Raw genomic sequence first — 52745 nt, forward strand, 5'->3', positions numbered from 1 at the left:
GGCAGCGTCAACGAATCGCGATAGCGCGCGCCCTTGCCCTCTCACCGAAGCTGATCGTCTGTGACGAGCCCGTGTCGGCACTTGATCTGTCGACCCAGGCGCGCGTTCTCGAACTGCTCAAAGAGATTCAGGAAGACACCGGTGTCGCATACCTGTTCATCTCCCACGACCTCGCCGTCGTTCGCCACCTCAGTCATCGAGTCGCCGTGATGTATCGCGGGGAGATCGTCGAGCAGGGCGACGGCGACATGGTCACTTCGAAGCCTGCCCATCCGTACACCCAGAAACTGCTGCTTGCGGCACCCGTCCCCAGTCCCGCCGAACAGCGCACACGCCGCGAAGCTCGTGCCGCCCTCCTCCAGGCCGCCCCTACCGTGGTGCCCGAATGATGGCGGTCCAGGACACAGAGCTGCTCGATTACGCGCGTTTGAGCACCGGCGCTGACTATTGGTCGACAGTCGCCCTGCCTGCGCATGGGATTCGATCGATTCGGATGAGCGATGGACCTCACGGGTTGCGCGTCCAGGATGACGACAACCCGGATCATCTTGGACTAGGGCGCAGTAAGCCGGCCACTTGTTTTCCGCCAGCGGCGACACTTGCTTCGTCGTGGGATCGAGCGCTCATCGAGTCGGTCGGACGCGCACTCGCGACCGAGGCGCGTGCAGAGTCTGTCGACGTCGTTCTGGGGCCTGGACTCAACCTGAAACGGTCGCCCTTGTGCGGTCGCAACTTCGAGTATTTCTCCGAAGACCCGCTGCTGTCTGGAACGCTCGCCGCCGCGATGGTTCGCGGCATCCAGAGCCAAGGTGTCGCGGCGTGCCTCAAGCACTTTGCCGTCAACAATCAGGAAACTGACCGCCAACGCATCGACGCGATCGTAGACGAGCGCTCGCTTCGCGAAATCTACCTGCGATCGTTCCAGATCGCGCTCGACGAGTCTCCGGCGTGGGTGGTGATGTCGTCCTACAACCGCATAAACGGAACGTACGCGTCAGAGAATGCGTGGCTTCTCACCCAGGTACTTCGGAACGAATGGAAGTACGACGGCGTCGTGATATCTGATTGGGGTGCTGTACACGATCCGGTTGCCGCCGTCATCGCAGGACTCGACCTGAGGATGCCTGGTCGTCAGGATGACGAGCGAGTGGCCGCGGGCATCGACGGGCAAATCCATCCGGAGGTTCTCGAGAAGGTCGCAGCACGCGTCCGTCTACTTGCCGAGCGCACGGAACCCAGGAGCGAATCGCCGGCGTCCGTGGATTTCGACGCGCATCACGAACTAGGACGTCGTGCGGCGGCAGAGTCTGCGGTGCTCCTCTCCAACAACGGGGTCCTTCCCTTGAATTCCCGCGTCCACCGACGGGTTGCGGTCATCGGCGAACTGGCCGTCTCCCCGCGCTATCAGGGCGCGGGCAGCTCAGCAGTGCAACCGACTCGTATCGTCTCAGCGCTCGATGCTTTGCGCGATCGCATCAACGCGGCCGGAGGCACGCTGACCTTCACGCAGGGGTACTCGCTGACGGATGCGGACGATGACCTCGCACTCCGGGATGAGGCGCTCGCGGACGTCGAAGGGTGCGACGCGGTGATCATCATCGCCGGACTGCCTGGCTCCGCGGAGGCGGAGGGCAAAGACCGGACCTCGATCGACCTGCCGGAACAGCAGGCGGCGCTCATACGAGCGATGCAGGCGAGAGGTATTCCGGTGGTCGTGGCTCTGCTCAATGGGGGAGTTGTGACGACAGCTCCCTGGCGCGAGCACGTCGATGCGATCGTCGAGTTCGGGCTCACCGGGCAAGCCCACGGCGATGCAATCGCCGATGTGCTGCTGGGAGACGTGAATCCGTCGGGCAAGCTCGCTGAGACGATCCCCATCCGCATTCAGGACGTGCCCTCTTATCTGGACTTCCCTGGAGCGCGCGGTGAGGTTCGCTACGCAGAGGGGGTATTCGTCGGTTATCGCTATTTCGACAGCCGTGAGCTGGAAACGGACTTTCCCTTCGGCCACGGCCTCTCCTACACCTCGTTCGCTTACAGCGATCTGGAGGTGGCCGTCAACGACATCGACCATCCGGTCGCGGCTGTCGTCACGCTCACCGTCAGAAACGATGGTGAGCGCGACGGGGCGGACGTCGTCCAGGTCTACCTCGACGAACGCAGGACGACCGTGCTGTCGACGCCCGCTCAGCAATTGCGCGGCTTCGAGAAGATCTTCCTCCGCGCGGGCGAGTCCACAAGGGTGAGCATCCCGCTGCTGCGCCGTGATCTCGGCTACTTCAGCGTCGCCACGAATGCATGGGCATTCGAAGGGGGCGACGTGCAGGTACGGGTCGGAAGTTCCTCTCGAGACATACGTCTGATCACGGACATCCGGCTACCCGGAGAACCGGTCGATGTGCCGCTGACGATGTATTCGACGTTTGGAGAATGGTTGTCGAACCCGGCGAGCGGTCCGGCGCTCACGGACGCGCTGGAGCAGAGCGGCGGGCTCCGCGGCCGCATGGCAGACCTCCTGCAGGATGAGACCGGACGCGATTCGGTCTTGAGCCTTCCGATGGTCGCGATGGCCGAGTTCCCCGGATTTCCGGTCGCGAACGAGAAGCTCACGACGATCCTCGATCAGGTCGGGCGGTCGAATAGATGAGCGGGACGACGCCCGGCCGTCCCGCAGCACCGCTCCTCGGAGAGATTGCGGGGGCCGCTTTGAATGACATCCACGATGAGGCAGGTTACCTACCGGTCTTCGATGGCCACTCCCTCGATGGCTGGCGTGCCATACCGAGAGTCTTCAATGCGCTGTGGCCAGGCGGACCGCCCGCATCTTCGCGCTTCACCTCCCTCGGGTTGGAGCCGCTTCCGTCGCCCCAAGAGCACCCTGCGGTGTGGTACGTGACTGACGGCGGCACCCTCGTGGGGGAGCAGGAGTTTGCGGGCAGCGGCTACGGCGGCTACCTCATCTCCGAGCGCGATTACGGTGACTTCGACCTGGCGCTGGAGCTTCGGCCGGACTGGCCCGCAGACACCGGCATCATGCTCAGACGCGGATTGGACGACTGGGCGGGATTTCAGGTCTTGGTCGACCACCGGCGCTCGGGTGGCATCGGCGGATTCTTCGGGAACGGGCTAGCGAGCTTCTCTGCGCTGCCCTTCGCTGTCGACGCAGTACGCGACGCCGACGGCGACGTGATCGGTCTTCGCGCAGATGATCCTGCAACAAGCGCCGAACCTATGACAGAGGAGCGCCGGAAGAACCTGACCTACGCCGCAGACGTCCACGATTTCCTCGCTGTGTGGCGATGGGCCGAGTGGAACGAACTACGGATCCGCTGCGTAGGCGGCGCGCTTCCCACGATCACAACCTGGGTGAACGGGCTGAAGGTGGCGGAGATTGATACATCGCTCATCGATTCCCCGAATTACGATCCCATCGCAGTCGCTGCGCATCTGGGGCCGCGTGGGCACATCGCCCTGGAGGTACACGACAACGACCCGCTCTTCGGACAGGATCGCTGGGCACCTGGCGCGAAGTGCCGGTGGCGGAACATTCGAGTTCGAGAGTATGGCGGTGGTGGATGATGAGCGCCTCAGCTGCCTCAAGCGAGTCCGGCGCACTCGAATCAAGCTCTAAGCTACCCCCGATGTCAAAACGCACAGGTGAGATCGCGTCGTCTCGAAGCGCTCGGGGCCCTTATGCCAAGAGCGCTGTGCGGCGACAAGAGATCATTGCTGCGGGTGTGGAGGTCTTCTCGACCACCGGATACAGAAGCGGTTCGATCCGCGAGATCGCCGACCGGGTGGGTATAAGCCACTCCGGCCTGCTCCATCATTTCTCGAGCAAGAGCGAGCTGCTCTCAGAGATTCTGTCGGCGCGGGATTCCGACCAACGAGTCCGCGTCTTCTCGGGTGACCCCGCGGACGTCATACGGAGCGTGGTTGAGGGCGTTCGTCGTAACTCAACCCTGCCCGGCTTGGTTGCGCTTCATACGGTCCTGTCCGCCGAGGCTACGGATCCGGAGCATCCCGCGCACGCGTACTTTGTCCGTCGGTACCAGCAGACTGTCCGGATGCTGACGGACGCCCTCGTGGGGCTGAAATCCCAGGGGCTCACACCGTCTCACATCGACCCCGCTGGCGAAGCGAAATCGATTACGGCACTTATGGATGGACTCCAGGTTCAGTGGTTGCTTGACCCTGAATCGGTTGACATGCCGGAGCGCATTCGTAGCTATCTTCTTACGATCACGACGATCGACCTCTAGCCTGCCGATCGCGAGACTCGCACCGTCAACTGACACCCGGTCCGCGTCGCCACCGCGACCTTCTCGCTCGACGCGCGCGCGTCGGATGATGTCGCGCTGCCGCGCGAAAAACCCGTGTGCCTACTCCTTTCAGTTACAGAATCAGAGATATGAACGCCGAATCCTGGGAAGCCTTGTCCGCGCTGAGAGCAGTCTTCGGTGCAGACCGACTGCTGACCGACCCTGATGTCATCAGGGGCTACAGCGCCGACCGCGCAGACTGGGCGCACGTGGGAACAGCGCTGGCCGTCCTCCGAGCGCGCACGGTGGAGGAAGTCCAGGCTCTCGTACGAATCTGCTACTCGAACCGCGTCCCCGTTGTCGCTCGAGGTGCCGGGACGGGCCTGTCCGGTGGTGCAAACGCGGTCGACGGATGCGTGGTGGTCTCACTCGAACAGATGAATGAGGTTCTTGCGATCGATCCAGTCGAGCGGTACGCCGTCGTCCAGCCCGGCGTCGTAAATGATCACCTTCGAGCCGCCGTCGGCGAAGCCGAGCTGTGGTACCCGCCCGACCCCGCAAGTGCGCCCTGGTCCACAATCGGGGGCAACATTGCGACGAATGCGGGTGGCCTCTGCTGCGTGAAGTACGGCGTGACGAAGGACTATGTCCTCGCGCTGGAGGTGGTCACGGGGACCGGAGATATCGTGAGGCTAGGGCATCGCACAGCGAAGGGAGTCGCCGGCTACGACCTTGTCGGTCTATTTGTTGGGTCGGAGGGCACGCTCGGCATCGTCACCGAGGCGACGCTGCGGCTCCGCCAACTGCCAGGCGAGAGCATGACGGTTGTGGGCTTCTTCCCCGACCTTGTTACCGCAGGCGAGGCGGTCAAAGCGACAGCAGCATCCGGCATCGTGCCGGCAGCACTGGAGCTCGTCGATCGTTACTGCCTCGAGGCCGTCGACGAATGGAAGTCGATGGGGCTCGCGACCGAGGCCGAGGTGCTTCTCCTTGCGCGCATTGACGATCCTGCGTCTGTTGCAGACACCATTGCGGAAACCGTGGTGGACTGCTTCCTGCAAAGTGGCGCGACGTGGGCAGACCGCTCCACAGACGCCGCCGAGGCTGATGCTCTCTTCGAGGCTCGCAGGCTGGCGTACCCTGCGGTCGAGCGACTAGGGCGCGTACTCACAGAAGACGTGTGCGTGCCCAAGGGATCCGTTGGCGAGATGCTCTCCCGGATCCACGCCATCAGCGTTGCCCACGGCGTGCGCATCGCGAACATCGCGCATGCCGGCGACGGCAATCTCCACCCCCTCATCATTACCGACGAGAGCGACGAGACCGGACAGGAGCGGGCGCAAGCTGCGTTCCACGAGATTCTCGAAAGCGCGATCGCCCTGGGGGGGACCGTGACGGGCGAGCATGGTGTCGGACTACTCAAGATGCGAGGCCTGACGAAGGAGCTCTCTCGAGAGGTCCTGGACATGCACCGCGCCGTGAAGGGTGCCTTGGATCCCCGGAACATCCTCAATCCCGGCAAGATATTCGCTCTGCCACTCCCGTCATGATGGCGGATCGCGAGCGCGACCTATCCGCACCCTCACTGGCGGCGCGGGCAGACCGAGTTGTGTCGCGGCGGTGAGCGCGGTTAGGTGGATGCTTGTTCTCGGATGTCGGCCACAGCGCTCATGAACCCTTCGGAGCAGCCGCTCGAGCCCGCAAGGCGATCGATGCGCAACGCACCGATCGGCTTCCCGACGATTGCACCAGGGAGCGCCTCTGCGAAGCGCTGCTGGTAGCCCAGTGACGTCTCGTCCTCAGCGGGAGTCGTGATCTCGACGACATCAGTGACGACTCCATCTTCGATTGTCAGTGTGATGTCCTGATGCGACGGCAGTCCGCCGTACCAGCCGCGCGCTCGGTAGGTCCCGTCACGGTACGTGCGCGAAGACGTCGAATCCTGTGCTCCCTCGGTTTGCGCCGCAGACGGCGCGGACGACGACTCCTGGGCAGGCGAGTCGTCGGTCGTCGCCGCTGCGCACGAACTCAATGCGAGCCCGAACGTCAGGGCGCCGAGCCCAATCGCCTCGAATCGATGTTTACTGTTCAACATCGTTCTTGACGGTGTGGTCTGTCGCGATCCAGCTCGCGAGCAGTCTCAGTCGATCTGAGGTCTCGGAGTGAGGCTCCGCACCGTAGACGATGAGGTTCTGTCCGCGATCGGTGGGCAACTCCATCGCCTCGAAGGTGAGGTGGAGTTCACCGACGAGTGGATGCCGGATTGCCTTGAAGCCCGTGTCGTGCGTGCGAACGTCGTGGGATCGCCAGAGCTTCTGGAAGTCGACGCTCTCGCGATTGAGATCGTCGATGAGTGCTTGAAGGTCACGGTTGAGCGGGTCGCTTCCCAGCTCACGGCGCAGGTTGGCGACGAGGTTGGCCGCGGCATCGTGCCATTCGACGAAGAAGTCACGGGCGGTCGGGTTTAGGAACATGTAGCGCGCGGTGTTCGGGGTGCCACTGGGGACGTCTTCGTAGAGCGGCGAGTAGGTCGCACGGCCCAATGCATTGGCCGCGATGAGCTCACGTGTCGTCGTGCCGACGAATGCCGGCGAGTCGTTCAGCCCGTCCAGGATGCGCTGCACGGACGCGCGTACGGCGCTCCGCGCCGGCGGTGAGATGGTGCGAAGGGAAGCTGTCGTGCCGGTGAGGTGGAAGAGGTGGTCGCGCTCGGTGGGCGTGAGTTGCAGGGAGCGCGCGACGGCGTCGAGCACGCTTTCAGAAACAACCCCCACTGCGCCGCGTTCGAGCTTTGTGTAGTAATCCACACTGACGCCCGCGAGCATGGCGACCTCCTCGCGGCGCAACCCAGCAACGCGGCGGTTCCCACCGTAGGCGGGGAGCTTGGCTTGCTCTGGGCTGATTCGTGCGCGCCGTGAGACGAGGAACTCGCGCAGCTCGTTTCCGGTGTCCATGCATTGAGGCTACGGCGGGACTTCGGAAAGTGGGTGGTTCTGCAAGAGCCTGTATGAGTCGCGAGGTGCGGCGTTGACTGGGGGCAGCCCCACGGAGATCCCGTGCCGGGCGGGGAAGCCCACGTGTCCACCTGGCTCATCACCGGCTGCTCGACCGGCCTCGGCCGCGCTCTCGCCGAGGCGGTCGTCGGCCGCGGTCACAACGTCGTCGCGACTGCTCGCGACGTCACAAAGCTGGAGGGCATCGGCGCAGCGCACCTCGACCGCGTCCTCCTTCTCCCGCTGGATGTGACGGACGCCGTCCAGGTCGCGGATGCGGTCGCAGCTGGGACCGACCACTTCGGGAGCATCGACGTCCTGGTCAACAATGCCGGGTATGGCTACCGCGCGGCGGTAGAAGAGGGCGACGAATCGGACGTACAGATGCTGTTCGCGACGCACGTCTTCGGCGCCGTTGCGCTGATCAAGGCCGTCCTCCCGCAGATGCGTGAACGTCACTCGGGCGCCATCATCAACCTCTCGTCGATCGGCGCGAAAGGGACACCCGCGGGCTCCGGGTACTACTCCGCCGCGAAGTCGGCCATCGAGGGACTGACCGGGTCGCTGCGGAAGGAAGTAGCGCCGCTCGGCATCACGGCAATGGTCGTCGAGCCGGGTGGATTCCGCACCGACTTCGCCGGCCGCTCGTTGACGCAGTCCTCGACTGTGATCGCGGACTATGCCGAGACCGCCGGTAAGCGCCGCAAGGAGTCCGACCACACGGACGGCACGCAGCCCGGAGATCCCACCAAGGGCGCCGAGGCGATCATCACCGCGATCGAATCCGGCGACGCGCCGGAACTGCTCGTGATCGGACGCGACGCGGTCGGCCTCTACAGATCGGTGTTGACCGCGCACCTGGATTCGCTCGAGAAATGGCGCGAGCTGAGCGAGCAGACAGGCTTCGACGACTGATGACGGCCACGGACACTACCCCCACGGATCGCATGGGTTCTCGCGCTCATTCCGGGGTGCTGCTGGCGATCATCCTCGTCAGCTACTTCATGATCGTGCTCGACAACTCGATCGTCTTCACGGGGCTGTCGCGGATCCGCGACGATCTTGCGTTCACCACGGCTGGCCTTTCCTGGGTGCAGACCGCTTACGCGCTCGTCTTCGGTGGGCTGCTGCTTCTTGGCGCGCGCGCAGGCGACCTGCTTGGTCGACGGCGGATGTTCCTCGTCGGGCTCGCGATCTTCGGTGTTGCGTCCCTCGCGATCGGACTCGCGCCCACTAGCGGATTCTTGATCGCGGCGCGGGCCGTCCAGGGTGTCGGTGCGGCGATCCTGGCGCCCACCAGCCTGGCCCTGCTCACCGCCAACTTCCCGGAAGGCCCTCAGCGCACCCGCGCGGTCGCTGCTTACGGCACGGTCGCCGGCCTCGGCGCCAGCGTCGGGCTCGTGCTCGGGGGAGTGCTCGCCGACCTCACGTCCTGGCGCGTGGGGTTCCTGATCAATGTGCCGATCGGCCTTGTGCTCATCTGCGCCGTGGTGCGGTTCGTTGCGCCGTCGACGCCGACGCAGGGTCGCTTCGACATCGCCGGTGCGGTGACCTCGACAGTCGGGATGACGGCGGTCGTGTACGCCGTGACCCGCACGGCGGAGACCGGGTGGACGGATGCGGTGGCGCTCACCATTCTCGGCGCTGGAATCGCGGCGCTGGTCGCCTTCATGTTCATCGAGGCGAAAACGACCGACCCGATTCTGCCGCTGCGCATCCTCGCGAACGGCACCCGGGCCGGTGCGTTCGTCGCACGGATGCTCTTCGCCGGAGCCATCTTCGGCTACTTCTTCTTCATCAGCCAGTACATGCAGGGTGTGCTCGGGTTCAGTCCGCTCCAGGCGGGGCTGGCGTTCCTACCCATGACGATCGTGCAGTTCATCGCATCTCTCGCCGTCTCGCGCCTCACACGTCGATTCGGAAATGCGGCACTCGTCGTCACCGGACTTGCGATCACTGCCGCCGGCATGCTCTGGCTGAGCTTCGCCCAACGCGACAGCTCGTACTGGTCGAGTGTGATGCTCCCTATGGTGCTGCTCGGCCTCGGGCAGGGGCTCGGATTCGCTCCGCTCACCGCCGCCGGGGTCACGCAGATCCGGGGACGCGATGCCGGAGCGGCATCAGGTCTAGTCAACGTCGCCCACCAGCTCGGAGGAGCACTGGGAGTCAGCATCATGGTGGCGGTCGCCGCCGCGGCAGGCTCCACCGACACACCCGCAGGCCTCGCTGCGGAAACTTCGGCGGGCATCCTCACCGGCGCCGTGTTGCTGATGCTCGCGTTGATCGCCGCACTCACCCTTATCGTTCGCTGGGCTCCCCGGCGGCACACCGGAAAGGCCACCTCATGACCGACTGGACGCCCGATGAACTTCGCACCATCGATGCACAAGACGAGATCCACTTCTCGTCTCGGCGGGCTGACGGGTCGCTCCGTCCGCCCATCACCATGTGGATGGTGGAGGTGGGCGGTGTCGTTGTTGTGCGCTCCGCGCGCCAGATCAACCCGTGGTATCGCCGGGCGATCGCGTCGGGCTCGGGACGCATCCGTACCGGATCACTCGAGAAGGATGTCGATTTCGAAGTCTTCACCGGTGACGGCGTGGCAATCGACGACGCATACCACGCGAAGTACGACCGGTACGGTGCGCGCATCGTCGCCGGTGTCGTCGGACCGGATTCGCACACCCGCACCCTTCGACTCGTTCCCTCCGTCTGAAAGGACGCACGATGCAGTACACCTTTCTCGGCAGCTCCGGCCTCAAGGTGAGCCGAATCGCCCTCGGATGCATGAGCTTCGGCCGCCCCGGCACCGGACGCTACTGGGTACTCGACGCCGCCGCAGCGGAGCCCATCTTCCGCCAGGCGCTCGACCTGGGCATCACATTCTGGGACACGGCCAACGTCAACGGGGCGGGCACCAGTGAGGAGATCGTCGGCCGCGCCATCAAGGAATACACCAAGCGTGAAGACGTCGTACTCGCCACCAAGCAGTTCTGGAGGATGCACGACGGACCCGGCGGGTCGGGGCTCTCTCGAAAGGCGATCATCGAGCAGACTGACGCGTCGCTGAAGCGTCTCGGCACCGACTACATCGACCTCATGCAGATCCATCGCTTCGACCCCGAGGTTCCTGTCGAAGAGACGATGGAAGCGCTGCACGACGTCGTCAAAGCCGGAAAGGTGCGCTACATCGGCGCTTCCTCGATGTGGGCGTGGCGTTTCTCCAAGATGCAGTACGCGGCCGATCTCAACGGATGGACACGCTTCATCTCGATGCAAGACCAGTACAGCCTCACACACCGCGAAGAAGAGCGAGAGATGTTCGGGCTCCTCGCCGATCAGGGCGTCGGATCAATCCCCTGGAGTCCCCTCAACGCCGGCGTCAACGCGCGGCCATGGGGTGACAAGAGCACTGAGCGCGGGAAGCAGAACCCTGATGTCGACATGTTCGGCAACCCGCTCCGCCTCGACAGCGACAAGGGGATCGTCGATGCGATCGAGAAGATCGCGAGCGACCGTGGCGTCTCCATGGGGCAGATCGCGCTGGCGTGGGTGCTGCAGAACCCGGTCGTGGACTCCGTACTCGCCGGTGCGACCAAGTCGCATCATCTGTCCGACGCCGTCGCCGCCCTCGACATCGAGCTCACCGACGATGAGAACGCGGCACTCGAAGCGGACTATGTACCGCGCACGCCGACCTACTTCAACTGAAAGGAACAACAATGAGCACCATCCCCACCGTCACTCTGAACAACGGCGTCGAGATGCCGATCCTCGGCTTCGGCGTCTTCCAAATCCCGGCCGAAGAAACCGAGCAGGCGGTCCTCGACGCCATCAAGGCGGGCTATCGACTGATCGACACCGCCGCGTCCTACGGCAACGAGGAGGCGGTCGGACGCGCGATCGCCGCCAGTGGCGTACCGCGCGAAGAACTCTTCATCACGACCAAGCTGTGGATCCAGCGCCGGGGCGAAGAGGGCGCATTCGAAGCCTTCGAGACGTCGATGAAAAAGCTCGGCCTCCACTACCTCGACCTGTACCTGATCCACCAGCCGTTCGGCGACTACTACGGCGAGTGGCGTGCGATGGAGAAGCTCCACAAGGAGGGTCGCATCCGTGCGATCGGTGTGTCCAACTTCGCCCCCGACCGTCTCGTGGATCTCGTCGCCTTCAGCGAGATCATCCCCGCCGTCAACCAGATGGAGACCAACCCCTTCCACCAGCAGGTCGATTACCAAGAGCTGCTCGCCGGCGAGAACATTCAGCTCGAGGCGTGGGCGCCGTTCGCGGAGGGTAAGAACGACTTGTTCAGCAACCCGGTGCTGAGCGAGATCGGCGCTGCACACGGAAAGTCCGTCGCGCAGGTCGTGCTTCGCTGGCTCATCCAGCGTGGCGTAGTCGTGGTGGCGAAGTCGGTCAAGCTCGAGCGGATGCAGCAGAACCTCGATGTCACCGACTTCGAGCTCACGGACGAGGAAATGGCGAGGATCGCGACGCTCGAAGGGGGCGAGTCGCAATTCTTCTCGCACGCCGACCCTCAGATGGTGCGCTGGCTCACGGGCAGGGCGGAGGACTAGAGCCGCGGTCCCTCCGTCTCCGCGAGCGACCACTGTGTGCTTCGGAGGACGCACGATCGCATCAGTGCGCCACGGTGTACCTTTCCTCTTCGAAAGGCCCTCAGGGTTCCGCGCATCCTCAGTTCACATACACGCGCGCACCCGGCTAGACAGCGCACCAGGGTGGACGACACGGATGTGTGCACCAATGTGTGAACTGGGCGCTTCGATCCCAATGCTCGCAAGGGGTCGCAAGCGTTTCCCGCTTGACTACGGATCAGAAGGTTAGGGGTTCGAGTCCCTTCGGGCGCGCACTGTGTTGAGACAGTAACCATTGAAAACCCGCGGATTTCCGCGGGTTTTCGTGTTTCTGGTGCCGGTCGCGTCCAGCTGATTCTGCGGGCGTTTCCGTCTGACCGCGAATCAGCAGGGTCGGCCGGCAGAGCTGTGGATCCCCGAGGATGCCGTGAATCGACATCGTCGGAATCAGACGGGGGCGCCGTCCGGATGGCTGAACGTCAGACACGCTCTAGCGGTCGCCCCGGGCGCTGTCCGATTCACCCTCGTCCCTGCCATAGCCCGCCACAGTGAGAACGCTGCGGAGTCCCGCGGGGGTCCCTGGCCAATGTCGTTCGATGGCATCCATACCAGCGTGCCGGATCGCGAATCGCAGAACGACCGCGACGATGAGCGCGTCATCGGCGTAGCCGAGCACCGGTATGAAGTCGGGCACGAGATCGATCGGCATCAGCAGGTAGCCAAGTAGGCCGATCAGCCACCAACGGGTGGCGCGCGGAACAGTCGGGTCGCTGGCCAGCCGCTTCACCAGACGGATGACGTCGGGTACGAGTCGCAGGATCGAGCGCCAGTCCACGTCGGAGCCGGCCCGTCTTTGCTGTATCCAAAGCACGACCAGCAGCACGACCCAGAGCAGGACCATGCCCCCGACAATCCCGAGGACGATGATCAACCAGTCCGGCATCCGGCTTCCCACCTTCCGACACGGCGCCAACCAATCCAACCCCGCGCGCGCCGCACACCATACCCCGTCGACTACCTCGATCCGGTAAAGGGCGTTGGGCCGGGTTCGTTGAGCGGTCCCCAGCCGTGCGACTTCGTCCTCGGACATGGCCGACGACCGCGGTCTGTGACCAGCCCAGCGATCAGATATCCCCCGACGTGCCAGGTCGCCCCCGCCACGACGATCCGCATACTGGACCTCCCGGTCCTCGGCGTTACAGGTTGATGTGGATGCGGTAGAGGCTGGTGGATGCGGTGATGTAAAGCGTCGTACCGTCCTCGCCTCCGAAGCAGACGTTGGACACGATCTCGGGAACGGGGATCGCACCGACACGGGCACCCTCCGCATCGAAGACGACGACGCCGGTGGCGCTGGATGCCCAGACGCGCCCGCGGGCGTCGACGCGCAGGCCGTCGCACACTCCGTCCCCGATCAGCGCGAAGGTCTCTCCCTGATCGCATCCTCCGTCGCGCACGCGATAGCGGCGGATGTGGCGGGGGACGCCGGGCTGCGTGGCCCCTGCCGTGTCCGACACGTAGAGGACCGTCTCATCCGGTGAGAACGCGAGTCCGTTCGGATGCACCATATCGGTGATCACCGGCCGCAGCTCTCCCATCCGCTCGTCGAAGCGGAACACGAAGCATCCTTCGTACTCGGGCGCCGCGGCGTGTCCTTCGTGATCGGAAAGGATGCCGTAGGGCGGATCGGTGAACCAAATCGCGCCGTCCGAAGCGACCACCACGTCGTTCGGCGAATTGAAGCGCACACCGTCCCACCGATCGACGATCGGCGTCATTACCCCGTCGACGTCGCGCTCGATCCGGCGCAGTCCGTGTGAGCACTGCACGACCCGACCCTCGAGATCGAGGGTCCGACCGTTCGTGAACTCGACTCCGGCTCGATACACGTCGACGCGCCCGGTTGTGGCGTCGAACTGCAGGATCCTGTCGTTCGGGATATCGCTCCAGCGCACGGCTCCAGCGTCCGGGAGCCAGACCGGTCCCTCGGCCCACGCCATACCGGTGTACAGGCGCTCCAGCTGCGCACCCGGCTGAATCAGAGGCGTGGTCTCGGTCATTCCAGGGTCAACTCTGTCATGTTGCTCCGGAACGCGCCGACGGGCCCGGGGATCCTCGGAGCCGTAACCGCGTCGGGGTGCGCGGCGTCGTCGATGAGGTCGTCCGGCCGGTCGCGGGGGTCCTCAACGGGGTCCATCGGCGGGCATCGGGTTGAGCCGCGGGGGAGTCTCGCTTCAATCGTGGAGCGGGATGGTGGATGAGGTCGCCGCAGAGATGTCCGATCGCGGCCGGCTGGCCTGATACGGGTGCGGGACGTGTCGTTGTCGATGTGCGCGAAGTGCATCGAGCGGGGCTTTCGTTGCTTCCTGCTCCCAACGGGCGACGGCGCGTTCTGAGGTTCGCTCCTGCCTCGGTGATCCTTGACGAGCTTAGTGATCGATCACTATTGTCGTCGGCAGACCTTAAGTGAACGTTCACTGTAGAACGCCGAAAGGAACATCGATGTCCCTGTCTTCCTCCAGACGCCCCTCGGTCCTGGCGATCGGACTCGCCGCCGGCGCCATGCTCACGGCGGGTCTACCCGCACTGGCCGCACCGGCCTCCTCCGCCACCACCGCTGAAGCCTCCTTCGTCGGTTTCACCGACAAGTCAGAACTGCGTGCCGACGGCCGATCAGTCGTCGCCGGGGAGGAGCTCCTCGTCGCGGACGGCTCGGCGCCACAGGGCGCCGGAACGACGTACTACGTCGACGCGCAGTCCGGCGACGACGCGGCATCCGGCACCTCCGCGGGCACGGCATGGCGCACGTTCGCGAACGTCAACGGCACCGAGTTCAAGCCGGGCGACCGCATTCTCCTCAGGGCGGGCAGCTCATGGTCGGCGTCGGGGACTGAGGTCGCTCGTGAGGCGTACGACTACACAACCTGGACCGGCGGTCAGCCGACGCACGTGGCGGGCCCGGACGGAACGGCGCTGCTCGCTCCCCGCGGGTCGGGAACCGCCGAGGCTCCGATCGTCCTCTCGAGCTACGGCGACGGCGCCGCGCCCCAGCTTGACGGCCGCGGTGTCGTCAACGACGTCCTGCAGCTCACGAACCAGGAGCACTGGGACATCTCGAACCTCGAGATCAGCAACGAGACCGAAGGGTTCGACGCGACGACGTTCCAGCCCGCCCGCAACAACGGCCAGGCCCCCGGAGAAGAGAATCCCGAGACCGGCGACCTGCGCGGCATCCACGTCCAAGCCGAGAACGCGGGCACGCTGCGCGGCTTCGACATCCACAACGTGTTCATCCGCGACGTCACCGGCTACACCTGGTCGGTCAGCGCGGCGGGTCTGGATCGCTCCAAGCGCACCGGCGGCATCCTGTTCGAAGGGCTGAAGGGTGACGCGCAGACCGTGTCGCAGTTCGAGGACATCTCGATCCGCGACAACTACATCGCCAACACTGCCTTCGCGAATCTCGTGTTCAAGCAGTTCGCAGGCATGGGGACCAACCGATACCAGGATCTGCCCCCGGGCTGGGGCGATCGGGCCGCCGGCCGTGCCGCTCCCGACGGGACGATCACCGAGGATCCGGACTGGCGGCCCCACTCGAACGTTGAGATCACGGGCAACTACCTGACCAACCGCGAGACCCACTACGGCTGGGACTCGATGTACCTCACGAGCGTGCGGGGCGCGCATGTCGAGGACAACATGATCGACGGCGCGGGCGTCTCGGGCATCGAGATGTATTACGCCGACGACATCGTCGTGCAGAACAACGAGGTCGCCGAGCTCGAGGGACGCACAGGCGCCGCCGACTCCAACGGGATCGATCCCGACCGCGGCACGTCGAACATCCTCATTCAGGGCAACTACATCCACGAGTCCGGCGAAGGCATTCTGCTGTGCGGCTTCGGCTTCAGCACCGCCGTCGTGCGCTACAACATCATCCGCGACATCGAGCGCAACTACATCAACCCGCACGGCGACACCGGCGTGAACGTCGTCTACAACAACCTGATGTACAACTCGGTGCAGCCCATCCGGAACAACACCGTCGGCTTCTTCGAGTCGTCGGGAAATGCCGCAACGTACCTGAACGCCCGCAACCCGCACTATGTCTTCAACAACGTCTTCCTCAACACGCGTGCAGACGTCGCAGGCTCCGCCTTCCGCACCCAGTTCCCGGGAGTGAGCTTCGACAACAACTCTTACTTCGGGCCGGGAGTGACGGCGCCCAGCGCCGACGAGCACGCCACCATCACAGACCCGCTGCTGAAGGGTGACCTCGTATCGGGCGTCGCCAACGCCATGCTCGGCTCCGGCGACTCCCCGCTCATCAACGCGGGTCGAACGGTCGATCTCGCACAGATCGCTCCGGGATTCGATGTGACCGGCAACCGTGGCGAGAGCCAGGTGCCGCTCGACGTCGACTTCTTCGGGCGGTCGCTGTCGACGCCGCCGCACATCGGTCCGACGTCGTACGAGCCCGCGGAGGGGCACGGTGTCGTCTCCGGCATCGTGACAGCCGCTGACGGCCAGCCGGTTCCCGGTGCCACCGTCTCGTACGGGGCGGGCACGACGACGGCTGATGCGCGCGGCCGGTACTCGCTGGAGATCCCCGCCGGCGATTACTCCCTTGTCGCCTCGGCCGACGGCTACACCGACGGTGCACCCGTCAGCGTGACCCTAGCCGACCGTCAGACGCTGGCCGCGTCGCTCGTGCTCGGCGCGACGACGGCCACCGAGGGGACGATCGCCGGTGCCGTAACGTCTTCGGGAGCGGGGCTCGCCGGCGTCGCGGTCGAGGTCGTCAAGGGCGATGAGATCGTCGCGAGCGCGACGACCGACGCGTCAGGGGCATACTCGCTTCCCGGCGTCGCGATGGGCGGTGGCTACACCGTCCTCGCGACGAAGGATGGCTACGACCCCGCGTCGCAGGCCGAGGTCGAAGTCGTCCCCGCGCGCACGGTCACGGTGAACCTCGTGCTGCGCAGGGAAGCGGGGGAGACCCGCTACGTGATCAACGAGACCTTCGACGACGAGGCGACGGGCGCCTTCGCTGGGACCGCGGACGGAGTGTTCACCGCTCGCACCGCCCCGGTGGCCGGGACGGTAGAGGTCGTAGCCGACGCCGCGGACGAAGCGAACAAATACCTGCGCATCAACAAGACCAGCAGCACGTCGGCCACCCTGGGTCTGCACAACACTGCCGAGCTCAATCTCACGGGCACCGTCACGGTCGAAGCGCGCCTGCAGCGCACGACGACCAACGGCACGCCGAACCAGCTGGCGCTGTACTCGTATACCGAGAGCAGTTGGAATGCCGCAAACCCGGCAGGGTCGTCCAACCCGTCGGCGACGATCGGCTTCGCGGGCGGCAACATCATCACGCACAACATCACCGGCTCGAGTTCGGTGCGCACCGTGGCGCCGTACAGCGTTGGCCAGTGGTACACCGTTCGCAATGTCGTTCATCTCGACACCGGCACCTTCGACTTCTATGTCGACGACATGTCCATCCCGGTGCTGGCGGACCAGCCGCTGCGGACGAATGTCGACGACCTCGACTATTTCCTGTTCTTCATCAACGGGTCCAACGTGGGCGATCTGCTGGTCGACTACTTCCGGGTCAACACCGGCACCCCGTTCGACTACGCCGACGCCACCCTCGCGACGGTGAGCGCCGCCACCGCCGATGGCGAGGTCGAGCTGACCCCATCCGGCGACGGACGCATCTTCAGTGGTGAAGTCGACGCCTTCGCCGAGGAGGTCGCGATTTCGGCCGCGGCGCGCAGTGACTTCGCGGCCGTGGAAGTCAACGGCACTGCCGTCGAACCGGGCGATTCCGTGACGGTGCCGCTGGCAGCCGGATCGCCCAGCGACCCGGACGTCGTCACGACGATCCCCGTCGTCGTGAGAGCCGAGGACGGCTCGGAGCGCACGCACACCGTGTCGATCTCGCGCGTCAATCCCAGCCAGCTGGCCGCCTTGCGCGACCTGCAGGTGGTGGGCCATCCCTTGACGCCCGAGTTCGCCCGCGACCGCACCGGCGGCGACAACCCGTACCGCATCGACGGTGAGCTCGACGCCTCCGTGGCTTCCGTCGATCTCTCGTGGCGACGGGGCTGGGAGGGCCAGCAGGTGCAGGTCAACGGCATGGACGTCGACGCCGGCGCGACCGGCGCAACACTTCCGCTCGAGGACGGCGAGAACCGCTTCGAGGTGACAGTGAGCTCCTTCGCCGGAGAGTCTGCAATCTACGTCGTCGTCATCGATCGGGCTGCCGCCGAGCCGCAGCTCGCGGTCACCACCGAGATCGACACCCGATGCGTCGCGCGAAAGGTCGTGCTTGTGGTCACGGTGACGAACGGTGAGGAGGTGCCGGTACTCGTGAAGCTGGAGACTCCGTACGGGTCGAAGGAGATGCCGGTCCTTCCAGCCGACAAGAGCAGATCGCAGTCGTTCACGACCCGCCTCGCGGAGATGCCGGCCGGCAGCGTCGTGGTCAGCGCGGCGGCTGCGATCGACGGCGAGGAGCCCAACCTCTCCCAGAACGTGCAGTACGACGAGGCCAGATGCTGAGCTGAGAGGCGGGGTGCTCGACGGCGCCCGCCCGGACAGCCGAGCGTCCGTCTCCCGATCCGGCGGGGACGGGCGCTTCGGCCTGTTGCGGCCGCAGGGACTGGATCGAAGCTGTCGGAAACGCCGAAGAGCCGTAGGCGCGTGTGCCGAGGGACCGGCATCGGCCCAACGCGGACCGAGCTCGCGGATCTGCTGTCGTCCGGAGCTCCGCGTGCACACGCCCATCGCCGGTGCCGGCTCGAGCCGGATAATGGGCGGATGCTGCTTGTCCTGTCAGGGCTGCCCGGCACGGGAAAGAGCGCCGTGGCGACCGAGGTCGCGCGCCTGACCGGCGCGGTTCATCTGTCGGTCGACGCGATCGAAGACGCGCTACTCGGTGCCGGGCTGGAAAGCTCGTGGACGACTGGCGTCGCCGCCTACGAGGCAGTCCGGGCGGCCGCGGAACAGAATCTGGCGCTCGGCCGCTCTGTCATCGTCGATGCAGTCAATGACAGCGAGATCGCTCGCGAGACGTGGCGCCGCGCCGCGACGGCGACGGGGGTCTCGCTGACCTTCGTGCTGCTGACCCTCGACGATGAGGCCGAGCATCATCGTCGCCTCCGAGGGCGACACCGCGATCTGAGCCACATCGCAGAACCCACCTGGAACGACGTCCGACGACGCGCCGCGGAGTTCGAGCCGTGGGGCGGTGCGCACGAGCGTCTGGACGCGAACGCACCGGTCGAGCACCTGGCCGGGTCGGTTGCGATGTTGCTCAGTCAAGGCTGAACGCGAGCGCGAGGCGATCGGCGCGGCGGACGACCGGGTTGCGAGCGGGTGGCCGGTCGGGGGGTCCGCTCGGAGGGCGCGACGCCCCGCGTAGGCTCGCCAGATGACCTTCGACACGAACGACGCGGGCACCGGCGGGCACGGATTCCGCCGGCAGATCCTCAGCCGGGAACAGTTCGGCGATGCGACACCATCGTTCGCCATCGCAGCTGAGAGCGGTGTCGCGTGAGCGTGCACCTCATCGGCGGCGGCGCGACCACGGCTGCGGATGCTCCGCTCTACGCACCGTTCGTCGCCGAAGCGGCGTTGCGAGCGGCCGCCGCGGGCCGCGCGCGGCCGCGCATCGCGGTGATCTCACTGCACCCCGAGGCCGAGGAGAAGGCGGCGGCGCTCGGCGAGCTTCTGACCGAGGCGGTAATGGGATCCGCGATCGAGGTGCACCTGACCGCGGGCCGGCCCGGCGACCCGATCGGGCTCGGCGCGATCGCCGACGTCGACGGCATTGCGGTGGGGGGCGGCGTCGTCGAGGATGTGCGTGCAGGGCTCGAGCCGGTGTTCAGCGAGTTGCGTCGCCTGGTTGCCGGCGGTGTGCCCTACCTCGGCGTCTCGGCCGGTGCGATGATCGCGGCGGAAGGCTCGCTCGGGGGTGGCTCCCGCATCGGCGGCGTGCCCGTCTCACCGGAGAACCCCGACGAAGCGGGCGACGAGCTGGAGATCGAAGCCGGCATCGGCCTCGTCGACGTGGCCATCGAGGTGCACGTGGCCCAGCGCGGCATGCTGTCCCGAATGGTCGCCGCCGTCGAGTCCGGGCTGATCGCGGGCGGGCTCGGCATCGACGAGCGCACGGCCCTGATCGTTGGCGACGGCACGCTCCGGGTTGAAGGCAGAGGCAGCGTCTGGCGGGTGCTGCCGACCGACGGCGGCGTGCTGGTCTCCACGATCGGCACCTGAGGGCGCTTCGACCTGGCTCGCATTGCAAGGTCTGCCAGTCTTCGTGGATTCCGACAGGCCACGCGATCGCAGAGCCCGATGACGAAATGTCCGGGGTTCTCGTTACGGTCACCTCCGTGGCAGTAAGTGATGCGCTTGCCGGGCTGGATCCGGCGCAGCTTCAGGCCGTCGAGCACGGTGAGGGGCCGCTCGTGGTCGCGGCGGGCGCGGGCACCGGGAAGACCCGCGTGCTCACCGCTCGGGTGGCGCGGCTGCTCGAGGCGGGTGTCGTCCCGGAACGGATGCTGCTGCTGACGTTCACCCGGCGCGCCGCGTTTGCGATGCTCTCTCGCGCTGCGGTGATGTGCGGCGATGCGCAGGCTGCGCAGCGCATCGATGCGCAGGCTGCGCAGCGCATCGCCGGTGGCACGTTCCATGCCGTCGCGCACCGCATCGTCGCCGAGCACGCACAGCACCTGGGGCTGGAGGACGTGACGGTGATCGATCCCGACGACGTCATCGACCTGATCGATTTGCTGCGCGCGGAGCACGGGCTCGACGGCACCGAGGTTCGGCTGCCCACGACACGCACCATCGCGGACATCGCCTCCCGCACGATCAACACCGCGACCCCGGTCCGCGCCGTCATCGAAGATCAGTTTCCGTGGGCGCTCGAGCAGGCGGACGCGATCGCCGGCCTGCTCCGTCACTACCGCGACCGCAAGCGCGAGCGCGGCCTGCTCGACCTGGACGATCTGCTCATCGCCTGGCGGGCGCTGGTCGCCGATCCCGATGTCGGGGCGCGGCTGCGCGCTCGCTGGGACTGGGTGCTGGTCGACGAGTACCAGGACGTCAATCAGCTTCAGGTCGACATCGTTCGGGGGCTGAGTCCAGACGGACGCGGGCTCACCGTCGTCGGCGACGACGCACAGGCGATCTACGCGTTCCGGGGCGCGAGCGCCGGGCACCTGCTCGAACTCATGGAGGCGTACCCGGACGCCACGCTGGTGCGGCTCGAACGCAACTTCCGTTCCACCGGACCGATCCTCGACCTCGCGAACCAGGTGCGCCCGGGCGAGCTGAGGTTGCAGCTGGTCGCCGACCGTCCGCAGCCGGGCGCCCGGCCGACGCTGGTCACGTGCCGCAACGCCGACGACGAGGCGCGCACGATCGCGGACCGCGTCCTCGCCGCGCACGTCGACGGCACGCCGCTGCGCTCGCAGGCCGTGCTGATGCGCACCGGATCCCACAGCGCGCAGCTCGAGGTAGAGCTCAAAGTACGCAGCATCCCGTTCCACAAGTTCGGCGGGATCGGCTACCTCGAGACGTCGCACGTGCGCGACCTGCTGGCGAGTTTCCGGGTGGTGCTCAACCCGGCGGACGAGGTGTCCTGGTACCGCCTGCTCACCCGGCACCGCGCGATCGGCAAGGCGAGCGCCCGGGGCCTCGCCAGGATCCTCGCGGACGGGGGTGTCGACTGCGCAGCCGACGCGGTCGCGGCGGCACCGGCGAAGGCGCGCACCGCGCTCGCGTCGACCCTGTCGCTTCTCGGCGGCGTCGACTCCACGACCGCCGTGCCGGAGCTGGTCGAGGCATGCCGAGGTGCGGTGGATCCGCTGCTGCGCGCGCACTACCCGGATTGGCACCGTCGGGTGACCGAGGTCGACGGCATCGCGCAGGCCGCCGCCGGGCAGAGCGATCTCCGTGCGTTCGTGAGCGAGCAGGCGATCGACCCGGTGAACGTCGCCGGCGACTGGGCGAAGCGGCCGCACCTCGACGAGGACTGGCTGACCCTGTCGACGATCCACTCCGCGAAGGGCCTGGAATGGGACACGGTGCACCTCCTGCGCGCCAACGACGGCGCAATGCCCTCGGACATGGCACTCACTTCGCGCGCCGGCCTCGCCGAAGAGCAGCGCCTCTTCTACGTCGCGATCACCCGCGCACGCGACACCCTCGACGTATACGTGCCCTCGCAGCTGCCGACGCACCCCACCGCGTTCCTGGCCAAGCACGTCGCCGCCAAGCCCAGCAGGTTCCTGACCGAGCCCGCACGCGCTCTCATGGAGCCGGTGAGCACCGCCGCCGTCACCCCCGAGGCCGCGATCAAGCGGGCCGTCTCGGCGCCGCGCGTGCGTACGGACGCGTTCGACGAACTGTTCGCCTGATCTGCATCCGCTCGGGTCGCCGCGATCACGTGGACGCGGTTGCGCCAGAAGCAGCAACATCGTCGCTGGCGCGCGCCGCCTTGGTCAAGGGTCGCCGGAATCCGCCTCGCGCGCATCGGCGACGCGGGCGATGAGCGCCGGCTCCTCCTCGAGGCAGAGGTCGAGGATGCCGCGCAGCAGGCCTCCGAGGCTGGTCGAGTTCAGCAGACGGAACCGGTCGTACTCGCCGAGCGGAGCGATCGCGGCGAGCTGCCAGGACGACTCCACCGGATCTTCCGAAAGGTCCGTCCCGGGATCCCATCGAGCCTCATCGAGGACGGAGGCGAGCGTCGCGAGGCGGCGCGCGACTTGCTCAGTCTCGCGGTGGAGCGGTGCGAGCGCCTCGTCCCACACGAGCGGGGCCATCTTCGACACGTAGGCCACGGGGTGCGGGTCGTCCTCGCCCCATCGGTCGACAATGATGCGCTCCCCGCCTACGGCGATCACGTAGAGGTCCGCGGCGCCCGCCTCGATCTGCAGGATCCGCGCCATGGTGCCGATGGAGGAGCGCTGATCCCCTCCGCCCGCCTCGAGCCCCCGCTCAATGAGGACGACCCCGAACTCCGGATCCTCCACCTCGAGCAGACGTCCCATCATGGTGAGATATCTCGGCTCGAACACCCGCAGCGCCAGCGGTGTGTACGGCAGCAGGACGCTGCCCAGCGGGAACATCGCGACGGCGTCCATGGGCAACAGTCAATCAGCTGGACGCGCCTCAGCGCCCCCGTCATGACCCAGGATCCGGTCGACGACCGGACCCTCGCGAAGCGGGCAGGCTACGCCGGCGTTCGGCGGATCCGTGCTCCACATATGATTCGCTCTGAAGCGTTCGCGAAGGAGACGGAATTGTCAGCGGCAGACTCTCGAACAACATGGGTGCTCGTGGACGGCGAGAACATCGACGCGACTCTCGGCACTTCGATCCTCAACCGGCGGCCGCAGCCGGACGAGCGGCCACGGTGGGATCGACTCCTCGCTTTCGCGGGGAGGGAGTGGAACCAGCCGGCGCGAGGCGTCTTCTTCCTCAACGCGTCGTCCGGTATCCCCATGGCGTTCGTCCAGGCGCTCAAGGCGATGGACTACATCGTCGTCCCGCTGTCCGGCGATCCTGACGAGAAGGTCGTCGACATCGCCATCCAGCGCACACTGCGCGCACTCGACAGCCGTTCCGCCGACGTGATGCTCGTCAGCCACGACGGCGACTTCATCCATGACCTCGCGGGCCTGATCGGTCCATCGCGGCGGGTCGGCGTCGTCTCGTTCGCAGAGTTCCGGAACATCGGCTTCAACTCGCTCGCAGGGCTGGAGAAGTTCGACCTCGAGTACGACGCGCGGGTCTTCGACGCTCCGCTGTCACGGATCCGCGTGATCCCCATCGGCGAGTTCGACCCGACCGCGTTCCTGGATTGAGAACCGCCCCGGCGCTCGCCCGGCGACCAGCACGCGCATTGCGGTGAGCCGCGTCCCGCCGATGCTTCCCCTGCACGCGATGATGGAGCCATGTCTTCCTCCGTCGAACGCCGTTCCAACCCGACGGCCTGGGCCGCGTTCTGGTTCGCGCTGGCCGGCCTCGTGCTCATGCCCATCCCGCTGTTCATCGGGCTGATACTGGGCGGCGGGCTTTCCATCGTCGCTGCCGTCCTCGCGGTGATCGGCCTTCTCAAGGGCCTCGCACGCGGCGGTGCGGGCATCGCACCGGTCGTCTTCGCGGCCATCTTCATCGCACTCACGTGGGGCGGGATCTCAATCGGCGGCGGCACCGTCTGGTAGGTCTGGTCCGAAGACGCGAGGACGCGGCATCCTGCCGCCCCGACGCTAGTCGAGGTGACGGCCGAGCGCTTCGAGGAGGCCTCGGGTGCCTTCCTCGCGGTTCGGGCCGTCGGCCCAGAAGCTGTCGAAGAAGATGCCGTGCTCGACATGCGTGAGCCTGGTGCTGCCCGCAACCTGCTCGAACTCGAACGACGCCACCGACGTGGACATGTGCGTGCCATCCAGCCACATGTCGTAGGTCGTGACGATGCGGACGTGTTCGACGATGTCGGTGTAGACGGCCTCGTATCGTGAGAGCGGACCTCCGTGGAACTTCGCCTCGTCGATGTCGCGTCCGCCGACGCGGAAGTCGAACGTCCACTCGCCGGACTCGAACGCGTCTCCGTCGCTGAGCCAGCGACGCTTCTGCTCCCCGTCGGCGAACGCCTGCCACACCCTGGTGACGGGCGCGCGATACTCGCGAGTGAGGGTGAAGCCGGAGTGGGCGAGGCGCCGCTCGACCGTCATCGGGCCGTGTCCTCGCGCGTGAAGGTCACATGGATCGTGCCGCTCTCGGCGACCTGGGTCCGCACCAGGTGGGTCGATTCGAGGCCGCGCAGGTCGTCCCACACTCGGACGCCTCGGCCGAGGACGATCGGCGCGATCGCGACGTGAAGGTCGTCGACGAGTCCGGCGCGGAGGAACTCGCGGACGGTGCGCACGCCGCCCCCGACCCGGACGTCGAGACCGCCGGCGGCGGTGGTCGCCTCGGCGAGCACGTCCTCGATGGCTCCGGCGCGGAACTCGAACGTCGTCCCGCCGGCCATCGGGATCGACGGCCGTGGCGCGGAGTGCGTGAGCACGTAGACGGGGTACCCGAACGGAGGCTGGTCGCCCCACCACCCCTTCCAGCCCGGGTCGTCGGGATACGCGTGCAGACCGAACATGGCCGCGCCCATGATCTCGGCGCCCACGCCCGTGAAGAACGCGGCGGCGAACGATTCGTCGATCCCCGTGGTTCCCGCGCCGCTCGTGTCGCCGAGGACCTTCTGCCGGAAGGTGCGCGTGGCTGCGTAGGCAGCGGTCAGGGGACCCCAGTCCTCGCCCATGGGGTTGTCGGCCTCGGGATCGGATGCAGCGGTGTAGCCGTCGAGTGACGAGAACAGGTCGACGCGGACACGGGTCATTTCAGATCTCCTTCGGGGTGGTGCGGGCCAGGTGGATGCCGAGGCGGTCTGCCTGACGTTCCGCGGCGGTTCGCTGCTCGCCGAGCCAGAGGTGCAGGACGTCGAGTGCGCCCGGTCGCAGGCTGACGGTCCGGACGCGCCCCTGCTTGCTCGATGTGACGACTCGGGCGTCCTCGAGGATCCGCAAGTGCTGAAGCAGCGACGGCAGCGCCATCGAGAACGGTGCCATCAGGTCGGACACGACGGCCGGGGACTTCGCCAGACGCTCCACGACCGCGCGGCGAGTGGGGTCCGCGAGAGCTCGGAGCACAGCATCCAGCTCCGCGGAATAGTTAGGCATATGCCTAACTATTCCGCACGGATCGGCGCCCGTCAACTGCCGCCGAATGAGCGTGCGGGTGGTGGGACGGACTCGACCCGCACGACCGGCGAGAATTCATCGTCGGGGCCCTCGCCAGCGGGCAGGGTCCGCAATAGGATCACAACACCCTGATGGCCCAGAGTCCGCAAGCGGCCGGCCGGTCGCCTCTGAGCTCAACCGAAGGAGAGATCGATGGGTATGGAGAACCTCGCACTGGTGGTCGGCTCGTACGACGACACCACGGCCGCGTCGGACGACTACAAGGCCCTCCGAAGCGGCCAGGACGCCGGCGGGTACGAGATCATCGGCGCGGTCGTTCTGGTCCGCGACAAGGATGGCAAGGTCCAGGTCGAGGAGCACGGCGACAAATCGGTCGGCAAGGGTGCGGCGTGGGGTGCCGGCGCCGGCGTGGTCGTCGGCCTGTTCGCGCCGCCGCTGCTCGCGGCCACCGCGGTCGGTGCCGGCATCGGTGCGATCCTCGGAAAGATCAAGAAGAACCGCGAGGAGAAGCAGTTCGGCGTGGACGTCGATGAGTACCTCGCGCCAGGAACCTCGGCGGTCGTGGCCGTCGTCGACGATCGCTGGGCCGACAAGGTGGAGAAGGCGCTTCAGCGGTCGGACAAGCGCATCAGCAAGGCGATCGACGCGGATGACTACGAGAAGCTGCGCAAGGCCATCGAGGAGTCGGCGGACGACGTCGTCGAGCAGATCAACTCCTAGACGAAATCCTCCTCACGGGGGAGGCGAGCCGAGACCTGCCTCTCGTAGCATCCGAGGTATGGCCGATTCCGTCTTCAAGCCGGGTGACGATGTCTTCACGACGAACGCTCGCGGCATCGTCATCGACATTCGCGCAACGCCCTCGGGCAAGTGGGTCTTCGGCGTCGAGGACGCCCACGGTGCGGTGAACTACTTCACCGGTGCGGCCCTCCGTCCGGCGCAGGACTAGCGACTGCCGCCGCCCGGACTGCAGCCCTCAGCCGCAGTTCGGGCGGCAGCCGCGCTGGGTGACCGCGTCGATCAGCACGGTGCCGATGTCGGTCGGCTGAAGGGCCTGATATGCCGCGCCGTCCGTGGCGGCGGCGATCTGCTCCAGAGCGGACTGGTCGGTGTCGGGTCCATAGCCGATCGCGATGACGGCGACGGGCTTCGCCGGATCCCTCAGAGTCTCGAGCTGCGCGAGCAGTTCCGGCAGGTCCAGTCCCTCGTCGTCCTCGTTGACCCCGTCGGTGTTGAGCAGCATCAGATGCACCTGCCCTTATTGCATGCAATAACTTCGAGTGCATGCAATAATTTGGGAGTGACGGTATACGAATCGCTTCGGGCGATAGTGATGATGGGCGGCATCAGCGAGGACGAGCGGGTGGCTGAGTCCCGTCTGGCCGAGCAATTGGGGGTAAGCCGCACGCCCGTGAGAGAGGCGTTGCAGCGTCTGGAGAGCGACGGGCTCGTGCGGGCGCAGGGGCGCGGCATCCGCTTGCGGGTGCTGAGCATGAACGAACTCGCGCAACTGCACTCAGCGCGTGCCGGACTTGAGGGATGGGCTGCTTTCCTGGCTGCGCAGCGTGTTGCCGGGGGCGAGGTCGCCCCGGCTCGCCTGGCAGAGCTGGAGACGCTAGCCGCCCAGACCCACGGGCTCACGATCTCCGGCGATCTTGCCCGCGCCGTCGAAGAGAACCGCGCATTCCACGAGGCGGTCGCCGCTCTCGCGGGCAACCCGGTCCTCAGCAGCACGCTCGAGCGCTGGTGGGACCAAATCATCATCAGCACCCGAAAGAGCCTGCAGGCCCCCGAGCGCACCCAGGCGGTGCACACCGAGCACGAGGCCATCCTCGACGCCCTCCGCGAAGGTGACGCCCCAAGGGCGCGTGCCGCAGTCGAAGCCCACGCGTTCGCAACCCGCGACGCGTTGAGTAAGAACCAACCCGTGACGAGGAGCACCTCATGACCACTCACAACTACGAGATCGAACTGACCTGGGCCGGCAACACCGGCACCGGCACCAGCTCCTACCGAGCGTTCTCCCGCGATCACACAGTGGCCGCCGCCGGCCCCGGGTTGATTCTCGGATCATCTGACCCCGCCTTCCGAGGCGATGCCGCCCGCTGGAACCCAGAGCAGCTCTACCTCTCGTCGATCGCACAGTGCCACATGCTCTGGTATCTCCACCTCGCTGCGAGGGCCGGCGTGATCGTGACCGCGTACGAGGACCACTCGATCGGGGCCATGGTCGAAGAAGCCGGAGGGGCCGGGAAGTTTGAGACCGTCACCCTCCATCCGACGGTAACAATCACCGCCGAAAGCGACCCCGCGATAGCTGCGCAGCTGCACGATCAGGTCGGCAACTACTGCTTTATCGCCCGCTCGATAAACACGCCGATTCACCACGAGGTCGTCGTGCACATTGAGGAGCCCTCCTCCGCAACGCCGACATGCGTCAACAACGTCCTGTCTCGTACACCTGGCTCCCGATGAGGAGGGCGCGATTCAGGATGCTGCGGCCCGCCGCGTCCGCTCCCACGAGCTCGAGCCTCACCGTGCGCGGGCGCTCGCCTACCGGCGTTGTTCGAAGGCTCCTGCGGTGACCGGAATCGCGACGGCCGCCACGATGCAGAGCAGGCCCACGACGAACACCAGCGCAGGCAGGACCGGCGACGCGAACGACAGCCCCAGGATCACCATTCCGCCGACCATCAGGATCAGATAGAGCACGAAAAGCAGCATCGCCAACCTCCAGGATCGCCTCCCTCATTGATACTCCTCGCCGGCCCGCCGCGGGAAGGGCCGTGTCCCTGGCATCGGTCTCGGGCGGGCGCGAGAATGGCGCCATGAGACTCGTGCAGGTTGGTCAGCATGCCGACGACCTCGAGCGCGCCGCAGGCTTCTACACCTCCCTCCTCGGCAGTGCCGCGACGGCGGTGTTCGATCCGCCGGGCCTGCTGTTCTTCGACCTCGACGGCGTGCGGCTGCTGCTGGACCGCAACGCCCCGACCGCGCTGCTGTACCTGCACGTCGACGACGTCACGGCGGCCCTCGAGCGGATCGGCGATCGGGCCGAGGTCGTCTCACCGCCGCACGTGATCTTCACCCACGAGGACGACACTCTCGGGCCGGCAGGGCACGACGAGTGGCAGGCCTTCGTCGAGGACTCCGAGGGCAACACCGTCGGCCTCGTCTCGTTCCGGCCCGTCGCTTCCTGAGACCGCCAGGCTGCACGATGGATACTCGCAAGATGAGGCATCCTGCCCGTATCGAGTCGATAACAGGAGTCAGAGTGCACGCTCTTGTCGGGTTAGCCTGGTCGGGATGAGCGCCTATGTCTCGGCGTTCGAGCTGTTCTCCATCGGCGTAGGACCCTCGAGCTCCCACACGGTCGGTCCCATGCGGGCCGCCCACGATTTCGTCGTCCGCCTGCGCGAAAGCGGGGTTCTGCCGCGAGTCGGCCGTGTCACCTGCACGCTGTACGGCTCGCTCGGCGCCACGGGCATCGGCCACGGCACACCCGACGCCGTCGTCGCGGGGCTGCAGGGCCTCGAACCCGAGACGGTGGATCCGGATGCTGTGCGCTCCGCCTGGAGCGCCTGGCCCGGCGATCGCGCCCTCCCGCTCGCGGGCACGCGCGAGGTGCCGTTCCAGCGCGGCGACGTGGTGTTCGCGCCGCGCACCAGGCTGCCCGGTCACCCCAACGCCATGACCCTCGAAGCGTGGGCCTCGCCCGACGACGGACCGGCGCGTGCGCTCGCCGTGCCCGGCGTGCGCGAGACGGGCTCGTCCACGGCTCTCGACCCTGTGGCGGGGACGGATGCCGGACTCCTCGTCCGCGAGACCTACTACTCCGTCGGCGGCGGCTTCATCCGTCGCGAAGGTGAGTCTGCGCCCGGCTCAGCGGCCCCAGGGGAGCCCACGCACGCGTTCCCCCTGGACTTCTCCAGCGCCGAGGAGCTGCTCGCCGCGTGCGACGAGCGGGGCATCACGATCGCCGAGGCCGCGCGCATCAACGAGGAGTCGCTGCGCCCCGACGAGGACATCGCCGAGGGGCTGGACGCGATCTGGGACGCGATGGCCGCGTGCGTCGAGGCCGGCCTGCAGGCGGGGGGCGTTCTCCCCGGGATGCTGGGGGTCAAGCGCCGCGCAGCATCCATCCGCGAGCAGCTCGAGGCCGCCGAGGCCGACGGCCGTCGCGAGCTGCCGGGGGAGTGGCTGGGCGCCTTCGCGCTCGCGGTCAACGAGGAGAACGCCGCAGGCGGGCGGGTCGTGACCGCTCCGACGAACGGCGCTGCCGGGATCCTGCCCGCCGTCGCGATGTACTGGTGGCGCTTCCTCGCCGATTCCGGCCTCGGCGCCGGCAACGCGGTGACGCCCTACGGTGAGCTGGTCGGCAGCGCACTGCTCGGCTATCACGGGCACGCGGCGACCACCGAGGAGGCCGCGGGCTGGGACGACGAACAGGTGGCGGAGGCGAACCGTCGCCGAGGCATCCGTCGATTCCTCCTCACCGCCACCGCGCTGGGCTCGCTGTTCAAGGCCAACGCGTCGATCTCGGGCGCCGAGGGCGGCTGCCAGGCCGAGGTGGGATCGGCGTGCGCGATGGCCGCGGGCGGCCTCACCGCCGTGATGGGCGGCACGAACCGGCAGATCGAGAACGCCGCCGAGATCGCGATGGAGCACCACCTCGGCCTCACCTGCGACCCGGTCGGCGGACTCGTGCAGATCCCGTGCATCGAGCGCAACGCGATCGCCGCGTCCACGGCGGTGACCGCCGCGCGCCTCGCCCTGCGTGGCGACGGTTCGCACTACGTCTCGCTCGACGCCGTCGTAGAGACCATGCGCCAGACCGGCATCGACATGTCGCACAAGTACAAGGAGACGAGCGAGGGCGGCCTCGCGGTGAACGTCATCGAGTGCTGAAGCCGAGTGCTGGTCGCCGCGGCCCGGAGGCCGTCCTGTTCGTTCACGGCGAACGCCCGGTGACTTAGCACTCGAGGGTTGAGAGTGCTAATCTGGCGTCAGTTGAGCCGCCACGGCTCAAGGTTCGACGAGAGGAGATAATCATGGCCACCAACGACCCGTTCCGGGACCTCGACCGCCTTGCTGCCGGTCTCTTCGACACGCGCCGCGGCCCCCGCCGCATGCCGATGGACCTGTATCGCGACGGTGACCACTACATCCTGACGGCCGACCTGCCGGGCATCGACCCGGGTTCGGTCGACATCGACGTCGACGGGCAGCTGCTGACCATCCGCGCGGAGCGCACGCTGACGAGCGGCGACGACGTCAAGTGGATCACGCGCGAACGAGAGGCGGCGAGCTTCCTGCGTCAGCTCAACCTGGGCCAGGGCATCGACACCGAGCGCATCTCCGCGAGCTACAACAACGGCGTGCTGAGCGTGACGATCCCGGTCAGCGAGAAGGCGAAGCCGCGCAAGATCGAGGTGATGTCCGAGGGCGGCGCGCCGACGATCACGGCGCACGAGTCCGACGCGCCCCAGCCGATCGAGCAGTAGGGCTCATTCCGGAACGGATGCCTCCCCGCCGACGCAGCGGGGAGGCATCCGACCTGTCGGGGGATCAGCCCCCCGCTCGGCGTCCTCGCCGCACGCGCCCGACCGTCTCCCCGACGGCGATGCCGGTGAGCACGAGGCTCGCGGCGACCGAGAGGGTGAGCGTGTCGAGCACGCTTGCGGCGGCCGCGAGGAGTGCGAGCGCGAGCATCCCCGCGAGCTGTGCGCGCGCCCAGCGCCGCTCGAGCAGATGGCGGAACAGCACCGTGCCCGCGAGGAACAGCATCGGCCCTCCGATGACCGCGATCGTCGCGGCGAGGTCGTGCTCGTGCGGGTGCGAGAGAGCGTCCTTGTCGCCCACGCTGATCACGACGATCCCCGCCACGATCGGCAGGTGCATCCACGTGTAGGCCGTGCGTGCCAGGCGACCCGGTGAGTCCGACGCCTCGATGGTCTCGGCGCCGACCCGCTCGCCGTGGTCGAAGTAGATCCACCACGCTGCGGCAGCGGTCGCGAAAGCGGCGACGAGCGCGGCGACGGATGCCGGGGACGACTCGGTCTCGGCGAAGACGAGGCCGGTGACGAGCATGCCCTCGCCGAGGGCGATCAGGACGAAGAGCGCGGTCCGTTCGGCGATGTGGGGACCCGACAGATCCCAGCGATCGAGGCGCACCTTGCCGAGGCCCGGGACGGGGAACGCGAGAAGCGTTCCCGTGAGGTCCATTCCGAGCGCGATCGCCCACAGCGGCAGCTGCCACGGGAGAGGCAGCAGTGCGCCGACCAGCCAGAAGACAGCGCTCGCGACCGTCCACGCGAGCACCGCGGTGAAGTCCCTGGACACGGCCGGATCGTGGCGGGCGGTCGCCCAGACGATGAACGCCGTGCGCCCCACCTGAAGGATGACGTAGGCGATCGCGAAGGCCCACGCACGCTCGCCGAAAGCTTCGGCGATCGCGACGCTCATGACGAGCGACACGAACGCGAGGCCGATGACGGCGCCGCGAACCGGCAGCGTCACCGGGTCGAGCCAGTTCGTGACCCAGGTCGTCGACACCCACGCCCACCACAGCGCGCACACCACGATCACACCCTCGAGCACTCCGAGCGGGCTCTGATTCTCGTAGAGATACGCCGACAGCTGCGTCAGCGCGAACACGAACACGAGGTCGAAGAAGAGCTCGATGTACGTCACCCGGTCGGCGCGCGGAGTGTCCGTCGGCCTCATCACGTTCCGCGTCATCCCGAAGGGCATGCCTCATCCTGGCATCACGCCGGCGCGATCTCGCCCCTGGACGGCGTGCCGGAGGCGGGCCACTATTCATCTCGTGACGAACAACGCGCAGACGGATGCGGTGAGCGTGCGTGGCCTGCACGTCACGCGCGGCAGGACCGAGGTGTTCACGGGGCTCGATCTGCACGTTCCGCGCGGGCAGATCACCGGGCTGCTCGGCCCGTCGGGGTGCGGCAAGACCACGCTGATGCGCTCGATCGTGGGCGTGCAGAAGGTCGCGGCCGGCGACGTGACGGTGCTCGGCGAACCGGCCGGTTCGCGCGCGCTGCGCAAGCGCGTCGCATACGACACGCAGGCCGCCTCTGTCTACGGCGACCTCACGATCCAGCAGAACCTGCGCTACTTCGCGCGCCTCGTCGACGCGCCCCGCACCGACGTCGATCGCGTCATCGAGCAGGTCGGTCTCGCCGACCAGCGCGACCAGACCATCGACTCGCTCTCCGGCGGACAGGAGAGCCGCGTCTCGCTCGCGGTCGCCATGCTCGGGGTGCCCGAGCTGCTCGTCCTCGACGAGCCCACGGTGGGCCTGGATCCACTGCTGCGCGCCGAGCTGTGGGAGGTCTTCCGCGGCCTCGCCGACGCCGGCGCGACGCTCGTCGTCTCGAGCCACGTCATGGACGAGGCCCTCCGGTGCGACCGCCTCGTGCTCATGCGCGCGGGACGCATCATCGCCGACACGACGCCCGACGGTCTCTTCGCCGACACCGGGACGACGGACCCGGATGCCGCGTTCCTCACGCTCATCGAGCGCGACGCGAAGGCTCGCGCTGAGGCCGAGGCGCAGCATCCGCTCACGCGGCGTGAGGCGCGCGAGCAGGCCGAGAATACGCGCCATGCAGACGAGGGGAGCCCCTCATGAACGGCGTGCTGACCCTCGCGACCGCGGGGCGGGTGCTCCGGCAGCTCAGCCACGACCCGCGCTCGATCGCGCTCATGCTCGTCGCGCCGAGCCTGCTCGTGGGCCTGTTCGCGTGGCTGTTCAGCGATCAGGAGGGCGTGTTCGACCAGTTCGGCGGGCCGATCCTGGCGCTGTTCCCGTTCATCGTGATGTTCCTGATCACCTCGATCACCACGCTCCGCGAGCGGCGGTCGGGGACCCTCGAGCGGCTCATGACGACGCCGATCGCGAAGGCCGACTTCATCCTCGGGTACGGGCTGGCGTTCGGGCTCATGGCGACGCTGCAGGCGGTCATCACCGTGACCTTCGCGGTGTGGGTGTGCGGATTGCAGGTCGACGGCCCGCTGTGGCAGCTCGGGCTCGTCGCCGTCGTCGACGCGATCCTCGGCTCCGCGCTCGGGCTCCTGGCGAGCGCCTTCGCACGCACCGAGTTCCAGGCGGTGCAGTTCATGCCGCTCATCGTGTTCCCGCAGATCATCCTGGGCGGGCTGTTCATGCCGCGAGAGGACATGCCCGAGGCGCTGTACCAGATCTCGAAGATCCTGCCGCTGAGCTACGCCATCGACACGATCAACGCGGTCACCGCCGGCGACGAGGGCTGGGACGTCTTCGGGCCTCTGCTCATCGTGGTCGCGTTCGCCGTGGGCGCGCTGATCCTCGCGTCGCTCACCCTCCGGCGCCGGACGCCATAGCCCGATGCCCTGAAGTCAGCAGCTGGGCTGCTTCTTGCGCAGCTTCGCGGTGAGGTCGCGCAGCTGGCAGAGCTCGTCGTCCGAGAGCAGCGACATGCGCTCGGCGATCGCCTTGCCGTGCGCGCTGGCGATGCGGCGGAACAACGACGCCCCGGCATCCGTCGCATGGACGAGCGCCCCGCGTCCGTCGTCGGGGTCGGCGCATTTGGTGATCAGTCCGCGCGCCACCATGCGGTCGACGAGGCGCGAGACGCTCGGCTGGCTGATCAGCATGTTCGCCGTCACGTCGCGCAGGCGCGCGGTGAGGTCGTCGGCGCGGGTCACGGTCAGGAGCACGTCGTACTCGGCCTGACTCAGCGTCTGGTCGTCGAAGTCGTCGTTGATGTCGCCGAACACCTCGTGCTGCGCGCGGAACAGGCTCTCCCACGCGTCGATGGCGAGACGGCGATCGGTCATAGCGTCAAGATTAGAGCCTCGCACCGACCCTAGGCTGGCCCCATGGCGTCTTCTGCAGTCGGGTCGTGGCGCACGCACCGTCTCGGATCCGCGGGGCTGGTGCTCGCCCTGCTGGCCGGCGTGCTGCTCGCCGGCCTGAACCCGAGCCCGGCGCACGCGGGCGTCGAAGACTTCTCGTTCGAGAGCCTCGACGTGGAGTACCAGCTGGGTCGCGCCGAGGACGGCACGAGCACCCTGACGGTCGTCGAGACCTTCGTGGCGCTGTTTCCCGAGTTCGACCAGAACAGGGGCATGCGCCGCTCCATCCCCGACAACCACCTGGGCGCACCGCTGAGCCCCGAGCTCGTCTCGATCACCGACGAGACCGGCACCCCGCGTGCCGAGGAGACGGAATCGGAGGACGGCTACTACTCCATGACGTCGCGCGCCGACGACTTCGTCCACGGCCGGCAGACGTACGTCTTCACCTACACGCTCCACAACGTCACGCGTTACTTCGCCGACACCGGGGTCGACGAGTTCTACTGGGACGTCAACGGCGTCGAGTGGGCGCAGCCCTTCGGCCGCATCACGGCGCGCGTGACGATGCCCGACGACCTGGAGGCTGCGCGCACCGGTGCGCAGGCCTGCTACGTCGGCTCCCAGGGCGCGACCCAGACCTGCCCGATCGACGACGGCGACCGGACGATCGCGGCCTCGGCCGAGAACGTGCAGCCGTACCAGACGATGACGATCGCGGTCGGGTTCGACCGCGACACGTTCACCGAGTTCGACCCGAACTATCTCGCCTCGCCGTGGGGCTGGCTGCAGAGCGGGGCGGCCGTGCTCGGACTCGGCACCGCCCTCGTGCTGGCGGCCGTCACGCGCCGTCGCCGTCTCCGCGACGAGCCCGGGCGCCCCGTCATCATCGCGGAGTACACGCCGCCGCGCGCCATCGACGCCCTCGAGAGTGCCGTGCTGCTCGGCCGCACCACGAAGGCGATCCCGGCCGAGGTGCTCGAGCAGGCGGTGGTGGGCAGCATCCGTATCGAAGAAGGCCCGCCCAAGTGGTTCGGCGGCACGAAGCTGAAGGCCGTGCTCGTGGACCCGTCCCTCGCCGACGGGGACGGGCGGATGCTGCTGCCCGGCCTGTTCCCGCAGGGCCTCCCGGGCGAGGAGTTCGAGTTCGGCCGCTCCGACACGAGGTTCTCGACGACGGCGCAGAAGGTGCTGAAGGCGGCGTCGGCGGAGCTGTCATCGAGGGGACTGCGACGCAAGGTGCCGCTCAGCGCCCGGGCCTGGCCGGTCGTCATCGCGATCGTGTCCGCGGTCCTCGTGCTGCTCTTCGGCATCGGCGCGCTGGCGGGTTACGTGACGGCGTGGGTGCCGATCCTGCTGATCATCGGTGCCGTGCTCGTCGTGCTGCTGGTGGCGGGGATGGTGTCGCGCAAGCCCCTCACCGCCGCCGGCGCCGAGGCGCGCGACCACCTGCTCGGGCTGAAGGACTTCATCGAGTGGGCCGAGGCCGACCGCATCCGCATGCTGCAGTCGCCGCAGGGCGCAGAGCGCGTGCGCGTCGACGTCTCGGACCCGCGCATGAAGCTGAAGCTGTACGAGACCCTGCTGCCGTACGCGGTGGTGTTCGGCCAGGAGAAGAAGTGGGCCGAGGAACTCGCCGTGCTCTACGGTTCGGGCAGCTCCCCGGGCTGGTACTCGGGCTCGACCGGATTCAACGCGGCGGCGTTCTCGGCCGGGATCTCGAACCTGTCGACGTCGGCGTCGTCGTCGTCCACGTCCGGCGGGTCGTCGGGCGGCGGCTCGGCGGGCGGCGGCGGTGGCGGAGGCGGGGGCGGCGGCGTCTGATCCGGGATGCCGCCCCTCGGGGACCGCGCCCGCTTCAGCCTTCGTGCGGGTGAGGGGTCGTCGGCTCCGGCACGTGGAGCCGGGTGAGGAAGCGGTCGGTGCCGCGCGGGATGCCGCGGCGATCGCCGAGTGAGACGACCACGGTCACGACCACCGCGATCGGAACGGTCCACGCGGCGGGCTGCTCGAGGAACGGACGCAGGGCGGGCCATCCCGCCGTCACGAGTCCGCCGCCCAGGATCGCGACGCCGGAGAGGACCGCGCCCGTGAGCATGCCCGCGATCGCGCCGCGTGCCGTGAGGCCCCGCCACCAGATGCCGAGCAGCAGCACGGGGCACAGGGTCGACGCGGTGAACGCGAAGACCAGGCCGACGCTGCCGGCGAGCCCCGCCGGCTCGGTGGCCAGCGCGACGACCAGGGGGACGAACGACGAGAGCACCGCGGCGATGCGGAAGCCGCGCACGCTGCCGCCGAGCAGGTCCTGGCTGATGACTCCGGCGAGCGACACCACGAGCCCTGACGATGTGGAGAGGAACGCCGCGAACGCGCCCGCGATGACGAGGGCCGTCAGCACGTCGCCGAGCGGCCCCGCGATCATCCGATCGGGCAGCAGCAGGATGAGCGCGTCGGCGTCGCCCGACTGCGCGAGGTCGGGCGCGAACGCGCGGCCGAGGAACCCGAACGCGGTCGGGAACAGATAGAACACCGACAGCAGGACGAGCACGATGACGGTCGTGCGACGTGCAGCGACACCGTCGGGGTTCGTGTAGAAGCGCACGAGCACGTGGGGGAGTCCGAGCGTGCCGAGCAGCAGCGCCACCATGAGCGACACCGTCCGGTAGACCTCGAGGTCGCCGGGGCCCGCGCTCGGTGGGAACGCCTCGAGCGGCGGCAATGCGGGCCGCGCGTCGCCGACGAGGAGCAGGATCGCGACCACCGGGATCGCGAGGGCCGTGAGCTTCAGCCAGAACTGGAACGCCTGCACGAAGGTGATCGAGCGCATGCCGCCTGCCGCGACCACGACCGCCACGATGACCGCGACGGCGAGCGACCCCACCCAGGAGGGCAGACCGGTCGTGATCCGCACGGTGAGCGCCGCGCCCTGCAGCTGGGGCACGATGTAGAACCACCCGATGACGATCACGAGCGTGCTCGTCACGCGCCGTGCCCACAGGGAGTCCAGCCGCGCCTCGGTGAAGTCGGGGATCGTGTACGCCCCCGAGCGGCGCAGCGGCGCGGCCACGAACAGCAGCAGCATGAGGTATCCCGCCGTGTACCCGATCGGGAACCACAGCGCCGACGATCCGGTGAGCAGGATGAGGCCGGCGATCCCCAGGAACGACGCCGCCGACAGATACTCCCCGCCGATCGCCGACGCGTTCCACCAGGGACGCACCGTGCGGCTCGCGACGTAGAAGTCGCTCGTCGTGCGCGACACCCGCAGGCCGTAGAAGCCGATGAGCGCCGATGCCACAGCCACCGCGGCGATCGCGATGTAGCCGATCGCGGGGTTCACCTGTCCTCCGCCAGTGCCCGGTAGCGCGCCTCGTTGCGCGACGCCGCACGCACGTAGAGTCCGCCGACCGTGATGGCGAGCGGGTACACGCCGACCCCGAGCAGCAGCCACGACAGCGGTACGCCGAGGACGAACGTCGTGTCGAGCTGGGGCACGAGCGCGATGGCCAGCACGAACAGCGCGGTGGCGACGACGAAACCCAGCGCGAACACGATCCCGAGGCGCAGCTGCGACCGGATCAGCGAGCGCACGTACACGCCGGCGATGTCGCTCGTGGGACCTCCCTCCGCCTCCGGCGACGACGAGCGGACGGATGCGGCGGGGGAGCCCGCGTGCGGACCGGTGACGCGTACCCGGCCCGGCGACGGCGGGCGCCGGTCGGGGGGTGCGGCGTCGTCCGGGGTCATGCGCGCGGCCGGATCGTCGTCGACTCCAGCCTTTCGCGCAGCGCCGGCAGGCACCGCCGGCTGACCGGCAGCTCGGCGCCGCCGACAGTGACGCTGGGACGGTCGCCCCCGAGCCGGAGGCGCGCGAGGTGGGGGATCGCGACGAGGTAGGAGCGGTGGATCCGCACGAATGCGTCGGACCACTGCCGCTCGAGATCCGACATCGGCACGCGCACGAGGTAGCTCGCTTCCTCGGTGTGCAGCCGCGCGTAGTCGCCCTGGGCCTGCACGTACCGCACCTCGTCACGGCGGATCATGCGCGTCGTTCCGCCGAGTGTCACGGCGATGAGCTCCGGCTGGGCGGAGGCGGCGGCATCCGTCGCCGGCGCAGCCTGCGCCTTCATCGCCTCGAGGACGCGCGTGACCGACCGGTGAAGCCGTTCCGTGCGCACGGGCTTGAGGAGGTAGTCCACCGCCGCGAGGTCGAAGGCCTCGAGGGCGCTCTCCTCGTCAGCCGTGACGAAGACGAGTGCCGGGCGGCGCTCGAACCGCTGCAGGGCGCGGGCGAGGTCGAAGCCGCTCAGACCGGGCATGTGGATGTCGAGGAACGCGGCATCGACGCTCTCCCGCGTCAGCAGCCGGATCGCCTCGGCCCCCGAGGGCGCCTGGTGGATGACGCCGATGCGCGGGTCCTGTCCGAGCAGGAACGCGAGCTCGTCGATCGCGGGCTGCTCGTCGTCGGCGATGAGGACGGAGATCACGGTTCGCGCCTCCCCTCCGGCCGCTCGAGGGTCGCCGTCGCACGGACGGGACCGGTGGATGCCGCGACCCGGCCGGGCTGCGACTTCGGCACGCGCATCCGCACCAGCGTGCCCGCGCCGACGTTCGTGTCGACCACCAGTCCGTGCTCGTCGCCGTAGACCTGCCGGAGCCGGGCGTCGACGTTGCGAAGGCCCACGTGCTCACCCGGTGCACCACCGGCCAGTGCGCGCTCGAGCACGACCGGGTCGATGCCGACGCCGTCGTCCTCGACGCTGATCTCGGCGAACGCCCCCTGATCGGAGGCCTCGATCGTGATGCGTCCGCCCCCTTCCTTGCCCTCGAGCCCGTGGCGCACCGCGTTCTCGACGAGCGGCTGGATCGACAGGAACGGCACCACCGTCGACAGCACCTCGGGGGCGATCTGCAGGGTCACCTTCAGGCGCTCGCCGAACCGGGCGCGCTCGAGCTTCAGGTAGCTGTCGATCGAGCGGAGCTCTTCGGCGACGGTGGTGAAATCGCCGTGCCGGCGGAAGGAGTACCGCGTGAAGTCGGCGAACTCGAGCACGAGGTCGCGGGCCTTCGCAGGGTCGGTGTTGATGAACGAGGCGATGGCGTTGAGCGAGTTGTAGATGAAGTGCGGGCTGATCTGCGCGCGAAGCGCGCGCACCTCGGCCTCGGCGAGGGCCGCGCGCGATGCGTCGAGCTCGCCGAGCTCCACCTGGGCGGCCACCCAGTCCGCCACTTCGCCGGTCGCGCGCACGAGCCCGGCCCGCACGCGCGGCGCGAACGCGACGATGGCCCCCGCGGGCACGCCGCTCGCGAGGATCGGCGCGGCGACAGCATCCGTCTCCCGCTCGCCGATCCGCGCCCGTCGCTGCATCTGCGTGCGACCCGACGCACGGGCCTCGGCGGCCAGTCGTCCGGCGACCTCGCGCACGGCGTCGTCGCCCTCGACGGTGACGTGACCCGACGGGTCGACGAGCGCGAGCGTCTCGCACCCGAGGAGAGCCTTGAGATGGCGACCGGCGCGGATCGCGTCGCCTTCGGCGATGCCGCCGCGCAGGTGCTTGGCAGCGCGGCTCGCGAGGTGGAGGGTCTGGTACGTGGCCTGCTCGACGTCGGTGCCGAGCTCCTTGGATGCCACCACGATGCGCCGGAGCAGGATCACGACGCCGACCGCGAGCGCCCCGGCGAGGACGCCGGCGGCAGCGGCGAGCAGCATCGACTCGGGCATGCGGCCAGCGTAGCCGTCGTTCGTCGTCAGCCGACCGCCGTTCGTCGCACCGTGGACGCCGCTCACCGACGACGAACGGCGACCGCCCCCGGCTCCACCGCCTGAACGCGAGCATGGTCGCACTGTCAACGCAGCGGCGCGGCCGTCGGGCGCGCCGACCCCCCTCGAAGGAGAGACGCCATGGGCAACGAAGCCCCCAGCGCCGAGACGAACCTCGCAGAGGTCGACTACGGCGCGGTGCAAGCATCACCTGATTTCCAACGGCTCCGGCGCACGCATCGGAGCTTCGTCTTCCCGGTGCTGGGCGCGTGCCTGGCCTGGTATCTCGCGTACGTCCTCCTCGCCAGCTACGCCCACGACTTCATGTCGATCCGGGTGTTCGGCAGCGTCAACATCGCGATGGTCCTCGGCATGGCGCAGGTCGTCACGACCTTCGCCGTCACGACCTGGTACGTCCACTACGCCAACAAGCGCCTCGACCCGCTCGCGGAGGAGATCCGCGACGAGATCGAGACCGGCGAGTTCGAGAGGGCAGGGGAGACGCGCTGATGCGGCACTTCACAGATGCGGCGACCACGTCGCCGGGCGAGCCCTGGCTCAACATCGCCATCTTCGGCGCGTTCGTCGCCGTCACGATGGTGATCGTGTTCCGCGCCAGCCGGAACAACAAGACCGCGGCCGACTACTACGCCGCCGGCCGCTCGTTCACGGGCGGCCAGAACGGCTCCGCGATCGCGGGCGACTATCTGTCGGCGGCGTCGTTCCTCGGCATCGTCGGTGCGATCGCGATGACCGGCTACGACGGGTTCCTCTACTCGATCGGCTTCCTCGTCGCGTGGCTCGTGGCGCTGCTGCTCGTCGCGGAGCTGCTGCGCAACACCGGCAAGTTCACGATGGCCGACGTGCTGTCGTTCCGGCTCAAGCAGCGTCCGGTGCGCATCGCAGCGGCGACCACCACGCTCGTCGTGTGCTTCTTCTACCTGCTCGCGCAGATGGCGGGCGCCGGTGGCCTGGTGTCGCTGCTGCTCGGCATCGGCGACCAGCTGGGCCAGGCCGTCGTCATCACGGTGGTGGGCGCGCTCATGATCCTCTACGTGCTCATCGGAGGCATGAAGGGCACCACCTGGGTCCAGATCATCAAGGCCGTGCTGCTCATCGCGGGCGCCGGTGTGATGACGGTGTGGGTGCTCGCGCTCAACGGCTTCGACTTCTCGGCGCTCCTCGACAAGGCCGTGGCCGTCGCCGAGAACCCGGCGATCCTCGACCCGGGCCTCAAGTACGGCGTCTCGGACACCTCGAAGATCGACTTCCTGTCGCTGGGTCTCGCCCTGGTGCTCGGCACCGCGGCGCTGCCGCACGTGCTGATGCGCTTCTACACCGTGCCCACGGCCAAGGAGGCGCGCAAGTCCGTCGTCTGGGCCATCTGGCTCATCGGCATCTTCTACGTCTTCACGCTGGTCCTCGGCTACGGGGCCGCCGCTCTCGTCGGCCCGGCCGTCATTGCCGCGGCGCCCGGTGGCCCGAACTCGGCGGCCCCGCTGCTCGCGTTCTCGCTGGGCGGACCGCTGCTGCTCGGCCTCATCTCGGCGATCGCCTTCGCGACGATCCTCGCGGTCGTCGCCGGCCTCACGATCACCGCCGCCGCGTCGTTCGCGCACGACATCTACGCGTCGGTCGTGAAGAAGGGCAAGCCCGAGCCGGGTGCCGAGGTGAAGGTCGCGCGGCGCACGGTGGTCATCATCGGCATCGTCGCGATCATCGGCGGCATCGGAGCGAACGGTCAGAACGTCGCGTTCCTCGTGGCCCTCGCGTTCGCCGTCGCGGCCTCGGCGAACCTGCCCACGATCGTGTACTCGCTGTTCTGGAAGCGGTTCACGACCAAGGGCGCACTGTGGAGCATGTACGGGGGTCTCACCTCGGCGATCCTGCTCATCGTGTTCTCGCCGGTGGTCTCGGGCTCCGAGACGTCGATGCTGAAGACCGACGCGATCGACTTCGCGTGGTTCCCGCTGTCGAACCCCGGCATCGTCTCGATCCCGCTCGCGTTCTTCCTCGGCTGGATCGTCAGCGTGCTGGACAAGACGCCGGAAGACCCGAAGAAGCAGTCCGAAATGGAAGTGCGCTCGCTCACCGGCATCGGCGCCGAGAAGGCGGTCAGCCACTAGCGCAGAGGGCAAGAGTAAGGGCCGGTCGGAGAGGCTACCGACCGGCCCTTGTCCCTTGCACCAAGAGTGTCCTGCAATCACATGTCGGTAGCTGCCACAGCAAAACAACTACCGTGCCAGCACTCTATAACGGCCAGATAACGCTGACAAGCGTTTTCTGTGATCTTTTCGTGATCTTCCCAGGTCCCGCTCGGCGAGCGGGGGCCGGGAGCTCGAAGGTCGTCGCCGGCGGGCGGGTGCGTGATCTCAGATGTCCTGGTCGAAGGGCAAAAGTAAGGGCCGGTCGGAGAGGCTACCGACCGGCCCTTGTCCCTTGCACCAAGAGTGTCCTGCAATCACATGTCGGTAGCTGCCACAGCAAAACAACTACCGTGCCAGCACTCTATAACGGCCAGATAACGCTGACAAGAGTTCGCTGTTATCTTCTCGTGATCGGTTTCCTGAGTGGCTGTCGCCGGCGACCCCGCGAAGCCCCTTGACCGCAGCATCCAGATGTGTACAGTGTCAACATACGCACTCGACACTCGGAGGTTCCGATGCAGAGCTCGACCCAGAACGCCCTTCCGCCCGTCGTCGATGCCGAGGAGTGGCGACGCGAGCTCGATCAGCTCCGCGTGCGCGAGAAGGCGGCGACGCGAGAGCTCGACGCCATCGCGGCGCAGCGCCGCCGGCTGCCGATGGTGGAGATGCCCGACTACACGCTGATGGGCGAGTACGGCCCGGTGCGCCTCGTCGACGTCTTCGAGGGCAAATCGCAGCTCATCGTCTACAACCACATGTGGTTCGAGGGGAAGCAATGGCAGTGCCCGGGCTGCACCGGCTACACGTCGCAGTTCACCCGGCTCGACTTCCTCGACGCATACGACGCCCGGTTCGTCATCGTGACGCAGGGTCCGATCGACGAAGCGCTCGAGTACAAGGAGCGCACGGGCAACCGGATGGACTGGTACTCCACGGCCGGGAGCCCGTTCGGCGCCGACGTCGACGCGCCCGCCGGAGGCGGTTTCGCGGTGAACGTCTTCCTCCGCGACGGCGACACCGTCTACCGCACCTGGCACACGAACGGCCGGGGCACGGAGCAGCTGAGCCATACGTTCCCGCTCGTCGACGTGCTCCCGTACGGCCGCCAGGAGGAATGGCAGGACTCGCCGGAAGGGTGGCCGAAGACCGACGCCTACGACGGGTGGTTCACGTCGCAGAAGGTCGCGGAGCTGTACGGGCCCGGCGCGCACGCGCACGCATAGAACAAGACGGATGCCGCACCCCGCGACTGCGGCCGGGGTGCGGCATCCGTTTCAGATGGAGGCTGGCTGATCAGTACCAGTCGGTGGCCTGCGAGTGGCCCCACGCGGCGCACGGCGTGCCGTATGAGCCGGCGATGTAGCCGAGGCCCCACGCGATCTGCGTGGTGGCATTGGTCTGCCAGTCGGCGCCGGCGCTGGCCATCTTGTTGCCGGGCAGTGACTGCGGGATGCCGGTGGCGCCGCTGCCGGAGTTGTACGCCTGGTAGTTCCAGTTCGACTCCTTCTCCCAGAGCGACTCGAGGCACGAGAACTGGCCGTCGCCCCAGCCGTACTGCGAGGCGGCCATCTGGCGCGCGGTCGCCTTGGCGCCCTCGGGAGTGTTCGCGGCAGCGAGGGCGGCGGCTGCTTCTTCGGCCTGGCGCTGAGCTTCGGCGGCAGCGGCGGCGGCAGCGGCTGCGGCGGCCGCGGCCGCCTCTTCCGCGGCCTTCTTCTCCTTGGCGGCGTCGAGGTGCTCGCGGAGCTCTGCCACCCGGGCCTCGACCGTCTCGGTGGCACCGCTCGCGTCGGCGGTGAGTCCCGGAACGAGGAGCATGGGAACGACGTCGAGCTTCGCGAGGCGGTCGGCCGCCCGCTCGAGGCCGGCGGTGCCGACGGAGGTGTCGCTGATGCCCAGGTCGAGGCCTGCGGCGGCGATGTCGGCGGTGACCGCGGCGGCGTCGCTCAGCGCGACGCGGGCCGAGAGGAGGGTGCCCTGGGCATCGACGCGGATGTCGCGGAAGGAGTCTGCGGTCGCCTCGGGTGCGGCGGCGGAGGCGATCGCGGAGGCGGCCAGCGGCGCAGCGGCGGCGAGTGCCGGGGAAGCGAGCGTGAGGCCCGTCGTGAGGAGCACGCCGAGGGCGGCTCCGGTGGCGACGGTGGGCACGAAGAAGCGGCGGCGTGAACGGCGGGCAGGCGTGGGTGACTGGTCTGAATGCATGACGAACGTACGATCCTTCGGGTTTCGCGCCGCGGGTATCGGCGCCCGTGCGCCGTCGGGTCGGGCGCACAAGTCCCCGAGTCTGCCTCATCGTGTCTGGATGGTTCCCGGTGGTTTCCTGGGCGGAACGTGAGAGCGCTTTTCAGGGAAAGGCCTGATCGGAGAATGAGAATCTTCTCACGGAGGTGTATCGGCGCCCTCAGTGCGGCAACGGCGCCGCACCTCATGGGCTCGCACGCACGGGCGGCTCCCGGCCACGAGCGCGGTCGACCCCGACAGCGCCAGCGAGGCCATCGCGTGCATGACGGCGACACGTCTCGCCGACGGTCCGGGGGATGACGGCGTGAGGAGAATCCCGGCGTGTGGATGTTTCCCGCGTCACCAGTCGGGCGCTAGCGTTGCGCTCGACGGGGCACGGCGCGGTGCGGTGCGTCGTCGATGCGCGCACGACACCTCGCGAAGGAGAGATCCATGGCTACATCGTCCGCAGCAGACATCGTCAAGGCCGTCGGCGGCGCCGGCAACATCGAGAGCCTGACCCACTGTGCCACCCGGCTGAGATTCCAGCTCCGTGACGCGTCCGGCGTCGACGCCACGGCCGTCGAGGCGATCCCCGGAGTCATGGGCGCCGTGCCGCAGGCGGGCGAACGGTTCCAGGTCGTCATCGGCGGCGGCGTGCAGAACGTCTACAACGACATCATGGCGCTGCCCGAGATGAAGGACGGCGGCGGGGCCGCAGCATCCGATCCCGACGACCTCGATTCCATCAAGGCGCGCGAGCGTGCGAAAGGGGTGCGCGGCAAGGTCGCGTGGATCGACTCGCTGTTCGAGTTCCTGTCGGACTCGTTCCGGCCGATCCTCGGCGCCTTGCTCGGCGCCTCGTTCTTCATCACGTTCATGGCCCTCATGGCGACGCTCGACGTGATCCCGGACTGGAACGAGCCCGGGGTCACGCTCGATCCGTCCTGGGCGTTCATCAACCTGATGTGGCAGAGCGTCTTCGTCTTCCTGCCGCTCATGGTCGCTTACAACGCGACGAAGAAGGTCGGCGCCGACCCGTGGGTGGGCTTCGCGATCATGGCGGTGCTCATGCTCCCGGGCTTCACGTCGCTCGCCCAGGGGGTCGAGCCGACGGCGCTGTTCGGGATCGAGGCTGCGCAGGTCGCGATCGTCCCGGTCTTCGGCATCCCGTTGCCGATCGCGAATTACAGCTCGCAGGTGTTCCCGCCGCTGCTCATGGCGGCGGTGCTGGGGCCGCTGTACAAGCTGCTGCGAAGGATCATCGCGGCGAACCTGCAGCTCATCTTCGTTCCGTTCTTCGCGATGCTCATCATGATGCCGCTGACCGCGTTCGTGATCGGGCCGATCGGCGTCTACGTCGGCGCGGTGCTGGCCCAGGCCCTCGCGGCGATCAACAGCTTCTCGCCGTTCATCTTCGCGATCGTCATCCCGCTCGCGTACCCGTTCATGGTGCCCCTCGGCCTGCATTGGCCCATCAACGCGATCATGCTCCTGAACATCCAGACGCTCGGGTACGACTTCATCCAGGGCCCGATGGGCGCGTGGAACTTCGCATGCTTCGGTGCGACCGCCGGCGTGCTCGTGCTCTCGCTCCGTCACCGCGACACGCAGATGCGTCAGACCTCGACGGGCGCGCTCGCCGCGGGCCTGCTGGGTGGCATCTCGGAGCCGTCGCTGTACGGCATCCACCTGCGGTTCAAGCGGATCTACCCGCGCATGCTCGTGGGCTGCTTCGTCGGCGGACTGACGATCGGCATCGGCAGCCTGATCATGGGCCTGCCCGATGGCGTCACCACGCAGGCGTTCGTGTTCACGTCGCTGCTGACGATCCCGGCGTTCGAGCCGATGGGCCTCTACGCGATCGCGATCGGCCTCGCGTTCTTCACGTCGATGTTCCTCGTGATCTGGTCGAACTTCCGCACGCCCGAGCAGCAGGCCGAGTTCGAGGCGGCGCGCGACGCGGCCGAGGCGGCGGCTGCGGCCGAGCACGTCGCGCCCGCGGTCGTCGAGGCGAGCGAGCCCCGTGTCATCGACGCGTCGGAGGCGGCCCCGGCTGCGGCCGCCGTCCCGGTGGCGACCGCCCTGCTCGAGAAGGCGTCGATCGAGGTGCTGTCGCCGCTGGCGGGCAAGGTCGTTCCGCTGTCGGAGGTGCCCGACCCGGTGTTCGCGGGCGGGGTCATGGGCCCGGGCGCGGCCATCGAGCCTGCGGGCGACACCGTGTTCTCGCCCGGCGCGGGCGTGATCGCGGCGGCCCAGCCGACCGGGCACGCCTTCGGCATCGTGCTCGACGGCGGCGTGGAGCTGCTGATCCACGTCGGCATCGACACCGTCAACCTCAAGGGCGAAGGCTTCGACGTCAAGGTGAAGAACGGTGATCGCGTCGAGCTCGGCACGCCGCTGGTGACGTTCGACCGCGCGGTGATCGAGAAGGCCGGCTACCCGCTCATCACGCCCGTCATCGTGCTCAACGCCGACGACTTCGGCGAGGTGTCGCCGGTGCTCGAAGGCGACATCGCCGTGGGCGGCTCGCTGATCACGGTGGAGCCCAAGCCCGCGTCGTAAGCCGGTGTCGGCTTCGCGCTAGCGAAATCGGCATCCGCGGCTGTGTGAAACAACCGCGGATGCCGATTCCCATAGCGCGGGCGAATGGGGCCGGGCGAGAACTGCAGCGGCTGCGGGAACCGGCCGCGGGAACGACGGAGGGGTGGGTGCCGAGACCTCGGCACCCACCCCTCGACGTCGTGCGGCCTACTTGCGGTGCGCGGCGTAGTAGGCGAGGAGCGCCCGGGTCGAGGCATCCTGTGCCGCGATCGCCGCCTCGTCGCCCTCGATGGCCGGCGCGATCTGCAGCGCCAGCTGCTTGCCGAGCTCGACGCCCCACTGGTCGAACGAGTTGACGCCCCAGATCACGCCCTGCGTGAAGGTGATGTGCTCGTACAGTGCGACGAGCTGGCCGAGCACGGCGGGCGTGAGCGCAGGAGCGAAGATCGACGTGGTCGGCTTGTTGCCCGCGAACGTGCGCGCGGCGACGAGGGCGCCGGTGGTGCCTTCGGCCCCGACCTCTTCGGCGGTCTTGCCGAAGGCGAGGGCCTTGGTCTGCGCGAGGAAGTTCGACAGGAACAGGCCGTGCACGTCGCGGCCGCCGTCCTCGAGGGGGTACGCGGGGTTCGCGAAGGCGATGAAGTCGGCGGGGATGAGGCGCGTGCCCTGGTGGATCAGCTGATAGAACGCGTGCTGGCCGTTGGTGCCGGGCTCGCCCCAGAACACCTCGCCGGTGTCGGTCGTCACGGGGGAGCCGTCCCAGCGGACGGACTTGCCGTTGGACTCCATCGTGAGCTGCTGCAGGTAAGCGGCGAAGCGCGAGAGCTGCTGGGCGTAGGGGAGAACCGCGTGCGACTGCGCGCCGAGGAAGTTCGAGTACCAGACGTTGAGCAGGCCCATCAGCACCGGCACGTTGCGCTCGAGCGGCGTGCTCGCCACGTGCTCGTCGACCGCATGGAACCCGGCGAGCAGCTCGCGGAACACCTCGGGGCCGAGCTCGATCATGAGCGAGAGGCCGATGGCCGAGTCCACGGAGTAGCGGCCGCCGACCCAGTCCCAGAACCCGAACGCGTTGTCGGTGTCGATGCCGAACGCGGCGACCTTGTCGAGGGCGGTCGAGACGGCGACGAAGTGGTGGGCGACAGCATCCGTCTTCGCCTCATCCGACCCGTCGATCGCGCCCGACGTCGCGAGGCCGGCCCACAGCCAGTCGCGCGCGAGGCGCGCGTTGGTCAGCGTCTCGAGGGTGGTGAAGGTCTTCGACGCGACGATGAAGAGCGTGGTCTCGGGGTCGAGGTCCTTGGTCTTGTTCGCGATGTCGAACGGGTCGATGTTCGAGACGAACCGGGCCTGGATGCCGGCGGTGGCGTAGGGCTCGAGCGCGGCCGAGATCATGACCGGGCCGAGGTCGGAGCCGCCGATGCCGATGTTGACGATATGTGTGACCTTCTTGCCCGTCACGCCCTTCCACTCGCCGGAGCGCACGCGTTCGGCGAAGGCGGTCATCGCGGTGAGCACCGACTGCACGTCGGCGTCGACGTTCTGGCCGTCGACCACCAGCGCCGGTGAAGCGCCGGCGGGGCGGCGGAGCGCCGTGTGCAGCACCGCGCGGTCCTCGGTCGTATTGATGTGCTCGCCGGCGAGCATCGCGGCGTAGCGCTCGGCGACGCCGGTCTCGGCGGCGAGCTTCACGAGCGCCGCGAGGATCTCGTCGGTCACGAGGTTCTTCGACAGGTCGACGTGCAGGTCGGCGAGCTCGAAGCTGAGGCGCTCGGCGCGCCGCGGATCGATGGCGAACCAGTCGCGCAGATCGGGGGCGAACGAGTCGCGGATCGAGCTGAGCTCGGCCCAGGCGGACGTGGTGGTGGCATCGATGGGAGCTGTCACGCACCCCAAGGTACCCGCGCGGGTGTGCGCGTTGGTTACGCGTTACTCACCGATCTCCGGCGGCTGTTGTGAGCAGGCGTCCCTCCCGGCGTTCAGGAAGCCGACCGTAGGCTGGAAGCACCATGCCCTTCCCCTCGCCCGACCTTCGCCTCATCGCCGTCGACATGGACGGCACCCTGCTCGACGGCCACGGCCGCATCCCCGAGGCCCTCTGGCCGCTGCTGGATCGCCTGCACGCGGACGGCATCCGCTTCGCTCCGGCCAGCGGACGCCAGCTCGCGACGCTGCAGCGCGCGTTCGCCGAGCACCTCGACGACATGGTGTTCATCGCCGAGAACGGCGCGTACGTCGTCGAGGGCGACGCCGAGATCAGCTCTGACGCGATGGACGCCTCGTTCACGGCGTCCCTCGTGACGCGCCTGCGGGCGCTCGCCGCCGAGGGGCGCGACCTCGGCGTCGTCGTGTGCGGCAAGCGGTCCGCCTACATCGAGCGCGCCGACGGCGCGTTCCTCTCCGAGGCTGAGAAGTACTACGCCCGCCTCGAGGCCATGCCCGACCTGCTTGCGGTCGACGACCAGATCCTCAAGGTCGCGATCTTCGACTTCGCGGAGGCCGCGGCCACCGCCCCCGCGCTCGAGGACCTGCGGGCCACGCACCAGGTGGTGGTGTCGGGAGAGCACTGGATCGACGTGATGAACCAGGGCGTCAACAAGGGCGTCGCGCTCAGACGGCTGCAGGCGGCGACGGGCATCACGCCCGAGCAGACGGCGGTGTTCGGCGACTACCTCAACGACCTCGAGATGATGGATGCCGCGTCCCTGTCGTTCGCGATGGCCAACGCGCACCCGCTCGTCGCGGCGCGGGCGCGCTTTCGTGCCCCGTCGAACCTCGACCACGGCGTCATCACCACGATCGCGAAGCTCCTCGACGGCGTGCCCGACCCCGTCGCCTGACGGAGTCGGTAGCCTTCGGGCATGGCGGTGAGTCAGACCAGGCGTGCGCGCGCAGCGCGGCGCCGCGCCCGCCGGGTGGCCGCCGCCGACAACGACCTCACACTCGACGAGTGGGAGGCCCTGGTCGAGGCGTGGGCCGCGTGCGCCTACTGCGGCATGACGGCGGGTCCGTTCCAGAAGGACTGCGTGCTGCCCATCTCGCGCGGCGGCCGCTACACGTTCGAGAACGTCGTGCCCGCGTGCCGCTCCTGCAACGCCAGCAAGAGCAACGACGAGGTGACCGGGTGGCTGCGGCGCAAGCGGCTCGACGAGCGCGCGTTCCTGCTGCGCCACGTCGAGGTGCTCGCCGCGTGGCGCGGCGCCGCCTCCGTGCCTCAGGAGACACCGTGACGGTCCGCATCCGTCCATACGAAAGCGCCGACTGGGACGACATCCAGCGCATCCACGACGCCGCCCGGCTCGACGAGCTCCGCGGCGCCGGACTCCTCGAGGCCTACCTCGACCTCGCCGCCACGTACGAGAACGAGGGCCTCTTCGACGACGAGGTCTGGGTCGCCGAGACCGACGGCGCGGTCGTGGGCTTCATCGCCGGCAGCGTCGGCCCCGACGGCGGCGAGATCACCTGGATCTACGTCGACCCGGGCCTCTATCGCCGCGGTGTCGGCCGCGCGCTCGTCGAGCACTTCGTCGCGCGCTCCGGCGGACGGGTCGAGCTCGAGGTGCTCGACGGAAACGCGGCGCGCGACTTCTATGAGGCGCTAGGCTTCGTGCTCGAGTCGACCACGACCGGCAAGCTCGCCGGTAACGAGATGTTCACCGCGACCGGACACACTCTCGTCTGGACCCCGCCGCAGCTGTAGACATCGCGCGGAATGGGAGGCGGCCCGCGTGCTTCGGGTGCACGCGGGCCGCCGGTTCCGGAGGGACGGATGCTACTGCGCGGCGTATCCGCCGTCGACGAGGTGGTAGCTGCCGCTGACGAAGGTCGCGGCGTCCGACGCGAGGAAGGCCACGAGGTTCGCGACCTCCTGCGGGTCGCCGAGGCGGCCCAGCGCGTGCTTGGCGGCGAGAGCCGCCTGCGCGTCGGCATCGAGGTTCGCGTCGACGAGCGGCGTGCGGATGAAGCCGGGGCCGACCGCGTTCACGCGCACGCCCTGCGTGCCGTACTCGAGCGCCGCGTTCTTGGTGAGGCCGACGACGCCGTGCTTGGCCGTGACGTACGCCGACGACATGGGGATGCCGACCGAGCCGAGCACCGAGGAGATGTTGACGATCGAGCCGCCGCCGTTCTTCGCGATCGCGGGCGCCTGCGCGCGCGTGCCGTAGAACACGGCGTTCAGGTTGATCTCGATGACCTTCTGCCACGAGTCGATCGGGTACTCGCCGATCGGTGCCGCCGCCCCGCCGATGCCGGCGTTGTTGACCGCGATCCGCAGGGGGCCGAGGGCCTCCGCGGCCTCGACGGCCGCCTGCCCGACCGCGGGGTCCGACACGTCGCCGACGAACGCCGCTGCGGCGCCGCCCGCGCCGGTGATCTCGGCGACGACCGCGTCCGCGGCCTCTTGTCGCACGTCCGCGACGAGGACTGCGGCGCCGTTGGCGGCGAGGGTGAGGGCGACCGCCCGGCCGATGCCGGATCCTGCGCCGGTGACGATGGCGGAACGCTCCGCGACATCGTACGTAGCCATGATTACCTCCGTTGGTGGCGTCATCGCGTGGCGCCGATCACTTCTCCGACATTTGTCGGTTATGCATGAGTTAACCTACACCTGTAGGAAACATTCCCGGAGGTGCGATGGACCCCCGAAAGCAGCGCAGCCGCGACCGCCTGTACGCCGCCGCGCTCACTCTCGCGGCGGATCAGCCGATCTCGAACCTGACGGTGACCCAGATCGCCGACGCGGCCGGCGTGCACCGCTCGACGTTCTACGAGCACGCCGATTCGCCCGAGGCGCTGGTCGAGGCGGCGCTCACCGCCGAGCTCGACGTGCTGCGCGACGAGCTCATGAAGGATCGATCGGATGCCGCCACCGCCGTCGCGACCGTGACCCGAGGCGTGCTGCACCACGTCCTGCGGCACGTCGACATCTACCGCCGCGAGCTCGCGGACGGCGGCGGAGCGCTGCACGCGATGCTCAGCCGGCACTTCCGCGGCACCACAGAGACGCTGCTGGACCGCGGGCGCGTCGAGATCGCGGTCCCGGTCGCCGGCGCGACCGCCGCGAGCGTCTCGGATGCCGCCGCCCGCTTCCTCGCGGACGGCACGGTGGGGATTATCGACGGGTGGCTGCGGCATCCGTCCCCGCGGGTCGAGGACTTCCTCCGCGTGTATCTCGCGCTGCTGCCGGACTGGTGGCCGCACCGCCCCGAAGTGTGACCGGGGCTACTCGGCGGGTTCCGTCCCGGTGAGCACGGCGATGCCGTCGAGCACGGCGCGCGCGGTCGATCTCGCGCCGAGCACCCGGAAGTGGCCCGACGTCGGCACCGCGATGTTCGTCGCGCCGTCGAGGGCGCTCCCCTCGGGGATGTGGGGGTCCCACGGCCCGAACACCGACACGATGCGGCCGTTGACCGAGGTCTCGCGGCCCAGGGTGAGGATGGTCTCGTCCTTGGGCCGGAAGGCGCGGATGCTCGGAACGACGAACAGGCGGGCGAGCCGTGAGCCGCCGAACGGCGTCGCCACGGCGACGAGTCCGAGAAGGCCGAGCGGGCGCCCGCCGTCGGTCGCGGCCGCGGCGCCCTCGGCGGGGTCGCC

At 68.2% G+C, this 52745-nt stretch carries 54 protein-coding genes and 1 pseudogene (1 of these 55 running past the window's edge); 35 read left to right on the top strand and 20 right to left on the bottom strand.

Features of this window, described 5'->3' with window-relative positions; all coding sequences use genetic code 11:
• The 5 genes from AC3A46_RS09610 to AC3A46_RS09630 form a co-directional block, all read left to right on the top strand.
• Positions 1 to 389, top strand: the end of a protein-coding gene (locus tag AC3A46_RS09610; protein ID WP_487664975.1) for an ATP-binding cassette domain-containing protein. The gene continues 454 nt to the left of window position 1, outside the view; 389 of the gene's 843 nt are visible here — the last part of the coding sequence; its start codon lies beyond the left edge, outside the window; its stop codon occupies positions 387 to 389.
• The gene (locus tag AC3A46_RS09615) at positions 386 to 2647 is read left to right on the top strand and encodes a beta-glucosidase (RefSeq protein WP_487664976.1); all 2262 of its coding nucleotides are present in this window, start codon (positions 386 to 388) and stop codon (positions 2645 to 2647) included. The genes AC3A46_RS09610 and AC3A46_RS09615 overlap by 4 nt, the downstream gene beginning before the upstream one ends.
• Positions 2644 to 3579, top strand: a complete 936-nt coding sequence (locus tag AC3A46_RS09620) for a 3-keto-disaccharide hydrolase (RefSeq protein ID WP_487664977.1) — start codon at positions 2644 to 2646, stop codon at positions 3577 to 3579. The genes AC3A46_RS09615 and AC3A46_RS09620 overlap by 4 nt, the downstream gene beginning before the upstream one ends.
• 62 nt (positions 3580 to 3641) lie before the next feature.
• Positions 3642 to 4262 (top strand): TetR/AcrR family transcriptional regulator, encoded by a 621-nt coding sequence (locus AC3A46_RS09625; protein ID WP_487664978.1) that lies wholly within the window; start codon positions 3642 to 3644, stop codon positions 4260 to 4262.
• 149 nt (positions 4263 to 4411) lie between these two features.
• On the top strand, positions 4412 to 5812 hold the full coding sequence (locus tag AC3A46_RS09630) for an FAD-binding oxidoreductase (protein ID WP_487664979.1): 1401 nt from the start codon (positions 4412 to 4414) through the stop codon (positions 5810 to 5812).
• An 80-nt stretch (positions 5813 to 5892) separates the two neighbouring features.
• Here AC3A46_RS09630 and AC3A46_RS09635 read toward each other — a convergent pair whose 3' ends face one another.
• The gene (locus AC3A46_RS09635) at positions 5893 to 6357 is read right to left on the bottom strand and encodes an FMN-binding protein (protein ID WP_487664980.1); all 465 of its coding nucleotides are present in this window, start codon (positions 6355 to 6357) and stop codon (positions 5893 to 5895) included.
• Positions 6344 to 7216 (bottom strand): helix-turn-helix transcriptional regulator, encoded by an 873-nt coding sequence (locus AC3A46_RS09640; protein WP_487664981.1) that lies wholly within the window; start codon positions 7214 to 7216, stop codon positions 6344 to 6346. Before AC3A46_RS09640 ends, AC3A46_RS09635 begins: the two co-directional genes overlap by 14 nt.
• 123 nt (positions 7217 to 7339) lie before the next feature.
• Here AC3A46_RS09640 and AC3A46_RS09645 point away from each other — a divergent pair, with 123 nt between their 5' ends.
• From AC3A46_RS09645 to AC3A46_RS09665, 5 genes are read left to right on the top strand one after another with little or no spacing between them, the layout of a single operon-like run.
• Complete coding sequence (locus tag AC3A46_RS09645) at positions 7340 to 8170, top strand: oxidoreductase (RefSeq protein WP_487664982.1); 831 nt, start codon at positions 7340 to 7342, stop codon at positions 8168 to 8170.
• Positions 8170 to 9603 (top strand): MFS transporter, encoded by a 1434-nt coding sequence (locus AC3A46_RS09650; protein WP_487664983.1) that lies wholly within the window; start codon positions 8170 to 8172, stop codon positions 9601 to 9603. The genes AC3A46_RS09645 and AC3A46_RS09650 overlap by 1 nt, the downstream gene beginning before the upstream one ends.
• A complete protein-coding gene (locus AC3A46_RS09655; protein WP_487664984.1) occupies positions 9600 to 9971 on the top strand; it encodes a DUF2255 family protein in 372 nt (123 codons plus the stop codon). The genes AC3A46_RS09650 and AC3A46_RS09655 overlap by 4 nt, the downstream gene beginning before the upstream one ends.
• A gap of 11 nt (positions 9972 to 9982) precedes the next feature.
• Positions 9983 to 10966, top strand: a complete 984-nt coding sequence (locus AC3A46_RS09660; RefSeq protein WP_487664985.1) for an aldo/keto reductase — start codon at positions 9983 to 9985, stop codon at positions 10964 to 10966.
• 11 nt (positions 10967 to 10977) lie between these two features.
• Positions 10978 to 11832, top strand: coding sequence for an aldo/keto reductase (locus tag AC3A46_RS09665; RefSeq protein ID WP_487664986.1), 855 nt, complete (start codon positions 10978 to 10980; stop codon positions 11830 to 11832).
• Between the two features lie 508 nt (positions 11833 to 12340).
• Here AC3A46_RS09665 and AC3A46_RS09670 read toward each other — a convergent pair.
• Complete coding sequence (locus AC3A46_RS09670; RefSeq protein ID WP_487664987.1) at positions 12341 to 12793, bottom strand: YkvA family protein; 453 nt, start codon at positions 12791 to 12793, stop codon at positions 12341 to 12343.
• 253 nt (positions 12794 to 13046) lie between these two features.
• Positions 13047 to 13910, bottom strand: coding sequence for an SMP-30/gluconolactonase/LRE family protein (locus AC3A46_RS09675; protein WP_487664988.1), 864 nt, complete (start codon positions 13908 to 13910; stop codon positions 13047 to 13049).
• Positions 13911 to 14352: 442 nt separating this feature from the next.
• On the opposite strand from AC3A46_RS09675, the gene AC3A46_RS09680 reads away from it, so the two are divergent.
• From AC3A46_RS09680 to AC3A46_RS09700, 5 genes are all read left to right on the top strand, one after another.
• A complete protein-coding gene (locus AC3A46_RS09680) occupies positions 14353 to 18423 on the top strand; it encodes a carboxypeptidase regulatory-like domain-containing protein (RefSeq protein ID WP_487664989.1) in 4071 nt (1356 codons plus the stop codon).
• A gap of 258 nt (positions 18424 to 18681) precedes the next feature.
• Positions 18682 to 19191 (top strand): P-loop nucleotide/nucleoside kinase family protein, encoded by a 510-nt coding sequence (locus tag AC3A46_RS09685; protein ID WP_487664990.1) that lies wholly within the window; start codon positions 18682 to 18684, stop codon positions 19189 to 19191.
• A gap of 103 nt (positions 19192 to 19294) precedes the next feature.
• Positions 19295 to 19420, top strand: a complete 126-nt coding sequence (locus AC3A46_RS09690) for a hypothetical protein (protein WP_487664991.1) — start codon at positions 19295 to 19297, stop codon at positions 19418 to 19420.
• Entirely contained in the window at positions 19417 to 20142 is a 726-nt protein-coding gene (locus AC3A46_RS09695) for a Type 1 glutamine amidotransferase-like domain-containing protein (protein ID WP_487664992.1), read from the top strand. The genes AC3A46_RS09690 and AC3A46_RS09695 overlap by 4 nt, the downstream gene beginning before the upstream one ends.
• A gap of 116 nt (positions 20143 to 20258) precedes the next feature.
• A complete protein-coding gene (locus AC3A46_RS09700; protein WP_487664993.1) occupies positions 20259 to 22289 on the top strand; it encodes an ATP-dependent helicase in 2031 nt (676 codons plus the stop codon).
• An 84-nt stretch (positions 22290 to 22373) separates the two neighbouring features.
• Here the strand turns inward: AC3A46_RS09700 and AC3A46_RS09705 are convergent, their stop codons facing one another.
• On the bottom strand, positions 22374 to 23015 hold the full coding sequence (locus AC3A46_RS09705; protein ID WP_487664994.1) for an LON peptidase substrate-binding domain-containing protein: 642 nt from the start codon (positions 23013 to 23015) through the stop codon (positions 22374 to 22376).
• 159 nt (positions 23016 to 23174) lie between these two features.
• Here AC3A46_RS09705 and AC3A46_RS09710 point away from each other — a divergent pair, with 159 nt between their 5' ends.
• Together AC3A46_RS09710 and AC3A46_RS09715 are read left to right on the top strand one after the other, a co-directional pair.
• Positions 23175 to 23738 (top strand): NYN domain-containing protein, encoded by a 564-nt coding sequence (locus AC3A46_RS09710; RefSeq protein ID WP_487664995.1) that lies wholly within the window; start codon positions 23175 to 23177, stop codon positions 23736 to 23738.
• Positions 23739 to 23828: 90 nt separating this feature from the next.
• The gene (locus AC3A46_RS09715; RefSeq protein ID WP_487664996.1) at positions 23829 to 24098 is read left to right on the top strand and encodes a hypothetical protein; all 270 of its coding nucleotides are present in this window, start codon (positions 23829 to 23831) and stop codon (positions 24096 to 24098) included.
• A 45-nt stretch (positions 24099 to 24143) separates the two neighbouring features.
• Here the strand turns inward: AC3A46_RS09715 and AC3A46_RS09720 are convergent, their stop codons facing one another.
• The 3 genes from AC3A46_RS09720 to AC3A46_RS09730 are packed head-to-tail and all read right to left on the bottom strand — an operon-like array spanning position 24144 to position 25604.
• Complete coding sequence (locus AC3A46_RS09720; protein ID WP_487664997.1) at positions 24144 to 24605, bottom strand: SRPBCC domain-containing protein; 462 nt, start codon at positions 24603 to 24605, stop codon at positions 24144 to 24146.
• Positions 24602 to 25264 carry a dihydrofolate reductase family protein gene (locus AC3A46_RS09725; protein ID WP_487664998.1) on the bottom strand — a complete coding sequence of 221 codons (663 nt, stop codon included), beginning with the start codon at positions 25262 to 25264 and terminating at the stop codon, positions 24602 to 24604. The genes AC3A46_RS09720 and AC3A46_RS09725 overlap by 4 nt, the downstream gene beginning before the upstream one ends.
• A gap of 1 nt (position 25265) precedes the next feature.
• Positions 25266 to 25604: an ArsR/SmtB family transcription factor gene (locus AC3A46_RS09730; RefSeq protein WP_487664999.1), complete on the bottom strand. Its 339-nt coding sequence runs from the start codon at positions 25602 to 25604 to the stop codon at positions 25266 to 25268.
• A 213-nt stretch (positions 25605 to 25817) separates the two neighbouring features.
• Here AC3A46_RS09730 and AC3A46_RS09735 point away from each other — a divergent pair, with 213 nt between their 5' ends.
• Positions 25818 to 26345 carry a DUF1269 domain-containing protein gene (locus AC3A46_RS09735; RefSeq protein WP_487665000.1) on the top strand — a complete coding sequence of 176 codons (528 nt, stop codon included), beginning with the start codon at positions 25818 to 25820 and terminating at the stop codon, positions 26343 to 26345.
• Positions 26346 to 26403: 58 nt separating this feature from the next.
• Complete coding sequence (locus AC3A46_RS09740) at positions 26404 to 26574, top strand: hypothetical protein (protein ID WP_487665001.1); 171 nt, start codon at positions 26404 to 26406, stop codon at positions 26572 to 26574.
• A 27-nt stretch (positions 26575 to 26601) separates the two neighbouring features.
• Here AC3A46_RS09740 and AC3A46_RS09745 read toward each other — a convergent pair whose 3' ends face one another.
• Complete coding sequence (locus tag AC3A46_RS09745) at positions 26602 to 26868, bottom strand: hypothetical protein (protein WP_487665002.1); 267 nt, start codon at positions 26866 to 26868, stop codon at positions 26602 to 26604.
• Positions 26869 to 26925: 57 nt separating this feature from the next.
• Here AC3A46_RS09745 and AC3A46_RS09750 point away from each other — a divergent pair, with 57 nt between their 5' ends.
• Both AC3A46_RS09750 and AC3A46_RS09755 read left to right on the top strand, forming a co-directional pair.
• Entirely contained in the window at positions 26926 to 27573 is a 648-nt protein-coding gene (locus AC3A46_RS09750; protein WP_487665003.1) for a GntR family transcriptional regulator, read from the top strand.
• Positions 27570 to 28100: an OsmC family protein gene (locus AC3A46_RS09755; protein WP_487665004.1), complete on the top strand. Its 531-nt coding sequence runs from the start codon at positions 27570 to 27572 to the stop codon at positions 28098 to 28100. Before AC3A46_RS09750 ends, AC3A46_RS09755 begins: the two co-directional genes overlap by 4 nt.
• 78 nt (positions 28101 to 28178) lie before the next feature.
• Here the strand turns inward: AC3A46_RS09755 and AC3A46_RS09760 are convergent, their stop codons facing one another.
• Positions 28179 to 28349 carry a hypothetical protein gene (locus AC3A46_RS09760; protein ID WP_157005434.1) on the bottom strand — a complete coding sequence of 57 codons (171 nt, stop codon included), beginning with the start codon at positions 28347 to 28349 and terminating at the stop codon, positions 28179 to 28181.
• A gap of 104 nt (positions 28350 to 28453) precedes the next feature.
• Between AC3A46_RS09760 and AC3A46_RS09765 the strand changes: the two genes are divergently transcribed.
• From AC3A46_RS09765 to AC3A46_RS09775, 3 genes are all read left to right on the top strand, one after another.
• Complete coding sequence (locus AC3A46_RS09765) at positions 28454 to 28825, top strand: VOC family protein (protein WP_487665005.1); 372 nt, start codon at positions 28454 to 28456, stop codon at positions 28823 to 28825.
• A 106-nt stretch (positions 28826 to 28931) separates the two neighbouring features.
• Positions 28932 to 30533, top strand: coding sequence for an L-serine ammonia-lyase, iron-sulfur-dependent, subunit alpha (locus AC3A46_RS09770; protein ID WP_487665006.1), 1602 nt, complete (start codon positions 28932 to 28934; stop codon positions 30531 to 30533).
• Positions 30534 to 30676: 143 nt separating this feature from the next.
• Complete coding sequence (locus AC3A46_RS09775; RefSeq protein ID WP_045297761.1) at positions 30677 to 31129, top strand: Hsp20/alpha crystallin family protein; 453 nt, start codon at positions 30677 to 30679, stop codon at positions 31127 to 31129.
• 64 nt (positions 31130 to 31193) lie between these two features.
• Here the strand turns inward: AC3A46_RS09775 and AC3A46_RS09780 are convergent, their stop codons facing one another.
• A complete protein-coding gene (locus AC3A46_RS09780; protein ID WP_487665007.1) occupies positions 31194 to 32351 on the bottom strand; it encodes a low temperature requirement protein A in 1158 nt (385 codons plus the stop codon).
• A gap of 100 nt (positions 32352 to 32451) precedes the next feature.
• Here AC3A46_RS09780 and AC3A46_RS09785 point away from each other — a divergent pair, with 100 nt between their 5' ends.
• Together AC3A46_RS09785 and AC3A46_RS09790 are read left to right on the top strand one after the other, a co-directional pair.
• Positions 32452 to 33276, top strand: coding sequence for an ABC transporter ATP-binding protein (locus tag AC3A46_RS09785; RefSeq protein ID WP_487665008.1), 825 nt, complete (start codon positions 32452 to 32454; stop codon positions 33274 to 33276).
• The gene (locus tag AC3A46_RS09790; RefSeq protein ID WP_487665009.1) at positions 33273 to 34007 is read left to right on the top strand and encodes an ABC transporter permease; all 735 of its coding nucleotides are present in this window, start codon (positions 33273 to 33275) and stop codon (positions 34005 to 34007) included. The genes AC3A46_RS09785 and AC3A46_RS09790 overlap by 4 nt, the downstream gene beginning before the upstream one ends.
• Before the next feature lie 15 nt (positions 34008 to 34022).
• On the opposite strand, the gene AC3A46_RS09795 is transcribed toward AC3A46_RS09790, so the two are convergent.
• Positions 34023 to 34463 (bottom strand): MarR family winged helix-turn-helix transcriptional regulator, encoded by a 441-nt coding sequence (locus AC3A46_RS09795; protein ID WP_487665010.1) that lies wholly within the window; start codon positions 34461 to 34463, stop codon positions 34023 to 34025.
• 42 nt (positions 34464 to 34505) lie between these two features.
• Between AC3A46_RS09795 and AC3A46_RS09800 the strand changes: the two genes are divergently transcribed.
• Positions 34506 to 36305 (top strand): DUF2207 domain-containing protein, encoded by a 1800-nt coding sequence (locus AC3A46_RS09800; RefSeq protein WP_487665011.1) that lies wholly within the window; start codon positions 34506 to 34508, stop codon positions 36303 to 36305.
• 34 nt (positions 36306 to 36339) lie between these two features.
• On the opposite strand, the gene AC3A46_RS09805 is transcribed toward AC3A46_RS09800, so the two are convergent.
• The 4 genes from AC3A46_RS09805 to AC3A46_RS09820 are packed head-to-tail and all read right to left on the bottom strand — an operon-like array spanning position 36340 to position 40203.
• Entirely contained in the window at positions 36340 to 37821 is a 1482-nt protein-coding gene (locus AC3A46_RS09805) for a sodium/solute symporter (RefSeq protein WP_487665012.1), read from the bottom strand.
• Complete coding sequence (locus tag AC3A46_RS09810) at positions 37818 to 38228, bottom strand: DUF485 domain-containing protein (protein ID WP_487665013.1); 411 nt, start codon at positions 38226 to 38228, stop codon at positions 37818 to 37820. Before AC3A46_RS09810 ends, AC3A46_RS09805 begins: the two co-directional genes overlap by 4 nt.
• Positions 38225 to 38968, bottom strand: coding sequence for a LytR/AlgR family response regulator transcription factor (locus tag AC3A46_RS09815; RefSeq protein ID WP_487665014.1), 744 nt, complete (start codon positions 38966 to 38968; stop codon positions 38225 to 38227). The genes AC3A46_RS09810 and AC3A46_RS09815 overlap by 4 nt, the downstream gene beginning before the upstream one ends.
• Positions 38965 to 40203, bottom strand: coding sequence for a sensor histidine kinase (locus AC3A46_RS09820; RefSeq protein WP_487665015.1), 1239 nt, complete (start codon positions 40201 to 40203; stop codon positions 38965 to 38967). Before AC3A46_RS09820 ends, AC3A46_RS09815 begins: the two co-directional genes overlap by 4 nt.
• Before the next feature lie 180 nt (positions 40204 to 40383).
• On the opposite strand from AC3A46_RS09820, the gene AC3A46_RS09825 reads away from it, so the two are divergent.
• The 3 genes from AC3A46_RS09825 to AC3A46_RS09835 all read left to right on the top strand — a co-directional run bounded on the left by AC3A46_RS09825 (position 40384) and on the right by AC3A46_RS09835 (position 43612).
• Positions 40384 to 40752, top strand: a complete 369-nt coding sequence (locus tag AC3A46_RS09825; RefSeq protein WP_487665016.1) for a DUF485 domain-containing protein — start codon at positions 40384 to 40386, stop codon at positions 40750 to 40752.
• The gene (locus AC3A46_RS09830; protein WP_487665017.1) at positions 40752 to 42368 is read left to right on the top strand and encodes a solute symporter family protein; all 1617 of its coding nucleotides are present in this window, start codon (positions 40752 to 40754) and stop codon (positions 42366 to 42368) included. The genes AC3A46_RS09825 and AC3A46_RS09830 overlap by 1 nt, the downstream gene beginning before the upstream one ends.
• 536 nt (positions 42369 to 42904) lie before the next feature.
• The gene (locus AC3A46_RS09835) at positions 42905 to 43612 is read left to right on the top strand and encodes a DUF899 domain-containing protein (protein ID WP_487665018.1); all 708 of its coding nucleotides are present in this window, start codon (positions 42905 to 42907) and stop codon (positions 43610 to 43612) included.
• Positions 43613 to 43682: 70 nt separating this feature from the next.
• Here the strand turns inward: AC3A46_RS09835 and AC3A46_RS09840 are convergent, their stop codons facing one another.
• Positions 43683 to 44588: an aggregation-promoting factor C-terminal-like domain-containing protein gene (locus AC3A46_RS09840; protein ID WP_487665019.1), complete on the bottom strand. Its 906-nt coding sequence runs from the start codon at positions 44586 to 44588 to the stop codon at positions 43683 to 43685.
• Between the two features lie 471 nt (positions 44589 to 45059).
• On the opposite strand from AC3A46_RS09840, the gene AC3A46_RS09845 reads away from it, so the two are divergent.
• Positions 45060 to 47171, top strand: coding sequence for a glucose PTS transporter subunit IIA (locus AC3A46_RS09845; RefSeq protein WP_487665020.1), 2112 nt, complete (start codon positions 45060 to 45062; stop codon positions 47169 to 47171).
• 186 nt (positions 47172 to 47357) lie between these two features.
• Here AC3A46_RS09845 and pgi read toward each other — a convergent pair whose 3' ends face one another.
• On the bottom strand, positions 47358 to 49037 hold the full coding sequence (pgi, locus tag AC3A46_RS09850; RefSeq protein WP_487665021.1) for a glucose-6-phosphate isomerase: 1680 nt from the start codon (positions 49035 to 49037) through the stop codon (positions 47358 to 47360).
• 122 nt (positions 49038 to 49159) lie between these two features.
• Here pgi and AC3A46_RS09855 point away from each other — a divergent pair, with 122 nt between their 5' ends.
• From AC3A46_RS09855 to AC3A46_RS09865, 3 genes are read left to right on the top strand one after another with little or no spacing between them, the layout of a single operon-like run.
• Positions 49160 to 49990 carry a Cof-type HAD-IIB family hydrolase gene (locus tag AC3A46_RS09855; protein ID WP_487665022.1) on the top strand — a complete coding sequence of 277 codons (831 nt, stop codon included), beginning with the start codon at positions 49160 to 49162 and terminating at the stop codon, positions 49988 to 49990.
• A gap of 21 nt (positions 49991 to 50011) precedes the next feature.
• Positions 50012 to 50380: an HNH endonuclease gene (locus AC3A46_RS09860; RefSeq protein WP_487665023.1), complete on the top strand. Its 369-nt coding sequence runs from the start codon at positions 50012 to 50014 to the stop codon at positions 50378 to 50380.
• The gene (locus tag AC3A46_RS09865; RefSeq protein WP_487665024.1) at positions 50377 to 50850 is read left to right on the top strand and encodes an N-acetyltransferase family protein; all 474 of its coding nucleotides are present in this window, start codon (positions 50377 to 50379) and stop codon (positions 50848 to 50850) included. The genes AC3A46_RS09860 and AC3A46_RS09865 overlap by 4 nt, the downstream gene beginning before the upstream one ends.
• 72 nt (positions 50851 to 50922) lie before the next feature.
• On the opposite strand, the gene AC3A46_RS09870 is transcribed toward AC3A46_RS09865, so the two are convergent.
• Positions 50923 to 51678, bottom strand: a complete 756-nt coding sequence (locus AC3A46_RS09870) for an SDR family NAD(P)-dependent oxidoreductase (RefSeq protein WP_487665025.1) — start codon at positions 51676 to 51678, stop codon at positions 50923 to 50925.
• Positions 51679 to 51785: 107 nt separating this feature from the next.
• Here AC3A46_RS09870 and AC3A46_RS09875 point away from each other — a divergent pair, with 107 nt between their 5' ends.
• Positions 51786 to 52367, top strand: coding sequence for a TetR/AcrR family transcriptional regulator (locus AC3A46_RS09875; protein ID WP_487665026.1), 582 nt, complete (start codon positions 51786 to 51788; stop codon positions 52365 to 52367).
• 6 nt (positions 52368 to 52373) lie between these two features.
• Here the strand turns inward: AC3A46_RS09875 and AC3A46_RS09880 are convergent.
• A pseudogene (locus AC3A46_RS09880) lies at positions 52374 to 52745 on the bottom strand (hypothetical protein); the annotation flags it as partial.

This window comes from Microbacterium sp. Soil_C_42, assembly GCF_057656735.1.

Excerpts from the sequence above, each read along its gene's own strand:
- AC3A46_RS09615 (WP_487664976.1), top strand. The coding sequence starts at position 386 with ATGATGGCGGTCCAGGACACAGAGCTGCTCGATTACGCGCGTTTGAGC.
- AC3A46_RS09620 (WP_487664977.1), top strand. The coding sequence starts at position 2,644 with ATGAGCGGGACGACGCCCGGCCGTCCCGCAGCACCGCTCCTCGGAGAG.
- AC3A46_RS09625 (WP_487664978.1), top strand. The coding sequence starts at position 3,642 with ATGTCAAAACGCACAGGTGAGATCGCGTCGTCTCGAAGCGCTCGGGGC.
- AC3A46_RS09630 (WP_487664979.1), top strand. The coding sequence starts at position 4,412 with ATGAACGCCGAATCCTGGGAAGCCTTGTCCGCGCTGAGAGCAGTCTTC.
- AC3A46_RS09635 (WP_487664980.1), bottom strand. The coding sequence starts at position 6,357 with ATGTTGAACAGTAAACATCGATTCGAGGCGATTGGGCTCGGCGCCCTG.
- AC3A46_RS09640 (WP_487664981.1), bottom strand. The coding sequence starts at position 7,216 with ATGGACACCGGAAACGAGCTGCGCGAGTTCCTCGTCTCACGGCGCGCA.
- AC3A46_RS09650 (WP_487664983.1), top strand. The coding sequence starts at position 8,170 with ATGACGGCCACGGACACTACCCCCACGGATCGCATGGGTTCTCGCGCT.
- AC3A46_RS09655 (WP_487664984.1), top strand. The coding sequence starts at position 9,600 with ATGACCGACTGGACGCCCGATGAACTTCGCACCATCGATGCACAAGAC.
- AC3A46_RS09660 (WP_487664985.1), top strand. The coding sequence starts at position 9,983 with ATGCAGTACACCTTTCTCGGCAGCTCCGGCCTCAAGGTGAGCCGAATC.
- AC3A46_RS09665 (WP_487664986.1), top strand. The coding sequence starts at position 10,978 with ATGAGCACCATCCCCACCGTCACTCTGAACAACGGCGTCGAGATGCCG.
- AC3A46_RS09670 (WP_487664987.1), bottom strand. The coding sequence starts at position 12,793 with ATGCCGGACTGGTTGATCATCGTCCTCGGGATTGTCGGGGGCATGGTC.
- AC3A46_RS09675 (WP_487664988.1), bottom strand. The coding sequence starts at position 13,910 with ATGACCGAGACCACGCCTCTGATTCAGCCGGGTGCGCAGCTGGAGCGC.
- AC3A46_RS09680 (WP_487664989.1), top strand. The coding sequence starts at position 14,353 with ATGTCCCTGTCTTCCTCCAGACGCCCCTCGGTCCTGGCGATCGGACTC.
- AC3A46_RS09685 (WP_487664990.1), top strand. The coding sequence starts at position 18,682 with ATGCTGCTTGTCCTGTCAGGGCTGCCCGGCACGGGAAAGAGCGCCGTG.
- AC3A46_RS09690 (WP_487664991.1), top strand. The coding sequence starts at position 19,295 with ATGACCTTCGACACGAACGACGCGGGCACCGGCGGGCACGGATTCCGC.
- AC3A46_RS09705 (WP_487664994.1), bottom strand. The coding sequence starts at position 23,015 with ATGGACGCCGTCGCGATGTTCCCGCTGGGCAGCGTCCTGCTGCCGTAC.
- AC3A46_RS09715 (WP_487664996.1), top strand. The coding sequence starts at position 23,829 with ATGTCTTCCTCCGTCGAACGCCGTTCCAACCCGACGGCCTGGGCCGCG.
- AC3A46_RS09720 (WP_487664997.1), bottom strand. The coding sequence starts at position 24,605 with ATGACGGTCGAGCGGCGCCTCGCCCACTCCGGCTTCACCCTCACTCGC.
- AC3A46_RS09725 (WP_487664998.1), bottom strand. The coding sequence starts at position 25,264 with ATGACCCGTGTCCGCGTCGACCTGTTCTCGTCACTCGACGGCTACACC.
- AC3A46_RS09730 (WP_487664999.1), bottom strand. The coding sequence starts at position 25,604 with ATGCCTAACTATTCCGCGGAGCTGGATGCTGTGCTCCGAGCTCTCGCG.
- AC3A46_RS09735 (WP_487665000.1), top strand. The coding sequence starts at position 25,818 with ATGGGTATGGAGAACCTCGCACTGGTGGTCGGCTCGTACGACGACACC.
- AC3A46_RS09740 (WP_487665001.1), top strand. The coding sequence starts at position 26,404 with ATGGCCGATTCCGTCTTCAAGCCGGGTGACGATGTCTTCACGACGAAC.
- AC3A46_RS09745 (WP_487665002.1), bottom strand. The coding sequence starts at position 26,868 with ATGCTGCTCAACACCGACGGGGTCAACGAGGACGACGAGGGACTGGAC.
- AC3A46_RS09755 (WP_487665004.1), top strand. The coding sequence starts at position 27,570 with ATGACCACTCACAACTACGAGATCGAACTGACCTGGGCCGGCAACACC.
- AC3A46_RS09760 (WP_157005434.1), bottom strand. The coding sequence starts at position 28,349 with ATGCTGCTTTTCGTGCTCTATCTGATCCTGATGGTCGGCGGAATGGTG.
- AC3A46_RS09765 (WP_487665005.1), top strand. The coding sequence starts at position 28,454 with ATGAGACTCGTGCAGGTTGGTCAGCATGCCGACGACCTCGAGCGCGCC.
- AC3A46_RS09770 (WP_487665006.1), top strand. The coding sequence starts at position 28,932 with ATGAGCGCCTATGTCTCGGCGTTCGAGCTGTTCTCCATCGGCGTAGGA.
- AC3A46_RS09775 (WP_045297761.1), top strand. The coding sequence starts at position 30,677 with ATGGCCACCAACGACCCGTTCCGGGACCTCGACCGCCTTGCTGCCGGT.
- AC3A46_RS09780 (WP_487665007.1), bottom strand. The coding sequence starts at position 32,351 with ATGAGGCCGACGGACACTCCGCGCGCCGACCGGGTGACGTACATCGAG.
- AC3A46_RS09790 (WP_487665009.1), top strand. The coding sequence starts at position 33,273 with ATGAACGGCGTGCTGACCCTCGCGACCGCGGGGCGGGTGCTCCGGCAG.
- AC3A46_RS09795 (WP_487665010.1), bottom strand. The coding sequence starts at position 34,463 with ATGACCGATCGCCGTCTCGCCATCGACGCGTGGGAGAGCCTGTTCCGC.
- AC3A46_RS09800 (WP_487665011.1), top strand. The coding sequence starts at position 34,506 with ATGGCGTCTTCTGCAGTCGGGTCGTGGCGCACGCACCGTCTCGGATCC.
- AC3A46_RS09810 (WP_487665013.1), bottom strand. The coding sequence starts at position 38,228 with ATGACCCCGGACGACGCCGCACCCCCCGACCGGCGCCCGCCGTCGCCG.
- AC3A46_RS09820 (WP_487665015.1), bottom strand. The coding sequence starts at position 40,203 with ATGCCCGAGTCGATGCTGCTCGCCGCTGCCGCCGGCGTCCTCGCCGGG.
- AC3A46_RS09825 (WP_487665016.1), top strand. The coding sequence starts at position 40,384 with ATGGGCAACGAAGCCCCCAGCGCCGAGACGAACCTCGCAGAGGTCGAC.
- AC3A46_RS09830 (WP_487665017.1), top strand. The coding sequence starts at position 40,752 with ATGCGGCACTTCACAGATGCGGCGACCACGTCGCCGGGCGAGCCCTGG.
- AC3A46_RS09835 (WP_487665018.1), top strand. The coding sequence starts at position 42,905 with ATGCAGAGCTCGACCCAGAACGCCCTTCCGCCCGTCGTCGATGCCGAG.
- AC3A46_RS09840 (WP_487665019.1), bottom strand. The coding sequence starts at position 44,588 with ATGCATTCAGACCAGTCACCCACGCCTGCCCGCCGTTCACGCCGCCGC.
- AC3A46_RS09845 (WP_487665020.1), top strand. The coding sequence starts at position 45,060 with ATGGCTACATCGTCCGCAGCAGACATCGTCAAGGCCGTCGGCGGCGCC.
- AC3A46_RS09855 (WP_487665022.1), top strand. The coding sequence starts at position 49,160 with ATGCCCTTCCCCTCGCCCGACCTTCGCCTCATCGCCGTCGACATGGAC.
- AC3A46_RS09860 (WP_487665023.1), top strand. The coding sequence starts at position 50,012 with ATGGCGGTGAGTCAGACCAGGCGTGCGCGCGCAGCGCGGCGCCGCGCC.
- AC3A46_RS09870 (WP_487665025.1), bottom strand. The coding sequence starts at position 51,678 with ATGGCTACGTACGATGTCGCGGAGCGTTCCGCCATCGTCACCGGCGCA.
- AC3A46_RS09875 (WP_487665026.1), top strand. The coding sequence starts at position 51,786 with ATGGACCCCCGAAAGCAGCGCAGCCGCGACCGCCTGTACGCCGCCGCG.